At 71.3% G+C, this 55,453-nt stretch carries 53 protein-coding genes and 2 pseudogenes (1 of these 55 cut by a window edge); 28 read left to right on the top strand and 27 right to left on the bottom strand.

Annotation, left to right across the window (positions count from 1 at the left end; all coding sequences use genetic code 11):
* Positions 1-727, bottom strand: partial view of an MFS transporter gene (locus tag AB0G15_RS31775; protein ID WP_362846840.1) — the 5' portion only. Its footprint begins 443 nt before the window's first position; only the first 727 of its 1,170 coding nucleotides appear in the window; it begins with the start codon at positions 725-727; its stop codon lies off the left edge, out of view.
* A 129-nt stretch (positions 728-856) separates the two neighbouring features.
* Positions 857-1,615 (bottom strand): DeoR/GlpR family DNA-binding transcription regulator, encoded by a 759-nt coding sequence (locus AB0G15_RS31770; RefSeq protein ID WP_362846838.1) that lies wholly within the window; start codon positions 1,613-1,615, stop codon positions 857-859.
* 57 nt (positions 1,616-1,672) lie between these two features.
* On the opposite strand from AB0G15_RS31770, the gene AB0G15_RS31765 reads away from it, so the two are divergent.
* Both AB0G15_RS31765 and AB0G15_RS31760 read left to right on the top strand, forming a co-directional pair.
* Positions 1,673-2,662 (top strand): WYL domain-containing protein, encoded by a 990-nt coding sequence (locus AB0G15_RS31765; RefSeq protein WP_362846836.1) that lies wholly within the window; start codon positions 1,673-1,675, stop codon positions 2,660-2,662.
* A 217-nt stretch (positions 2,663-2,879) separates the two neighbouring features.
* Positions 2,880-3,620 (top strand): alpha/beta hydrolase, encoded by a 741-nt coding sequence (locus AB0G15_RS31760; RefSeq protein WP_362846834.1) that lies wholly within the window; start codon positions 2,880-2,882, stop codon positions 3,618-3,620.
* A gap of 246 nt (positions 3,621-3,866) precedes the next feature.
* Here AB0G15_RS31760 and AB0G15_RS31755 read toward each other — a convergent pair.
* Positions 3,867-4,871 (bottom strand): annotated as a pseudogene (locus AB0G15_RS31755) (LLM class flavin-dependent oxidoreductase); the annotation flags it as partial.
* A gap of 612 nt (positions 4,872-5,483) precedes the next feature.
* Complete coding sequence (locus AB0G15_RS31750; protein WP_362846832.1) at positions 5,484-6,917, bottom strand: alpha/beta hydrolase; 1,434 nt, start codon at positions 6,915-6,917, stop codon at positions 5,484-5,486.
* A 131-nt stretch (positions 6,918-7,048) separates the two neighbouring features.
* Between AB0G15_RS31750 and AB0G15_RS31745 the strand changes: the two are divergent.
* A pseudogene (locus AB0G15_RS31745) lies at positions 7,049-7,351 on the top strand (phosphatase PAP2 family protein); the annotation flags it as partial.
* Positions 7,352-7,590: 239 nt separating this feature from the next.
* Here AB0G15_RS31745 and AB0G15_RS31740 read toward each other — a convergent pair.
* The 3 genes from AB0G15_RS31740 to AB0G15_RS31730 form a co-directional block, all read right to left on the bottom strand.
* Positions 7,591-8,622 (bottom strand): aldo/keto reductase, encoded by a 1,032-nt coding sequence (locus AB0G15_RS31740; RefSeq protein ID WP_362846830.1) that lies wholly within the window; start codon positions 8,620-8,622, stop codon positions 7,591-7,593.
* A gap of 296 nt (positions 8,623-8,918) precedes the next feature.
* Positions 8,919-9,716 carry an SDR family oxidoreductase gene (locus AB0G15_RS31735; RefSeq protein ID WP_362846828.1) on the bottom strand — a complete coding sequence of 266 codons (798 nt, stop codon included), beginning with the start codon at positions 9,714-9,716 and terminating at the stop codon, positions 8,919-8,921.
* Between the two features lie 47 nt (positions 9,717-9,763).
* On the bottom strand, positions 9,764-10,192 hold the full coding sequence (locus tag AB0G15_RS31730; protein WP_362846826.1) for a hypothetical protein: 429 nt from the start codon (positions 10,190-10,192) through the stop codon (positions 9,764-9,766).
* Positions 10,193-10,317: 125 nt separating this feature from the next.
* Here AB0G15_RS31730 and AB0G15_RS31725 point away from each other — a divergent pair, with 125 nt between their 5' ends.
* From AB0G15_RS31725 to AB0G15_RS31715, 3 genes are all read left to right on the top strand, one after another.
* Entirely contained in the window at positions 10,318-10,833 is a 516-nt protein-coding gene (locus AB0G15_RS31725; RefSeq protein WP_362846824.1) for a MarR family winged helix-turn-helix transcriptional regulator, read from the top strand.
* Positions 10,834-11,130: 297 nt separating this feature from the next.
* A complete protein-coding gene (locus AB0G15_RS31720) occupies positions 11,131-11,775 on the top strand; it encodes an SRPBCC family protein (RefSeq protein ID WP_362846822.1) in 645 nt (214 codons plus the stop codon).
* Positions 11,776-12,032: 257 nt separating this feature from the next.
* Positions 12,033-12,524 (top strand): SRPBCC family protein, encoded by a 492-nt coding sequence (locus AB0G15_RS31715; RefSeq protein ID WP_362846820.1) that lies wholly within the window; start codon positions 12,033-12,035, stop codon positions 12,522-12,524.
* Between the two features lie 42 nt (positions 12,525-12,566).
* Here AB0G15_RS31715 and AB0G15_RS31710 read toward each other — a convergent pair whose 3' ends face one another.
* Positions 12,567-12,956, bottom strand: coding sequence for a hypothetical protein (locus AB0G15_RS31710; RefSeq protein ID WP_362846818.1), 390 nt, complete (start codon positions 12,954-12,956; stop codon positions 12,567-12,569).
* A 36-nt stretch (positions 12,957-12,992) separates the two neighbouring features.
* Here AB0G15_RS31710 and AB0G15_RS31705 point away from each other — a divergent pair, with 36 nt between their 5' ends.
* Positions 12,993-13,487: an NUDIX domain-containing protein gene (locus tag AB0G15_RS31705; protein WP_362846816.1), complete on the top strand. Its 495-nt coding sequence runs from the start codon at positions 12,993-12,995 to the stop codon at positions 13,485-13,487.
* A gap of 104 nt (positions 13,488-13,591) precedes the next feature.
* Here the strand turns inward: AB0G15_RS31705 and AB0G15_RS31700 are convergent, their stop codons facing one another.
* Genes AB0G15_RS31700 through AB0G15_RS31690 form a run of 3 tightly spaced genes read right to left on the bottom strand, consistent with a single transcriptional unit; the run spans position 13,592 to position 15,944 of the window.
* On the bottom strand, positions 13,592-14,239 hold the full coding sequence (locus AB0G15_RS31700) for a maleylpyruvate isomerase family mycothiol-dependent enzyme (RefSeq protein ID WP_362846814.1): 648 nt from the start codon (positions 14,237-14,239) through the stop codon (positions 13,592-13,594).
* A gap of 59 nt (positions 14,240-14,298) precedes the next feature.
* Positions 14,299-15,594 (bottom strand): RNA polymerase sigma factor, encoded by a 1,296-nt coding sequence (locus tag AB0G15_RS31695; RefSeq protein WP_362846812.1) that lies wholly within the window; start codon positions 15,592-15,594, stop codon positions 14,299-14,301.
* A 2-nt stretch (positions 15,595-15,596) separates the two neighbouring features.
* Positions 15,597-15,944: a YciI family protein gene (locus AB0G15_RS31690; protein WP_362846810.1), complete on the bottom strand. Its 348-nt coding sequence runs from the start codon at positions 15,942-15,944 to the stop codon at positions 15,597-15,599.
* A gap of 581 nt (positions 15,945-16,525) precedes the next feature.
* Between AB0G15_RS31690 and AB0G15_RS31685 the strand changes: the two genes are divergently transcribed.
* The 3 genes from AB0G15_RS31685 to AB0G15_RS31675 all read left to right on the top strand — a co-directional run bounded on the left by AB0G15_RS31685 (position 16,526) and on the right by AB0G15_RS31675 (position 19,578).
* Positions 16,526-17,557, top strand: a complete 1,032-nt coding sequence (locus AB0G15_RS31685) for an LLM class flavin-dependent oxidoreductase (RefSeq protein ID WP_362846858.1) — start codon at positions 16,526-16,528, stop codon at positions 17,555-17,557.
* Positions 17,558-18,183: 626 nt separating this feature from the next.
* Complete coding sequence (locus AB0G15_RS31680; protein ID WP_362846808.1) at positions 18,184-18,738, top strand: hypothetical protein; 555 nt, start codon at positions 18,184-18,186, stop codon at positions 18,736-18,738.
* A 15-nt stretch (positions 18,739-18,753) separates the two neighbouring features.
* A complete protein-coding gene (locus AB0G15_RS31675; protein WP_362846806.1) occupies positions 18,754-19,578 on the top strand; it encodes a hypothetical protein in 825 nt (274 codons plus the stop codon).
* A gap of 85 nt (positions 19,579-19,663) precedes the next feature.
* On the opposite strand, the gene AB0G15_RS31670 is transcribed toward AB0G15_RS31675, so the two are convergent.
* The 3 genes from AB0G15_RS31670 to AB0G15_RS31660 form a co-directional block, all read right to left on the bottom strand.
* A complete protein-coding gene (locus AB0G15_RS31670; RefSeq protein WP_362846804.1) occupies positions 19,664-20,068 on the bottom strand; it encodes an ATP-binding protein in 405 nt (134 codons plus the stop codon).
* Between the two features lie 275 nt (positions 20,069-20,343).
* A complete protein-coding gene (locus AB0G15_RS31665) occupies positions 20,344-21,858 on the bottom strand; it encodes a M1 family metallopeptidase (RefSeq protein WP_362846802.1) in 1,515 nt (504 codons plus the stop codon).
* A 188-nt stretch (positions 21,859-22,046) separates the two neighbouring features.
* A complete protein-coding gene (locus AB0G15_RS31660; RefSeq protein WP_362846800.1) occupies positions 22,047-22,565 on the bottom strand; it encodes a hypothetical protein in 519 nt (172 codons plus the stop codon).
* A gap of 144 nt (positions 22,566-22,709) precedes the next feature.
* Between AB0G15_RS31660 and AB0G15_RS31655 the strand changes: the two genes are divergently transcribed.
* Both AB0G15_RS31655 and AB0G15_RS31650 read left to right on the top strand, forming a co-directional pair.
* Positions 22,710-23,453 carry a TetR/AcrR family transcriptional regulator gene (locus tag AB0G15_RS31655; protein ID WP_362846798.1) on the top strand — a complete coding sequence of 248 codons (744 nt, stop codon included), beginning with the start codon at positions 22,710-22,712 and terminating at the stop codon, positions 23,451-23,453.
* A 460-nt stretch (positions 23,454-23,913) separates the two neighbouring features.
* On the top strand, positions 23,914-25,839 hold the full coding sequence (locus AB0G15_RS31650; RefSeq protein ID WP_362846796.1) for an amino acid transporter: 1,926 nt from the start codon (positions 23,914-23,916) through the stop codon (positions 25,837-25,839).
* Here the strand turns inward: AB0G15_RS31650 and AB0G15_RS31645 are convergent.
* Positions 25,737-26,750, bottom strand: coding sequence for an EamA family transporter (locus AB0G15_RS31645; protein ID WP_362846794.1), 1,014 nt, complete (start codon positions 26,748-26,750; stop codon positions 25,737-25,739). The two genes, AB0G15_RS31650 and AB0G15_RS31645, sit on opposite strands and share 103 nt — an antisense overlap.
* A 39-nt stretch (positions 26,751-26,789) precedes the next feature.
* On the opposite strand from AB0G15_RS31645, the gene AB0G15_RS31640 reads away from it, so the two are divergent.
* From AB0G15_RS31640 to AB0G15_RS31625, 4 genes are all read left to right on the top strand, one after another.
* Positions 26,790-27,293, top strand: a complete 504-nt coding sequence (locus AB0G15_RS31640) for a MarR family transcriptional regulator (RefSeq protein WP_362846792.1) — start codon at positions 26,790-26,792, stop codon at positions 27,291-27,293.
* A 234-nt stretch (positions 27,294-27,527) separates the two neighbouring features.
* Entirely contained in the window at positions 27,528-27,734 is a 207-nt protein-coding gene (locus AB0G15_RS31635) for a hypothetical protein (RefSeq protein ID WP_362846790.1), read from the top strand.
* Positions 27,735-27,768: 34 nt separating this feature from the next.
* On the top strand, positions 27,769-28,653 hold the full coding sequence (locus AB0G15_RS31630; RefSeq protein WP_362846788.1) for a DUF2268 domain-containing putative Zn-dependent protease: 885 nt from the start codon (positions 27,769-27,771) through the stop codon (positions 28,651-28,653).
* 10 nt (positions 28,654-28,663) lie between these two features.
* A complete protein-coding gene (locus AB0G15_RS31625) occupies positions 28,664-29,422 on the top strand; it encodes a MerR family transcriptional regulator (RefSeq protein WP_362846786.1) in 759 nt (252 codons plus the stop codon).
* Between the two features lie 344 nt (positions 29,423-29,766).
* Here the strand turns inward: AB0G15_RS31625 and AB0G15_RS31620 are convergent, their stop codons facing one another.
* A complete protein-coding gene (locus tag AB0G15_RS31620) occupies positions 29,767-30,600 on the bottom strand; it encodes an NmrA family transcriptional regulator (RefSeq protein WP_362846784.1) in 834 nt (277 codons plus the stop codon).
* Positions 30,601-30,681: 81 nt separating this feature from the next.
* Here AB0G15_RS31620 and AB0G15_RS31615 point away from each other — a divergent pair, with 81 nt between their 5' ends.
* Positions 30,682-31,623, top strand: a complete 942-nt coding sequence (locus tag AB0G15_RS31615; RefSeq protein ID WP_362846782.1) for an AraC family transcriptional regulator — start codon at positions 30,682-30,684, stop codon at positions 31,621-31,623.
* A 359-nt stretch (positions 31,624-31,982) separates the two neighbouring features.
* Here AB0G15_RS31615 and AB0G15_RS31610 read toward each other — a convergent pair whose 3' ends face one another.
* The 3 genes from AB0G15_RS31610 to AB0G15_RS31600 form a co-directional block, all read right to left on the bottom strand.
* Positions 31,983-33,143, bottom strand: a complete 1,161-nt coding sequence (locus AB0G15_RS31610; protein WP_362846780.1) for an MFS transporter — start codon at positions 33,141-33,143, stop codon at positions 31,983-31,985.
* 86 nt (positions 33,144-33,229) lie between these two features.
* The gene (locus tag AB0G15_RS31605; RefSeq protein WP_362846778.1) at positions 33,230-34,003 is read right to left on the bottom strand and encodes an SDR family oxidoreductase; all 774 of its coding nucleotides are present in this window, start codon (positions 34,001-34,003) and stop codon (positions 33,230-33,232) included.
* Positions 34,004-34,017: 14 nt separating this feature from the next.
* Positions 34,018-34,497, bottom strand: coding sequence for a MarR family transcriptional regulator (locus AB0G15_RS31600; RefSeq protein WP_362846776.1), 480 nt, complete (start codon positions 34,495-34,497; stop codon positions 34,018-34,020).
* A 119-nt stretch (positions 34,498-34,616) separates the two neighbouring features.
* On the opposite strand from AB0G15_RS31600, the gene AB0G15_RS31595 reads away from it, so the two are divergent.
* The 4 genes from AB0G15_RS31595 (at position 34,617) to AB0G15_RS31580 (ending at position 41,377) form a co-directional block, all read left to right on the top strand.
* The gene (locus AB0G15_RS31595; protein WP_362846774.1) at positions 34,617-37,892 is read left to right on the top strand and encodes an efflux RND transporter permease subunit; all 3,276 of its coding nucleotides are present in this window, start codon (positions 34,617-34,619) and stop codon (positions 37,890-37,892) included.
* Positions 37,893-38,040: 148 nt separating this feature from the next.
* Entirely contained in the window at positions 38,041-39,471 is a 1,431-nt protein-coding gene (gene purB, locus AB0G15_RS31590) for an adenylosuccinate lyase (protein WP_362846772.1), read from the top strand.
* 83 nt (positions 39,472-39,554) lie between these two features.
* Positions 39,555-40,265 carry a GNAT family N-acetyltransferase gene (locus tag AB0G15_RS31585; RefSeq protein WP_362846770.1) on the top strand — a complete coding sequence of 237 codons (711 nt, stop codon included), beginning with the start codon at positions 39,555-39,557 and terminating at the stop codon, positions 40,263-40,265.
* A gap of 89 nt (positions 40,266-40,354) precedes the next feature.
* Positions 40,355-41,377, top strand: a complete 1,023-nt coding sequence (locus AB0G15_RS31580) for a DUF4037 domain-containing protein (RefSeq protein WP_362846768.1) — start codon at positions 40,355-40,357, stop codon at positions 41,375-41,377.
* 40 nt (positions 41,378-41,417) lie between these two features.
* On the opposite strand, the gene AB0G15_RS31575 is transcribed toward AB0G15_RS31580, so the two are convergent.
* The gene (locus AB0G15_RS31575; RefSeq protein WP_362697036.1) at positions 41,418-41,723 is read right to left on the bottom strand and encodes a DUF3817 domain-containing protein; all 306 of its coding nucleotides are present in this window, start codon (positions 41,721-41,723) and stop codon (positions 41,418-41,420) included.
* A 430-nt stretch (positions 41,724-42,153) separates the two neighbouring features.
* Here AB0G15_RS31575 and AB0G15_RS31570 point away from each other — a divergent pair, with 430 nt between their 5' ends.
* The gene (locus AB0G15_RS31570) at positions 42,154-44,184 is read left to right on the top strand and encodes an ABC transporter ATP-binding protein (protein ID WP_362846766.1); all 2,031 of its coding nucleotides are present in this window, start codon (positions 42,154-42,156) and stop codon (positions 44,182-44,184) included.
* Positions 44,185-44,244: 60 nt separating this feature from the next.
* On the opposite strand, the gene AB0G15_RS31565 is transcribed toward AB0G15_RS31570, so the two are convergent.
* Positions 44,245-45,084 carry a MerR family transcriptional regulator gene (locus tag AB0G15_RS31565; protein ID WP_362846764.1) on the bottom strand — a complete coding sequence of 280 codons (840 nt, stop codon included), beginning with the start codon at positions 45,082-45,084 and terminating at the stop codon, positions 44,245-44,247.
* 50 nt (positions 45,085-45,134) lie between these two features.
* The gene (locus tag AB0G15_RS31560; RefSeq protein ID WP_362846762.1) at positions 45,135-46,085 is read right to left on the bottom strand and encodes a zinc-binding dehydrogenase; all 951 of its coding nucleotides are present in this window, start codon (positions 46,083-46,085) and stop codon (positions 45,135-45,137) included.
* 179 nt (positions 46,086-46,264) lie between these two features.
* Between AB0G15_RS31560 and AB0G15_RS31555 the strand changes: the two genes are divergently transcribed.
* Positions 46,265-46,819, top strand: a complete 555-nt coding sequence (locus AB0G15_RS31555) for a helix-turn-helix domain-containing protein (protein ID WP_362846760.1) — start codon at positions 46,265-46,267, stop codon at positions 46,817-46,819.
* Positions 46,820-46,987: 168 nt separating this feature from the next.
* Complete coding sequence (locus tag AB0G15_RS31550; protein WP_362846758.1) at positions 46,988-47,242, top strand: helix-turn-helix transcriptional regulator; 255 nt, start codon at positions 46,988-46,990, stop codon at positions 47,240-47,242.
* Positions 47,243-47,332: 90 nt separating this feature from the next.
* Here the strand turns inward: AB0G15_RS31550 and AB0G15_RS31545 are convergent, their stop codons facing one another.
* The gene (locus AB0G15_RS31545; protein WP_362846756.1) at positions 47,333-48,379 is read right to left on the bottom strand and encodes a tyrosine-type recombinase/integrase; all 1,047 of its coding nucleotides are present in this window, start codon (positions 48,377-48,379) and stop codon (positions 47,333-47,335) included.
* Positions 48,380-48,708: 329 nt separating this feature from the next.
* Complete coding sequence (locus tag AB0G15_RS31540) at positions 48,709-49,164, bottom strand: hypothetical protein (RefSeq protein WP_362846754.1); 456 nt, start codon at positions 49,162-49,164, stop codon at positions 48,709-48,711.
* 1,144 nt (positions 49,165-50,308) lie between these two features.
* Between AB0G15_RS31540 and AB0G15_RS31535 the strand changes: the two genes are divergently transcribed.
* The 3 genes from AB0G15_RS31535 (at position 50,309) to AB0G15_RS31525 (ending at position 52,822) form a co-directional block, all read left to right on the top strand.
* Positions 50,309-50,866, top strand: coding sequence for an HIT family protein (locus AB0G15_RS31535; protein ID WP_362846752.1), 558 nt, complete (start codon positions 50,309-50,311; stop codon positions 50,864-50,866).
* A 96-nt stretch (positions 50,867-50,962) separates the two neighbouring features.
* Positions 50,963-51,658: a phosphotransferase gene (locus AB0G15_RS31530; protein WP_362846750.1), complete on the top strand. Its 696-nt coding sequence runs from the start codon at positions 50,963-50,965 to the stop codon at positions 51,656-51,658.
* A gap of 105 nt (positions 51,659-51,763) precedes the next feature.
* A complete protein-coding gene (locus tag AB0G15_RS31525; protein ID WP_362846748.1) occupies positions 51,764-52,822 on the top strand; it encodes a zinc-binding alcohol dehydrogenase family protein in 1,059 nt (352 codons plus the stop codon).
* Positions 52,823-53,109: 287 nt separating this feature from the next.
* Here AB0G15_RS31525 and AB0G15_RS31520 read toward each other — a convergent pair whose 3' ends face one another.
* Positions 53,110-53,361, bottom strand: coding sequence for a MarR family transcriptional regulator (locus tag AB0G15_RS31520; RefSeq protein ID WP_362846746.1), 252 nt, complete (start codon positions 53,359-53,361; stop codon positions 53,110-53,112).
* A 369-nt stretch (positions 53,362-53,730) separates the two neighbouring features.
* Here AB0G15_RS31520 and AB0G15_RS31515 point away from each other — a divergent pair, with 369 nt between their 5' ends.
* A complete protein-coding gene (locus AB0G15_RS31515; protein WP_362846856.1) occupies positions 53,731-54,768 on the top strand; it encodes a TerC family protein in 1,038 nt (345 codons plus the stop codon).
* 82 nt (positions 54,769-54,850) lie between these two features.
* On the opposite strand, the gene AB0G15_RS31510 is transcribed toward AB0G15_RS31515, so the two are convergent.
* Positions 54,851-55,126 (bottom strand): hypothetical protein, encoded by a 276-nt coding sequence (locus AB0G15_RS31510; RefSeq protein WP_362846744.1) that lies wholly within the window; start codon positions 55,124-55,126, stop codon positions 54,851-54,853.
* 14 nt (positions 55,127-55,140) lie between these two features.
* Positions 55,141-55,453: BON domain-containing protein (locus AB0G15_RS31505; RefSeq protein WP_362846742.1), on the bottom strand; the 313-nt coding region annotated here is incomplete at its 5' end.

Genomic DNA, 55,453 nt, shown 5'->3' with positions numbered 1-55,453 from the left:
CGGAGCTGTTGAGGCTCTCGCTCAGGTAGACCGAGCTCCAGTCGGCCGCGGCCCCTTCGCCGATCATGCAGCAGAAGGCCAGGACGCCCAGCAGCAGCACCCCGCCGCCCCCGCCGGTCGCCGGCCCGGTCCCGGCGGGGGCGGCGTGCGCGGTCAGGGACAGCGCCCAGCGGGCGGCCCAGAGCGCGAGCGCGACGATCACGGCGGCGACCGCGGTGAACGTCGCCCCCGGGCCGAGCGCGGCCTGGGCGAGCAGCCCTCCGGTGGCGGCGCCGAGGAAGCCGCCGATGCTGAACACGGCGTGGAAGGACGACATGATCGGGCGGCCGGTGGCCTGCTCGATCTCGACGGCGTTGGCGTTCATCGCCACGTCCAGCGTGCCGTGCACCGCCCCGAAGGCGAACAGCGCGACGGCCAGGCCGGCCAGGTTCGGCATGAGGGCGGGCAGGATCAGCACGAGGCCCTGGGCGAAGGCCATCGGCAGCATCACCTTGACGCTGCCGTGGCGGTCGACCAGGCGGCCGACCACCTGCATGCCGGCGATCGCCCCGGCGGCGATGCCGAGCAGCCCGAGGCTGAGCTCGCCCTCGCTCAGCCCCAGCCCCTGTTTGATCGACGGGATGCGTGCCGTCCAGGTGCCGATGGCCATGCCCGAGAGCAGGAAGAGCAGGTAGACCGCCACCCGGCCGCGTAGCAGCGCGGCCCGGTCGAGGGTGGTGACGTGCATGGGGGAGGACTCCAGTCAGGGGGTGCGGAAGTCGGAGGGCGCGGATCGGGGAGGGCGGGCGAGCCCTGCGCGTCCGGCATGGTCGCCGGGTGCGGATTCCGCCCGGACGCCGCGCCCGGGTGGTGTGGCTCAGACGGTGCGGACGGCGACGCCTGCCGCGATCATGGCGTCGTGCTCGGCGGGGGGCAGTGCGGTGTCGGTGACGACCATGTCGAGGCGGTCCAGCGGGCAGACCGCGCCGAACGCGGTACGGGTGAACTTGCCGGAGTCGGTGGCCACGATCACGCGCCGGGCGGAGGCGATCGCCGCCTGTTTGACGGCGACCTCGGAGAGGTCGTGGGAGGTGAGGCCGTGCTCGGCGGACAGGCCGCAGCAGCCGATGACCGCGGTGTCGAAGCGCAGGGACCGGATGGCGCTCTCGGTCAGCGGGCCGGTGAAGCTCAGCTCGCCGGGGCGGACCTCGCCCCCGGGGAGCACCAGGCGGATCCGGGGTGCCGTGCTGAGCTCGGTGGCCGACTGCAGGCAGAGCGGCAGGACCGTCAGGCGGCGGTCGCGGATCACGCGCGCGATCTCCAGGGAGGTGGTGCCGCTGTCGAGCAGCACGGCCTCCCCGTCGGCGAGCAGGGCCGCGACCTCGGCGGCGATCCGCCGCTTGGCCTCCACAGCCTCGCGCTCGCGCACCCCGAAGGGGGGCTCGTCCCCGCGCAGCAGCAGGCTCACCGCGCCGCCCCTGACCCGCCTGACCACGCCCTGCTGGGCGAGCTCGTCGAGGTCGCGGCGGATGGTCATCTCCGACACGGCGTGCTCGACGGCCAGCTCCGCGACCGAGACCACGTCGCTGGTCTGCAGCGCCGACATGATCGCGCGAATCCGATTGTTGCTCTCCATGTGTTCATTTGAACATGGTGTGTGTGAGATTGGCAAACGTGCGGGACAATGGCCGTCATGCGCGCGAGTCGTCTGCTTTCACTCCTGCTGCTCCTGCAGACCCGGGGGCGGATGACGGCCACCGAGCTGGCCGGGGAGCTGGAGGTCTCCGTCCGCACGGTCTACCGCGACGTGGAGGCGCTGGCGTCGGCCGGGGTGCCGGTCTACGCCGACCGCGGCCCCGCCGGCGGATACCGCCTGCTGGACGGCTACCGCACCCGGCTCAACGGCCTGACCGCCGCGGAGGCGTCCTCGCTGTTCCTGGCCGGGCTGCCCGGTCCGGCCGCCGACCTGGGACTGGCCGAGGTCGCGGCCAACGCCGAGCTGAAGATGCTCGCCGCGCTTCCTCCCGAGCCGCGCTTCCACGCCGCCCGGATGCGCGAGCGCTTCCACCTGGACGTCCCCGGCTGGTACCGCGACGCCGACCCGGCCCCCTTCCTCGGGGAGGTCGCCGAAGCGGTGTGGGAGCAACGGCCGCTGCGGATGACCTACCGGCGCTGGGGCCCCCGCGACGTCGAGCGGCTGGCCCACCCGTACGGGCTGGTCCTCAAGGGCGGGGAGTGGTACATGGTGGCGGTCGCCGGCGAGGGAGGGCCGCGCACCTACCGGGTGTCGCGGATCGTGAGCGCCGAGCTCGCGCCGGGGCACTTCGAGCGTCCCGCCGACTTCGACCTGCCCGCCTTCTGGCGGGAGTACGCCGCCGGCTTCCGCGAGCGGATGTACACCGGAGAGGCCGTGGTGCGCATGGCGCCCGGCGTCGAGGGGATGCTGAGTTACACGGTGGGCGCGGAGGTCGCCGAGGCCGCGCTCGCCGCGGCGGGGCCGCCCGACGAGCACGGCTGGGTCGTGCTGCGCCTGCCGACCGAGTCCACCAGGTACGCCCAATGGCAGCTGCTGCGCCTGGGCGCCGACATCGAGGTGCTGGAGCCACCCGAGCTGCGCGAGCAGATGGCCGCCACCGTCGCCGGCCTCGCCGCGCTGTACGTCACGGGCCCGGGCTCCGGCTGAGACCGGCCCGCCTCGCGTGCTCCCGCGCCCGGTGGGCGCGGGCCGCGTCCGTGGTCGATCGATCTGAGACCGGCTGAGATCGGCCCGCCTCGCGTGCTCCCGCGTCCGGTGGCGCGGGCCGCGTCCGTGGTCGATCGATTGCGGACACCGGGAGCGGCCGCGACGATGGCGGGATGTTCCTTCTCGCTTCTGGCGATTCTCGTTCTCCGGCGGTCCGATGACACTCGCTTACGACGACGGGGGAGTGGGCGACCCCGTGGTGTTGCTGCACTCCAGTGCCGCCGACTCGCGGATGTGGGACCCGCAGTGGGAGGCGCTGACCGCCCGCTTCCGGGTGATCCGGCCGGACCTGCGAGGTCACGGCCGCACACCGTACGCCGCCGAGACCCCCTACTCCGACTCCGGTGACGTGGCGGACCTGCTCGCCGCGCTCGCGGTGGAGAGGGCCGCGCTGGTCGGCTCCTCCTACGGGGGCCGGGTCGCACTGGAGGTGGCCACCGCCCATCCGGCCCTGGTCCGGCTGGTGCTGCTCAATCCGGGCTGCGGGCTGGAGCCCACGCCCGACCTCGCCGCGTTCGGCGAGGAGGAGGACCGGCTGCTGGAGGCGGGGGAGGTCGAGGCCGCCGTCGAGCTCAATGCCCGTACCTGGCTCGGCCCCGAGGCCGGCGGGGAGACCCGCGCCCGGCAGGCGGCCATGCAGCGCCACGCCTTCGAGGTCCAGCTCGCCGCCGACCCCGAGCCGTCACAGCTGGAGGGGGAGATCGACCTGGCCAGGGTGACCATGCCCACGCTGGTGGTCAGCGGCGCCCACGACCTGCCCTACTTCCAGATGACGGCCCGCCATCTGGCCCGGGAGCTGACCTCGGTGACGGCGGTGCACCTGGAGTGGGCCGGGCACCTGCCGGGCATGGAGCGGCCGGAGGAGATCACCGCGCTGATCCTCGAACACCTCACCTGATCCGCGCCGCGGGGCGGACCTCCCCTCCGGTCTCCCGGCGTCCCGGGTAGGGCCGCCGTCTCACGGCCGGCGACGCGCCGGCCGGGGCCCGCTCCCGGCCGGCGCGGTCGAGCCGGACCGTTCGGCACGGCCGGGCAAGTGCGGGAGATCGGCGCCGACTTCCCCTCCCTCGTCAACGAGGGGGATTCCCGCGGTCGCCCGTGCGGATCCGCCGGTCGCCCGCCAGAAGGAGGAGGGGAGCGTCGCTCAGCTCGTCGCGGTGGACGCGAACGGGATCGAGGCCGGCTCGTGCGCGGCCGCCGCGGCGGGGTGTTCCCACAGCCCGCGCCCGCGCAGGATCGGCAGCACTCCCTCGCCGAACCAGTACGCCTCCTCCACGTGCGGGTGGCCGGACATGACGAACTCGGTGATGCCCAGGCGGGCGTACTCCTCGATCCGGTCGGCCACCTCGGTGTGGCTGCCGACCAGCGCGGTGCCCGCGCCGCCGCGGACCAGCCCGACCCCGGCCCACAGGTTGGGAGAGATCTCCAGCCCGTCGCGGCTGCCGCCGTGCAGGGCGAGCATCCGCTTCTGGCCCTCGGACTCGCTGCGGGCCAGGCCCGCCTGCACCTTCTCGACCGTGGCCGGGTCGATGCCGTCGAGCAGCCTGCGGGCCTGTGCCCACGCCTCCTCGGAGGTGTCCCTGCTGATCACGTGCAGCCGGATGCCCTGCCGCAGCGTGCGTTTTTCGGCCGCGGCCAGGCCGTTCACCCAGGTGATCTTCTTGGCGACCGCGGCGGGTGGCTCGCCCCAGGTGAGGTACACGTCCACGTGCCGGGCCGCGACCCGGCCGGCGGCCGGGGAGGATCCGCCGAAGTAGATGTCCGGCACCGGGTCGGGTACCCGGTTCAGTCTCGCGTCCTCGACCCGCAGGTGCTCCCCGGTGAAGTCGACGCTCTCGCCGCGCCACAGCGCCCGCACGATGTGCAGGAACTCGTCGGTCCGCGCGTATCTCGCGTCCTTGTCCAGGAAGTCGCCGTACGCGCGCTGCTCGTGGCTCTCGCCGCCGGTGACGACGTTGAGCAGCAGGCGCCCGCCCGAGTGCCGCTGGAAGGTGGCGCCCATCTGCGCGGCCAGGGTCGGGGTGACCAGGCCGGGCCGGAAGGCGACCAGGAACTTCAGCCGTTCGGTGGTCTCGGTGAGCATGGCCGTGGTCAGCCAGGCGTCCTCGCACCACGCGCCGGTCGGCGTCAGCGCGCCGACGAAGCCGAGGTCGGGGTCCGCAGGGGCGGGGCGTCCGCGCGGCGCCGGCGCGCCGCGTCGCGCACCGCCTCGGGTGCCACGTCGCGCGTCGTGCCGTCTGTTTGATCACCGCGGTCGTCCCGTCCAGCTCGCCACGCCACACGCGCGAGCGCGGACTGCTGGTCAACCGGCGTAGCCGGGTCACCGGGCCGAGCCGAGCCCGCAGGTGCCGCTCGACCGAGGACCTTGACCATTCCATGCACCCCGCCCCTCGCCTTGCCTGCTCTTTCCCCACCTGCTCCTTTGCTCGTTCTACCTCGGCAGCACCGGCACCGCTCGCCACTTCGCGTCCGCGCCACGCGCTCTGACGGCCGGCCGCGCCGACCGCGGGTGGTCACCAGGAGTACGACAGCGACCAGACCGAACCCGGCGACCTGCCAGATCTCGTAGCGCAGCGAGTCGGACAGGGTCGGGAAGAGTACCGGAAGCAACGAGGCATTCAATGGCGTATGGAGCAGGACAGCGATTGGACCACTACCCCGAGTGTGGTTGAACACCCAGGTGAACAGGTACGACACGCAGACAGGTTCTGAGAACCGCGGCCACGCGGAGATGCCTCCGGCCGTGAGACCGGGCGGCGTCTCAGCCGGTGACGGGCACGGCGGGGCAGGTCGCGCGAGGCCGGGGCAGGGCCAGGGTCAGAAGATAGCGGTCGATCGCCGCGCGGGTGCAAGGGCTGAAGTCGTAGGTCCAGTGGCCGACGCCCTCGTAGGTGAGCAGCACGCTCCGCGGCATCTGCCGCGACACCGTCACCGCGAACTCGTGCGGGGTGGCGACGTCGTGGCGGCTGTTCACCAGCAGGGCCGGTGGCGTGTCGTCCCGGAAACGGTAGGGGCGTTGCGGGTTGCGGGTGGTGATGTCGCGTCCCTGACACCCCACGACGTCCCTCCAGCCGGTCTGGCTCCACCGCAGACGCGGCGCCACCTGCCGTACGGCTTCGCGGAGCCGTACCAGTTCGTCGAAATCACGGATCGGCCAGCGGAAGTCCGCGCAGAAGATCGCGCTGTACGCGTCCTCCACGGTCTCGGGAGGCTCCGCGATCCGTGCGGCGGGTGGCGCGGCCTGGTCCCTCAGAGCCGTGAGATAGTCGTCGAGTCCGGGCCACAGAGCCTGTTCCGCCACGTAGAACTCGACTCTGCCCGCCAGCCACTCCGGGGTGATCACAAAGGTGGGGAAGGCCGGCTCGCGAAGCTCTCCGCGCTCCGCCCGGGCCATCAACCCATCGAGTACCTCCGCCACGTCCTGCCCGCTGAAGACGCAGCCGGAGCCCGGCCCCTCACACCATTGCGCGAACTTCCCGAACGCCTGCTCCGAGGTACGGGCCCTGGCCGCCATGAAGCTCAGCGGCCGGCGCAGGCTGTGATCCAGGTTCCCCTCCAGCACCAGCGCGCGCAGCCTGTGCGGGAAGAGCTCGGCGTAGCGCTGACCGAGCAGCGTGCCGTACGACAACGTGTACAGGGAGATCTTCCGCTCCCCCAGAGCGGCGCGGACGGCATCGACGTCACGCACCACACTCATGGTGTCGACGTGGTCGAACACGGGCCCGGACAACCGGCGGCATTCCTTGTCGTAGGCGTTCAGCCCGGCCAGCATCCGGCGGTATTCCTCAGCGGTGGCCGGACTGTCCGGATAATTGGACACTCCTGCCGGGCAGAGCACCGGCCGGCTGTCGGGGACGCCCCGGGGGTCGAAGCCGATGAGGTCGAACCGCTCCAGCAGTTCCGCCGAGAAGTACTCGGCGGCGTCGACGGTGGCGCTCACGCCCCCGATACCGGGACCGCCGAGATTGAACACCAGCGAGCCGACACGCCGGGCCTGATCCGTCGCCTTGTGCCGGGCCACCGCGATCTCGATCCTGTCCCCGCCGGGACGAGCCCAGTCCACCGGCACGCTCACCGACCCGCACTCGACCGTCCGGTCCTGCGGACACGGTCGCCAGGAGATCGGTGGCACCGCCGACGCGGGAGACGGCACGACGGCCACGGTGACCATGCTGCTCAGCAGCAGGACAAGCACCGAAATGGTCCGTCTGATCGGTCGCATCGGGCCCGCCTCTCGCAGAACGCGCGTACGTCAACCATGATTCCGAAGATCATCGGTGTCAACCCCGGCGGGTCCGCGCCCGGGAGAAGGCCGGTGCCGGCACCGTCGCCGCCTATGCGATCAGCGAGGCGTTGAAGCTGGTGGTGGACGAGGAGCGGCCTTGCCGCGTGGTGCGGGGGGCGGGGGCGGCGATCGCGGAATGTCCTGCGGTGGGGGACTGGTCGTTTCCGAGCAACCACGCCACCCTGGCCGCCGGGCTCGCGGCCGGGCTGGCGGTGCTGCGTCCTCGTCTGGCCGCGGTGACTCTGCCGCTGGCGGGGGCGGCGGCGCTGCCGCGGGTGATGGTGGGGGTTCACTACCCGCACGACGTGCTCGCCGGCGCGGTCCTCGCCGCCGCCGTGGTGGTGGCGGCGCTGCTCGCGTTCACGCCGCCGGTGGCGCGGCTGGTGTCACCGCTGCTCGGACGCCTCAGAGCCGTGGCCCACCGACACCGCCGAAAGTCCGATACGCAAGCCGTACCGGGCGGGCACCGCGGATTTCGGAAAAGCCGCCCCGCCCGGACCCGGCGAGCCGTTCCCGGAGACCTGGAGGCCTGGAGGCCTGGAGACCTACGGCCCGGAGATCCGAAGACCCGTGACCTGGAGACCTACGGCCCGGAGAACTGCGAGGGGCCGCGGGGCCGCGTGGGCGCCTCGCCGAACACCCACGGATCGGCCTCGCACTCGGCGATGAAGTCACCGGGGAATCCCACCTCGAACTCCGTCGCCGACTCCAGGCGCCGGACCGCCTCCTCGGGGAGGACGACGTCGATCGAGCCCAGGTTCTCGGTGAGCTGCTCGACGTCTCTCGCGCCGACGATCGGGTGGACGGCGGCGGAGCGGGCGCGGGTCCAGGCGATCGCCACCTGGGCCGCCGTGACACCCAGGTCGCCCGCGACCTCCCGCACGGCGCCCGCGACCGCGTGGTCCCGCGCGGTGAGGGAGCCGGGGTCGACCCGGGTGGCCCCCTGCGCGGCCGCCCGGCCGGTGAACTTCCCCGACAGCACGCCGCCGGCGAGCGGCCCCCACGCGGCCACGCTCATCCCGAAGGCCTCGGCCATCGGCAGCAGCTCCCGCTCGACGTCGCGCCTGAGCAGGTTGTACGGCACCTGCAGGCCCGCGAACGGCGTCCAGTCCCGCCACTCCGCCAGCGTGTTGGCGCGGCTGATCAGCCACGCCGGGGCGTTGGACATGCCCACGTAGAGGATCTTCCCGGCGCGCACGGCGTCGTCCAGCGCCCGCATCGTCTCCTCCACCGGGGTGTGGCGGTCCCAGATGTGCACCCAGTGCAGGTCGACGTGGTCGGTCCGCAGCCGCCGCAGGCTGCGCTCCAACGACAGGGTGAGGTTCTTGCGGTGGTTGCCGGCGGCGTTCGGGTCGTCGCGGTCGCGGGAGAGCGTGTACTTGGTGGCGACGACGAAACGGTCGCGGCGGCCGGCGAGGAGCTCGCCGAGGATCTCCTCGCTCTCGCCGTACGCCGAGGCGGTGTCGATGACGTTGCCCCCGGCGTCGGCGTAGGTGTCGAGCATGGCCCGGTACTCCTGCGGCACGTCGGAGCCGCCGCGCTCGTAGAAGGTCATCGCGCCGAGGAACAGCTCGGACACCCGCAGCCCGGTCCGGCCCAGTGGTCGGTAACGCAAGGAAGGTCCTTTCCGGTGGTCGGTGTTCGTGGAAGCCGAGCTCGGAGGCGCCGTGGCCCTATGGCTCCGAGGTCCTGCCGGAACCGTCCCGCCGGAACCGGGCCGGGTGGTTCAGCGGCCGGCTGGTCGGGTACGCGATTTCGCCGTCGGTGAATGCGCTCATGGGGCCGAGCCTGGCAGCCGGGACCGCGCCCGGGGAGGCCGTGGTGATACCAGCCCCGGCAGGGCCACGATCCCGGCGCCGCGAGGAGGGGGACCCGCACGTGCGGCCGGGAACCCCCGGCGGGAGGTGGACGTCAGTTGCCTCCGGCGACGTGGACCACGCTGCCGGTGATGTTGCCGTTGGTCGCGGACGCGAGGTAGAGGACGATGCCGGCGACGTCCTGGGGCGTGGAGATGTGACCGGCCGGCCTGCCCCGGTTCAGGAAGCGCTTGATCTCCTCCGCGGACCTGCCGGCGAGGTCCTGCCTGAACTCCTCGGGGACCCGCGCGAGGAAGCCCCTGGTGACGGTGGGGCCGGGAGCGACGACGTTGACGAGGACGCCCTCCGGTGCCAGCTCGGTGGCCAGCGTCCTGCTCAGCCCGTGCATGGCCATCTTGCTCGCGACGAACGCCTCGTCGCCGCCGCCGCCGCGCTGGACGATGTCGGCCGAGATGAAGACGATGCGTCCCCAGCCCCGCTCCTTCATGCCGGGCAGGGCCGCCTGCACGGTGTGGAAGGAGCCCTCCACGTCGGCGCGCAGCGATGACCGCCACTCCTCGACGGAGACGTCCTCGAAGGCGACCGGCTCGACCTTCGTCCCCGGAATGGCCGAGGCGTTGACGACGAGCACGTCCACACCGCCCCACTGCGCGGTGACCGTGTCGAAGGCGGCACGGATCGACGCGGGGTCGGTCAGGTCGTACCGAACGATGATCGCCTCACCGCCCTGCCCGGCCACGTCCTGCGCCACCCGCTGCGCGCCGTCCTTGTTGCGGTGGTAGGTGATCGCCACTCTGGCGCCCTCGGCCGCGAAGGCGGCGGCGAGGTGAGCGCCGATCGAGCCGCTGCCGCCCGTGACGAGGACGACCTTTCCGACGAGACCGAGATCCATGTCGACACGCTCCTTTTGTTTTTGTGGTTGACGGGTGAGTGGGGGCCTCACCGCAGTGCCGGTTCCCCCTCGGGGGCGGTGAGCGTGGCGGGGCCGGTCCGCTTGGCGGCGAGGCTCAGCAGGCTCGCGACGACCACCACCGCGGCGCGGACCAGCAGGGTCCATCGCAGCGCGCCGACGAAAGCGTGATCGAAGGCCAGCTGGGCGCTCTCCCGCATCTGCTGGGCGAGCCGGTCGCTCACCCCGGGGGGCGGCCGCATCCGGTCGGCTCCCGCCTCGGCGCCTCCGGCCACCGCGGTGACCGCGTCCACGAAGTCCTCGCGGTATCGGCCGGGGAACCGCTCAGTCCGGCGTCGCGCCTCGGCGCCGAGCCCGGCGCTCAGGCGGTTCTGCAGGACCGTGCCCGTCGCGGCGATCGCGATGAGCCCGCCGATGAGGACGTACTTCCCGCCGATCCTGTCGATCAGGAAGCCCACTCCTCGCACCTCCTTGGGAAGACCCGGATCCCGGGAATCGCCTCGGCGGGCCCGGGAGGGGTGTGTTGCCAGGAAGATCGGTATATGATTCGACTGTCAAGAAGTCTAGTAGTTAGAAATTTTAAATGTCAAAAGAAAAATGGAAGTCCCTGGTGGACGAGGTCCAGGTGGCCATGATGGAGCTGCAGAACGTCTCGGACGCGGTGGACGAGGCCGCGGCGGCACGCCTGGGAATCAACCGGACCGACATGCGCTGCATGGGGTGCGTGTTCGCGCTCGGTCCGATGACGGCGGGGGAGCTGGCCGTGGCCGCGAAGCTGTCCCCCGGCGCGGCGACCATCGCCATCGACAGGCTGGAGCGGGCGGGGTACGCGCAAAGGGTCCGGGACCAGCGGGACCGGCGACAGGTGCGGGTGGTGCCGACGCCCCAGGCCGAGCGGGTCGCCCAGGAGATCTGGGGTCAGCTGAGCGAGGAGGACGAAGCCGGGCTGGCCGGTCACACCGAGGAGGAGCTGGTGCTCATCCGGGACTTCCTCCGGGCCACCGTCACCCGGCACGCCCGCCAGGCCGACCGTATCCGGCACGGACAGGTCATCTCCGAGGAGACCGGCGCGCCGGCGGCACCAGGGGTACCGGATTAAGAAACCGCAGGTCGGTGGACTCGAGGAGAAGGTCCAGGAACGCGTCCCCTCCGCTCTGGGAACTCATCGGGCGTTCTGCGGGTCAACCTGTGCGGTGCCGCCGATGCGGCGCCAAGATATCATTCTTTACTTATATAAGTGTAGGCCGGTACGATCTCCGTCGTGCACACGTTCGACATCCGCGTGTGCTGCGTGACAGCGGGTTCGCGTCGGTGCGGGCCAGTGGGGAACCCACCCGGCGGGCCGGGTCCGGCACCGATACGGGCAAAACTGATCCACCACCGACAGAGGTATGACATGAAAGACGTACTGGACGAGCTGGCCGCCGTGCACCGGGCGATGGGCAACAGCAAAGTGCCCGCCGGCGAGGCGTACACCGTGGAGCTGCGGCGTCGATACGACGCGGAGATCGACGACGTGTGGGAGGCCATCACCAACCCCGAGCGGCTGCGCCGCTGGTTGAAGCCGGTCACCGGGGACCTTCGGCTCGGCGGAAAATTCGAGCTGGACGGTGGTGAGCACGGCGACATCCTCCGGTGCGAGCCGCCGCGTCTGCTCAAGGTGTCCTGGCTCTACGGGCTGGACGCCGACGCCTGGCCCGGCACGAGCGAGGTGGAAGTGCGCCTGGTCCCGGGCCCCGCAGGCGACACGGAGCTCGAGCTGATCCACGCGGCGTTCATCGGGGAGCCCTCCTTCCCCACCTATGGCCCAGGCGCCGGCGGCGTCGGCTGGGACCTGGCTCTGCTCACCCTGGCCCGGTTCCTGGCCGATGGTGAGATCGCCGACCACGAGGATTTCGAGAAGTCGCCCGAAGGACGCGAGTTCAGCCGGCGCAGCGCCGCAGCCTGGGGCCAGGCTCATTTGGCCGCCGGTGGCGAACCGGAGCACGTCGCGGCCGCAGTCGAGGCAACCACCACGTTCTACGCACCCGACCCGGCCTGACATTCCCGCTGCGGTGGGCTCCGGCACCCTCGATGCTCGCACCCACGATGAGAATGACGAATCGCCAGGCGGAGGGCGGCCCTCACACTGCGTGATCTCATCGGTGCGTACCGGGATTGCACGTGAACGCGCCCTCCGGCACCCAACCGCAGATCACACCTCTGCCCTTCACCTCACGGACACAGAATGCAGGGCCCTCAGCCGAGGAGCACGAAAGCACGCTGTCCCACACCTAGGAGGAAAAGAATGATGCGCCCATGAAACACACCGTCTCCATCGAGATCGCCCTGCCGCGGGAGAAGGCGGTCCAGCTGCTCACCGACCCGGCACACCTGCCGAAATGGCTGCGGGGCCTGGTGCTGCACGAGCCGCTGAGCGGGGAGCACGGGCAACTCGGCACCACGTCGCGGGTCGTGATGCAGATGGGCCGGCGGACGATCGAGTGCACCGAGACCATCACGCGCCGGGAACCGGCAGACCTGCGCGAGATCCCGAAAACGAGCGTCGTTCACTTCGACCGCGAGATCGTCGGCGAGGGCATGTGGAACGCCGCGCGCGACCGGCTGACCGAAGCCGGTCCGGAAACGACGCTCTGGGAGAGCGAGAACGAATACCGGTTCAGCGGCTTTCTGATGAAGCTGGTGGGACTTCTGATGCCCGGCGCCTTCCGCAGGCAGTCGCGCCGGCACATGCAGGACTTCAAGGCGTTCGCCGAGCAGGGAAAGGACGTCCGCGAAGCGACGGACTGATCTGCCTGCAGCGGCCGGTGGCGATGACGATGCCATCCACGATCAGGCGGGTGAGGCCCTCATCAAGAACCGAATGCCCGAGCCGATCTTGCTGGGGTCCGGCCGGAACACAGCGGGAACACACCACAGGCCGGCGACCGATGTGAAGATGAGCGTCGTCCTGTCAACGGTGGTCTGGCGCCAGCCGGACATGGTGGTGCGTCCGCGGACGCACGTGAGCACGCGTCCCGCCAGCTCGGCGTGGTCCGCGCCGACCGCGTGGAACACGGCCGACATCAGCTCCCGGCCCTGTGCCGCGTCCGCCGGCGCGTCGTCGATCCACTCCTGCGGCGCGCCGCGCCTTCGCAGCCGGCGTGCGCGCTGTTCGGTGTGTTTCCGGTGTACTCCGGCCGTACCGGTTCGCAGCCGCTCGACGTAGTGGGGTGATCCCAAGCCGGGTTGTCAGTGGCGTCTGCGACCGTGTGCTGCATGGGTGAGCTGATCGAGCGGGTGGATGAACAGGACCGCGTGCTGGAAGTCGTGGAGCGCGCGGAGGCGGTGCGTCGGCGGTGGATGCATCGGATCGCGACGACGATCTGCCGCGATCCGATGGGGCGGATCCTCGTGCTGCGCCGGGCCGAGGAGCATGTCCGCTTTCCCGGCCACTATGACGTCATGGTCGGCGGCGCCGTGGGCGTAGGCGAATCGTATGAGGACGCGGCCGCCCGCGAACTGCTCGAGGAACTGGGCACCGGCGTCCCGGTCCGCTCTTTGTTCACGTTCCTGTGCCAGGACGGGATCGGCCCTGTCTGGTTCGGGGTGCACGAGGCCTTGATCGCCGAGCCGTTGGCTCCAGATCCGTCCGAGATCGCTTGGCATGCCTGGCTCACGGAGCTCGAACTGCGGAAGGCGGTCGATCGAGGGCCCTTCGTTCCAGGTGGGCGAGAAGCCCTGCGACGATATCTCGGCCGCCCGGCTCAGTGACGAACAGCCGCTCCCCGGCTGATGCCTCCTCGGTTGCGGTGGGCATCACCGGCACCCCTTGCAGGGCTCTCACCCTGTAGAGCTCCCGTCCCCGGAGTTCTTGCTCACAGAGTTCTCGCCTGCAGAACGGCCGCGACCCGCTCGACACCCGGACCGGACAGGCCCGCGAGCCCCGCGGCCCGCCCGGTCGCCAGCAGGAGGAGATCGCCCGCCGGGCCCCGGACCTCGTCCGGGCCCTCGCCCGCCGACCAGTCCAGATCGGTGGCGACCAGTCTCGTGCCGCGTAGACGTCTGGGAGCGCCGTAGAAACCGGTCCCCAGGACGCGGCCGAGCCCCGCGACCGCCCGCTCGGCGGGCATCTCCCGCACGCGCCCGAGCGGGCGCGCGATGTCCTGCCCGTGCACCAGCACGTCGACGAGCGTGTCCAGCGGACGGGAGCCGAGCCCGCGGCGCCGCGAGCCGGCCGTCTCGCGGAGCTGCGCGACGAGCTGCGCGGGCCCGAACCTGGCCGCCCGGTCCCGCGCCTGGTCGGCGAAGACCCGGTTGATGTCGCCGCGCGTCCGGACCACGCCCCTGAGCGTGTCGAGGAACAGGGTGTGCGTGGACAGCGTCATATGGGCGGCCACGTCGTGCACCGTCCAGCCGGGGCACAGGGAGGCCACCGCCCACTCGTGATCTTCGAGCTCGTCGAGCAGGGCGGCGAGGCCGAGCCGTTCGTCCGCTGTCCAGGAAAAGATCTCTTCGTCGTCCATGTACGGCTCTTCTCGGTCGTGTGCGTGGGTGATGGCGACGGCCGGGAGACGTCCCGCCGTCAGGTGCCGGCCGTGCCGCCGGGATCGGATGTCTCGACCGCGCCGAGCCTGCGCAGCAGGTGCGCCCGTTCGGGGTCGGTGCCGGCCAGGCCGAGCGCCTCCCGGTAGGCCGCGGCGGCCTCGGGGAGGCGCCCGAGCCGGTGCAGCAGGTCCGCCCGTGCCGTCGGGTAGGGGTGGTGGTCGCGCAGCCGGGGCTCGCCGGCCAGCTCGTCGAGCAGTGCCAGGCCCGCCTCCGGCCCGTCGCGCATCGCCACCGCCACGGCCCGGTTCAGCGCGACCACCGGGGACGGCGCGAGGGCGAGCAGCACGTCGTAGAGGGCCACGACCTGCGGCCAGTCGGTGGTCGCGACGTCCGGGGCCTCGTCGTGCAGGGCGGCGATCGCGGCCTGCACCCCGTACGGGCCCGGCGGCCCGCCGGTCAGCGCGACGAGCACCAGGTCACCGCCCTCCTCGATCATGGGGCGGTCCCACCGGCCGCGGTCCTGGTCGTCGAGCAGTACCAGCTCGCCGCCCGGGCCGGTGCGGGCCTCGCGCCGCGCGTGGACCAGCAGCATCAGCCCGAGCAGGCCGGCGACCTCCCGCTCGGCGGGCAGCAACCGGCGCAGGATCCTCCCCAGCCGGATGGCCTCCCCGGCGAGGTCGAGCCGCTGCAGGTCCGGGCCCGAGCTGGCCGCGTACCCCTCAGTGAAGATCGAATAGATGACCTGGAGCACCCCTGGCAGGCGCTCCGGCAGCTCGTCGGCGCCGGGCACGCGGAACGGGATGCGGGCCTCGCGGATCTTCCTCTTCGCCCGCACGATCCGCTGGGCCATCGTCGCGGACGGGACGAGGAAGGCCCGCGCGACCTCGGGCGTCGTCAGCCCGGCGAGGCAGCGCAGGGTCAGGGCCGTGCGATCGTCGGCCGGAAGGGCCGGGTGGGCGCAGGTGAAGAACAGCCGCAGCCGCTCGTCGGGGAGATCGCCGTCCGCGTCCGCGGGCGGGGCGGGGTCGGCCCGGTCCGCCTCCACCTGCAGGACGGCGAGCCGGGCGGCGTAGGCCCGGTCCCGCCGCAGCCGGTCGACGGCCCGGCGCCGCGCCGTCGTCAGCAGCCAGGCCCCCGGCTTGAGCGGAACCCCCTCGACCGGCCAGTGCACCAGCGCCGCCTCGACGGCCTCGGAGGCGACCTCCTCGGCCAGGTCGAGATCGCCGAAGCGGCGGACCAGGGAGGCGAGCAGCCGGCCGCGTTCCTCGCGGAACACCGACTCCACGGACGACCTGGCATCGGTGGCCCGCTCGTGCGCCCCCCCGCCCGTCACCGTCAGACCTCGAACTCGTCGATCGGCCGCACCACGACCGATCCGCCGTGGCGCGCGCCGGGGCAGCGGGCGGCCCAGTCGAGCGCGACGTCGAGGTTCGGCACGTCGATGACGTCGTAGCCGCCGAGGATCTCGCGGGTCTCGGCGAACGGCCCGTCGGTGGTGACGATCCGCTCGCCCTCAGGGCCGATCCGGATCGTCGTGGCGGTGCTCACGTCCTTCAGCGCGTGCCCGGAGACCAGGACCCCCGCCTCCTTCAGCGCCTTGTCGTAGACCACCCACTCCTCGAAGTCGCACTGGTCGTCCCCGTCGGCCGTCGCGGCACCGTACATCAGCAATATGTACTTCACGATCTGGCTCCTTCGTGTTCTCGCTCGGCGGGCTGCCGTACACCATGACGACGAACGGGGCGCGGCCGGATCGACACGTCCCGAGGATTTCCCGGAGATCCCTTTCGACCTCGCCGCACGCGAGAGGGGCTCCGGCCGGGGACGGTGATCGCGGCCGGCTTCTGGCCGTGTCCGGCAGGTCACGCTCGTTGCCGTTCGGGTGTTGACGACCACCATCTTGCCCCCGGCCTGGCCGGCCTCCATCACGCGGTGGGCCTCGCGAATCCAGTGCCGCGCCTTCCGCCGGACCTTGACGGATCCGGCACGTGATCTCTAGCCTCGCGAAGCGACCGGCCGGACACGAGATCCCCGAACGAGTGCTCCTCGTCGGCGTCCTGCCGCGGAACCGGCCGGGAAAGGCCGCGGAGAAGGGGTAGTCGCGCGGCCTTCTCCGCGCCGCGACGGGTCAGAGGGAGGGCCTGCGAGATGTCGGCATCTCCGGGAGGCGGGCGGGAGCGGGAGTCCTTCACCCGGCGGGGGCGGCCGGCCACCGGCCGGGCGGGCGCCGGGACCCGGCCCCTACGGGAGAGGGCGTGAGCAGGATGCGGATCGGAATCTTCCTGGTCGCGGCGGGTTTCCCCGGCCGGCCGCAGGGACAGGTGCTGCGTGACTGCGTGGAGGCGATCGAGGTCGCGGAGGAGGCGGGATTCGACGACGCGTGGATCGCCGAGCACCACTTCATGTCGTACGGGCTCTGCCCGTCGGCGGCCACGCTGGCGGCCGTGGCGCTCGGGCGTACGCGGACGATCGGGGTGGGGACGGCGGTGAGCGTGCTGTCCACGCAGCACCCGGTGGCACTGGCGGAGCAGGCGGCGATGTTGCACCACCTGTCCGGTGGGCGTTTCACGCTGGGGGTCGGCAGGGGCGGGCCCTGGGTCGACCTGGAGGTGTTCGGCACCGGCCTGGCGAGGTTCGAGCGCGGCTTCGCCGAGTCGCTCGACCTGCTGTGCCGGGCCCTGGGGCGGCGCACGGTGTCGGCGGAGGGGGAGTTCTTCCGTTTCCGCGAGGTCGCGATGGTGCCGGCGGCGTCGATGCGGCCCGTGGTGGCGTGCACCTCACCGGAGACGGTGCGGCTGGCGGCCGAGCGGGGGCTGCCGATGCTGCTCGGCATGCACATGGACGACGCGGGCAAGGCGGCGATGCTCGCCGGATACGACGCGGCACGCCCACCCGCGCCGCCGCTCCCACCGGAAGCGGGTGTCGAAGCGGGCGCGGGCGCGGGTGCGATCCGCCACGTGGCCGCCGTCGTCGGACACGTGGCCGACTCGACGAGGGCGGCCGTGCGGGAGGTGAAGGCCGCCATGCCCGGCTGGCTGGAGCCCGGCCTGGCCGGGTACGTGCCGGTGGACGGCCGGCGGCGGCCCGTGCGGGACGTGGGGGAGTACGTCGACTTCCTGACCGGCGTCCATCCGGTGGGGGACGCCGGCCACTGCGTGGAGACGATCCGGCGTACCCGCGAGGTGACCGGGCTCGAACACCTGATCCTCATGGTCGAGGGTGCGGGCGAGCACGCCCGCACCCTGGAGAACATCCGCCGGCTGGGCGCCGAGGTGCTGCCCGGGCTCGGCGGCTGACACCCGCCGGGCCCGATCACGCTCCTCGCCGCCTGCCCCGCCGGCCAGATCTTTTGATCTACATTGTAAAGGCGAGCGGTTGGTGTTCGCCCCGTCTCGCACACCCCGAAAACCTTCGACAGCGTGGGACGCCGGAAACGCGGAGGCCGTCGGCCTGCAGGGCGCAGGCCGACGGCGTCCGGGTCCTGGTGGCCACCTCGTGACCACCCGCGTCCGACCACCCGCGTCGGAACGGCCGGTCACGGCAACAGGGGTTCGCCAGCCTCCTTGCCGTGGCCGGCCGTCCGGTCGCCGTCCGAGCCCCGGCTCCCCAGGGTCCGGCGATTCTCCGCGTGAAATCCCCTTCCGTTTCCAGCCTTTGAGTAATCGCCGCTTAATTCCCGATAAAGCGATTCTCCTGCCACCTATCGGGATATATGTGAAATCGAATGTCGTATAGCAACAAAACGCTACCAAGCGATTTTAATTTTCTTGACACGGCGGAATGGCGATGACACTTTTACTTACGCTCGGCGCGCCGATCGAGGTCAGCGCCGTGCGCGTTCTCAACCGCCGTCAGGGGCGCGCCCGTCAGGGGGTGCGCGGAAATCCCTGATCCCGCTCGACCCAGCTCGGAGGTGCGGTTCATGCGTAACCCTTTTCGCAGGATCTCCACAACGGCCGGCATCGTGGGCGCGATGCTTCTCGCGATGTCCCAGGCCTCGGCGGTCGCGGTTCCGGAGCGGTCCGCCCCGCCGCCCGCGCCCGCCCCGGTTCCCACGCCCGCCCCCGCGGGCGGCGAGGCGAGTTCCAGGAACTCGGGGTCCCCGGACAACGGCCGGGCGCCTTCCGCGGTGTGCTTCTTCCAGACCATGGGCGACTACGTCCACATCTCCGGGTCCGCCTTCGAGGCGTCCGGGCACGGCTGGTGGATCAACGGCAACTGCAACGCCACGCTGGCGATCGTCACGGTCCAGCTGCAGCAGTACTACGCCGACGGCACCTGGAGGAACGCCGGTACGGCGGGCAGCGCGACGGTGAGGTCCGGCGGCGGGGCCGGCAACCGCGCGACAGGGCGCGCGGTCTGCAGCAACGGCAGCCTGACGGGGTGGCGTAGCGTCGTCGACGTGGACCTGGTCGGCCTGGCCGACGACCCGGGCAAGCTCTTCACCCCGGGGCAGAACATCTACTGCAGGCGATGACTCGGGAGGGGCGACGTGAGTATCAGACCCGACAGCACCATGTTCGCGGCTTTGTACGGCGAGCTGGTGGTGCACCCGTGGCGGGATCCTCTCGTCGCCTCCTCCTCGTCGGACGCCTACAGCCTGTTCGTCGCGAGGTCGTCCGCGATGGGGTGGCTCACCGAGGCCGAGGAGAACGCGGTCGGCGGCCTGTGGGGGATGAACGACGCCGGGCACGACCCGGCTCCGGCGCCGGCCCCGCGGTCGCGGCCGCCGCGCGTCGCGTGGTTCCAGGTGTCGCTGACCGGACCGGTTCCGGACGGACGGCCGTTGCCGGTGCAGGCGTTTTTGTCGTGCGCGGACGACGTCGTGGCGCGTATCGGCACCGCTCATCTGCGGGCGGTCCAGCTTTTGCTGCCCGTGCAGAGCCTCGACGCGTCGCCGGGTGCGGGCGCCGTGATGCCCCTGCTCCAGGACGCGGGCTGGTTCGCCGGCGGTGACCCGCGCCTGAGAGCACGGGTGCGGGTGACGCTGGACGGCGGGCAGGATCCGTCCGTCCGCTCGGCGGCGCCCGGGATACTCCGGTGGGTGCGGGAGTTCGACCAGGACGTCTTCCGGTGCGACGCGGTCTCCGTGACGGACGACGACGATCTGGTCCTGGAGCCCGCCGTCATCGACGAGGTGTGGCTCGGGCCCGCTCATCATCGGGTCACCTTCCACGGCACCCTCGCCGAGTGGTCGCTGGAGGCTCTGGGGTGGCTGGCCGCCTTCCTCGCCGACGCGGGTTCCCGGCACGGGGTCGCCACCCCGTTGATGCTCACGGCCGGGCTCTCCGCGGAGCCTGATACGCGCCTGGGCTGAGTCCGGCGGCGGTCCGTGCGGGAAGCGCGGGCTCGCCGGGCTTACCGGGCTCGCCTGGCGCGCGGGACGGCGGGCGCCGGCCGCGCTATCCGGCGCCGGAGGTGGCGTGCAGGCGCATCCGCAGCCGGACGCGGGAGCGGCCACCGCTCTGGCAGATGGTGAACTCGTCGCAGAGCCGGCCCATCAGCCACAGCCCGAACCCGCGGACCGCGCCGGGGCCGGGCCGGCGGCGGTCGGCCTGGTCGGGGGTGAGGCGTCCGGCGTCGTCGACGACCTCGACGACGAGGTCGGTCTCCTCGCGCCAGACGCTCACGCTGCCGGCGGCGTCGCCGTGTTCCAGCACGTTGATGACGGCCTCGTTGGCCGCCAGCAGCAGGTCGTCGCGCCGCGTCCCGGCCAGCCCCACCTGGCTCATGTGGCGGTACAGGTGCCGGCGCATGCCGATCAGGTCGGTGCTGATCGGCCAGTGGTCCCGCTGCTCGGTGTGCATGTCCGGTTCCCCTTACGTGAGTGCCGTCCGTGGCGTTCAGCGGGGGGCTACCGACGTGTCTGCCAGGCTCAGAACGGTTGCTGTGAAGGTCGTGCAAGGGGTACTACCCGCACTGACCTGCTCAATCATCGATTCGTGGTGGGAGTGCTCCATCCCCAGGTGAGATCGCCCGAATCGTGCCGGTGCCGCCGTCGCCCCCGAGGCTGACGGCGGCACCGGCGGGTGCGGGGCCGGCACAGCGGCACCGGCGGGTGCGGGGCCGGCGGGGAAGCCGGTTACGCCGTGGGCTTCCAGTCCGGGTGGCCCGGCATCGGCGGGGTCTTCGCGTCGTAGATCCAACCGTTGATGTAGCCGGTCAGGTCCTTGCCGCTCACCCGGTTGGCGACCTTGACGTAGTCCCGGGTGTTCGCCGAGCGGCCGCGGAACTCGGCGAAGAAGGTCTTCTCGATCCGCTGGAAGGTCTCCTCGCCGACCATCTCCCGCAGGCCGAACAGCATCAGCAGGCCCGCGGTGTTGGTGCCGACCAGCACGTCCCGCGCGTGCTTCAGCTTTCCCGGAGGGCCCGACTCGGCGCGCTTTTCCCCGTCGAATTCGTAGCGGGCGCGCAGGCCGCGCGCGGGGTCGTCGAGGTCGCGCCAGCCCTTCTCCGCGGCGTACAGGAGCTGGTAGAACTCGGCGTGGCCCTCGCTGATCCACATCTGGTTCCAGTCGCGGACCGCGACGGCGTCGCCGAAGTACTGGTGGGCCAGTTCGTGGACCATGGTGATCGCGTCGTCCCGGGTGTCCTGCGTGGTCACCCGGCCCTGACGGTCGGTGCCGGTCAGGTTTTCCACGGCGTAGGTGGAGATGGTCGCGCTCTCCAGGGCGACGCCGTTGTAGCCGCCGGGCACGCCGAGCACGCCGTAGGTCTCGAAGGGGAAGGGGCCGACCTGCTTTTCCATCCAGGCCATCTGGCCGGCGATGTCGTCGACGAGGGCGCGGGTCTTGGCGGCCTGTGCGGTGGCGACGTGGCTGCGCAGCGGCAGGCCGTGCGGCCCCGTGCCCTCGATCAGGGTGAAACGGCCGACGGCCGCCTGCACGACGTGGGTCGGGATGGGGTCGCGGGTGGTGAAGACGTGGGTGACGCGCCCGGCCTTCTGCGTGCGTGAGCGGAGGGTTCCGTTGGCGACCGCCTGCAGGTCCTTCGGGGTGGTGATGCGGAAGGTGACCTTCGCCTTGTCACCGGGATGGTCGTTGCCGGGGAAGTACAGGTGAGCTCGGTCCGGCTGTCCCATGACCGCGAAGCCGTCCTTCTTGTCGACCCAGGCGGTGCGGTGCGGTTTCTCGTCCTTGGGGAAGGCGGGGGACTGCGGGTTGGCGGCGCGGTCGACGCGGTAGGAGACGTCCACGCGGAACGGCCGGCCTTGGGGCAGCACCCGCCCGGGTGTGATCAGCAGTTTCTCTCCCGCGACGCGGAAGCCGGCGGGGCGGCCATCCACGGCCACCTTGGTGATCTTCTCTACCGCCGCGTCCAGGCTGAAGCCGGACAGGGCGTGTGTCGCGGTGGCCCTGATCCGCACCGAGGCGTCCATCTTCGTGGTGCCGCGGCGGTAGTCGTAGCTCACGTCGTAGGAGCCGACGTCGTAGCCGCCGTTGCCCAGGTAGGCGAAGAGCGGGTCGCCCGCGCTTCGCGCGCCCGGCGTGGCGGACGCGGGCGGTCCGGCCAGCGCGCTCGCGCCACCGCATCCGGTCAGCGCCATCGCGGATGCGGTGACCGCGGCCAGCGCGCTGGTCATTCGAAAAGAGAACATGGCCGTCATCCTTAGCGAATCGGACATCGGTCCCGTCGAGGCCGCGTATGCGCCGGCGCTCGGTCACGTATCGGCCGGGTATCGGCCGTTCCCCGCCGTCCCCGGCCGGAGCGGTGCGGCGGCCGGCCGGTCGCGTTCTGCGGGGGTGCCCGGGGCGGGAGCCCTCGCGCCCCGGCCGGCGGGGGCGGTCAGGCGAGGAGCGTCGCGGCCAGGGCGAGGATCGAGGCGCCGAAGACCACGACGTGCCGGACGTTCTGCAGGGTCCACGTCCAGGCGGGGAAGCCGTCCTCGGCCGCCTTGAGCAGGGCCGGCACGTCGACGCGGCCCAGCATCGGGTCGCCCTTGCGCCGGAAGGCGGCCCGTACGGACGTCTCGGCCGTCAGCTGGCTGTAGAGGATGAGGCAGTTCCCGGCCAGGACCAGGGACTGGAGGGTCAGGGTCAGAGGCCGGGCCCAGTCGCCGCCGAACAGGTTGATCCCGGCCAGCGCCACCATCACCGCGGCCACCGTGGCCGGGACGGCGGTCTCGTGGCCGCCGGCGTCGAACCTCATCCCGTTCTCGGCCAGGACGGTGGTCCGCACCCCCTGGCGCTCCAGCTCTGCCTCCGCGCCGGCCATGGCGGTGGCCCCGTAGCGGTGCCGTACCAGCGGGATGCTCAGGAAGGCCGCGGCGACGAGCAACTGCATGAGGGCTACGAGAACGTTCACGGCCGGTCTCCTTCGTCAGGGCGCCTCCGGGGCGCCACAGCGACTTGCACTAAGTTCAAGGCGAACGTAGACCACGTATTGAACTAAGTGCAAGAAGCTTTTTGAACTTTGTGCAAGTCGGGTTCGATGGCCTATGGTGGCCGCATGCCGCGGGACACGCTGACCCAGGAACAGATCGTCCGCACCGCGATCGAGCTGCTCGACGAGGAGGGGCTGGACGGCCTGAACATGCGCAGCCTGGGCGGCAGGCTCGGCACCGCCGCGACGGCGGTCTACTGGCACGTCAAGAACAAGGACAACCTCATCCTGCTCGCCGGCGACCGCGTCTGGGACGAGGTCGAGCTGCCCGACCCGGAGGCGGTCGGCTGGCGCGCGGCGGCCACCACGATGGCCACCGGCCTGCACGCGATGTTCAGCCGCCATCCGTGGCTCGTCCAGGCCTTCGGCTCCCACCTGTTCCACGGCCCCGGCAAGGCGCGCCACGACGACCACAACCTGGCCGTCTACGAGGCGGCCGGCTTCGACGGCACGCGGGCGGACCGCGCCGCGGCGACCGTCTTCACGTTCGTCCTGGGCAACGTCCTCGGCGCCTCGGCCGCGGCTTCCCTGGCCAGGCGGCTGAGCCGGGACGGCGCGGACGCCGAGGCGCTGATCCAGGACACGATGGCCAAGGCGACCGAGGTCGCCATGGGCTTCCCCCGGCTGCGCACCCGCCTTGAGACGCCGACGGCCACGGACTACACCGCCGCCCCCGACCGGACCTTCGAGTTCGGCCTCCAGGTCCTCCTCGACGGCCTGGAGGGCCGGCTCTCCGGCCTCCCGGAGCCGCGGGACGACACGGTGCCCGCTTCGCCGCCCTGCGGCGGCGTGAGCCGGCGCGCGGTCTAGGGCGGGGCGCGGGCCCGGAAAAACGCGACACGGCCGACACCCGAGCGAAATAGGGTGAAAACGGTCGAATTCGGGTGAACCGGCGTCAAGAACGCGTATGGATCCGCATGATTTTCTAGGCGCCCGGCGGCCGGACCGGTAGGGAATATGGGGTGTCTTGTCTCCATCTCCGGCCATCCCTCCCGGTTCCTCTCCCGCGGCGGCCCCGCCCGGCCGCGTCCCGCCACCCGGGACGCCTCGCCGTTCCCTCACCGGCAGGTGGCCACCGGCCACGCCACCCCCGTCGTACCGGACACCCCTCCCGGCGGACATTCCTCGATCACCCGCTCTGATCCCGCGGCCGCAGGACGTGACCGGCGGCAGGGAACGGACATCGGCACCCGGCGGCCGGCGGCGCGACAGCGCGCCGCCCACACCCGCCAGGAGCAGGGCAACGACGTGAGCGCAGGGAGAGGGAACAGTGGCAGGTACGTCGGCATCGGCGCGGGTGGACTCGAGGCTGCGGGGGTGGTTACTGCAGGGGCTGCAACGCTCCGACCCCAGGACCAGCGGCCCGCACCACGAGGAACCACCCGAGCGCCGGCATTCCTGGTGGCAGGTGATGTGCCTGACCGGGGTGGACTACTTCTCCACCCTGGGCTACCAGCCGGGCATCGCCGCGCTGGCCGCCGGCGCCCTCAGCCCGCTCGCGACGTTGCTGCTGGTGGCGCTGACCCTGTTCGGCGCGCTGCCGACCTACCGGGCGGTGGCCGGGCAGAGTCCCCACGGGCTGGGCTCGCTGTCGATGCTGGAGCGACTGCTGCCCGGCTGGCGCGGCAAGCTGCTGGTGCTGTTCCTGCTCGGGTTCGTGGCCACCGCCTTCATCGTGACCATCACCCTGTCGGCGGCCGACGCCACCGCCCACATCCTGCACAACCCCTTCGTGCCGGAGTTCCTGTCCGGCGGGCAGGTTCCGGTCACCCTGGCGCTGATCGCCGCGCTCGGCGGGGTGTTCCTGGTCGGGTTCAGCGAGGCCATCTCGATCGCCGTCGTCCTGGTCGCCCTCTACCTGGTGCTGAACGTGGTCGTCCTGGGCACGGCCCTGCACCGGGTGCTCGCCGACCCCGCGCTGGTCACCGGCTGGGGTGAGGCGTTGGTGGCCGAGCATTCCAGCCCGCTGGCGATGGTCGCCGTCTCGCTGTACGTGATGCCCAAGCTCGCCCTGGGCCTGTCGGGTTTCGAGACGGGCGTGGCCGTGATGCCGCTGGTCAAGGGCGACCTCGCCCAGAGGGTCGGCGGTGCGAGGAAACTGCTGACCACCGCGGCGGTCATCATGAGCGTCTTCCTGATCGCCTCCAGCTTCGCCACCACCGTGCTCATCCCGGCCGGTGAGTTCGCCGAGGGCGGCGCGGCCAACGGGCGCGCCCTGGCCTACCTGGCGCACGAGTATCTGGGCGACGGGTTCGGCACCGCCTACGACCTGTCCACCATCGCGATCCTGTGGTTCGCCGGAGCCTCCGCGCTGGCCGGCCTGCTCAACATCGTGCCGCGCTACCTTCCCCGCTACGGCATGGCCCCCGACTGGTCGCGCGCCGCCCGGCCGATGGTGCTGGTCTTCACCGCCATCTCCTTCCTCATCACCCTGTTCTTCGGCGCCGACGTGGAGTCCCAGGGCGGCGCCTACGCCACCGGCGTGCTCGCGCTGATCCTGTCGGCCGCCGTCGCGGTCACCCTGGCCGCCTGGACCGACGGCCGCACCCGCGCGGCGGTCTCGTTCGGGATCATCACGCTGATCTTCGCCTACGCCACCGTCGCCAACGTCGTCGAACGCCCCGACGGCCTGGTGATCGCCCTGCTGTTCGTGCTGGCCATCGTGATCACCTCGCTGATCTCCCGGGCCACCCGCTCCACCGAGCTGCGCGTCACCAAGGTCACCATGGACGACCTGGCCCGCCGCTACGTCAGCGAGTCCGGGGAGATCCGGCTGATCGCCAACGAGCCGCACGCGCGCGACTGCAAGGAGTACGTCGACAAGGCCCGCGAGGCCTGGGAGCTGCACCGGTTGCGCACCGGCGAGGGCCTGCTGTTCTTGGAGGTGAGCGTCTCCGACGCCTCGGAGTTCGCCGGTGAGCTGCACGTCGTCGGCGAGGAACGCCACGGGTTCCGCATCCTGCGGATGGAGAGCCCCACCATCGCCAACGCCATCGCCGCCCTGCTGCTGTACCTGCGTGACCAGACCGGCAAGACCCCGCACGTCTACTTCCACTGGGCCGCCGAGGGCAACCCGGTCGGCGCGTTGCTGCGCTACCTCGTCTTCGGCGGCGGCGACATCCCGCCGCTCACCCGCGAGGTGTTGCGCCAGGCCGAGCACGAGACGGCCCGCCGCCCCCTGGTCCACGTCGGCTGAGACCCGGCCGCGCCCTCCTGCGGTCGCGAAGGCCGCTTGCGGTCCCGCAGGAGGGCGGCGAGGCGGGTCGCGGCGGGCTGCCCGAGGAGGATTCCGAGGCCGACCAGGGCCAGCCCGCAGAGCTGGCGCGCGGTGAGGGCCTCTGCGGCGATCGTCGTGCCGAGCAGCACCCCGGTCACCGGGTTCAGCAACCCGACGAGTCCCACCGCCGCCGCCGGCAGGTGGCGCAGTCCCGAGAACCAGGCGGCGAAGGCGAGAGCCGTCGCGACGACGGTGACGTAGCCGAACCCCAGGAGAGCGGGTCCCTCCAGCGCCGGCGGCGGCCCCTCCAGCGCGGCGGCGAAGGGCAGCAGGACCAGCCCTCCGGCGATGAGCTGCCAGGAGGTCGACGACAGCGTGCCGGCGCCGGTGGCCCATCGTTTGGCCAGCACGTAGCCGAACGACGACATCACCATGGCCGCGACGGAGGCGAGCACGCCGAGGGCGTCGACGGCGGCCGTGCCGGTGAACAACATGAGGCACACCCCCGCGATGCCGACGCCCGCTCCGGCCAGGTGCGCGATCCGCGGCCGTTCGGCGAGCACCGACCAGGCCAGGAGCATCATCACCACGGGCGACATCGCCATGATCGTCGAGGCGACGCTCGTCGGCAGCAGCTGGGCCGCGAGATAGATCAGCGCGAAGAACGCGCTCATGTTGAGCGTTCCCAGGACGAGGGACTTCCACCACCACGACCCGTGAGGAAGCCTCCCGCTCAGGAGGAGGAGCAGGAGCCCGGCGGGCAGCGCCCTGATGGCCGCCCCGTACAGCGGGTAGCCGGGCGGCAGGAACTGCTGGGTGACGAAGTAGGTCGTCCCCCACGCGACCGGTGCCGTCGCCGTGACCAATGTCCAACGAAAGGTAGCTTCCATGGAAGGAATATAGCTTCTCGGGAAGCTATATTGGAGGGCATGAGCGAACCTCTGGATCATGTCGCCCGCATCCAGCGGGAGTGGGCCCGTGAGCGCCCGGATGTGGACGTAAGTCCGCAGGGGGTGATCGGGCGCCTGCACCGGCTCGCCGGGCACCTCACCGAACAGCTCTGCGTCGTCTACCGGCGGTACGGGCTGGGGGAGGGGGAGTTCGACGTCCTGGCCACCCTGCGGCGCGGGGGAGCGCCCTTCGAGCGCGCCCCCGGGGAGCTCGCCGCCTTCACCATGGTCACCACCGGCGCGATGACCAAGCGCATCGACCGGCTCGAACGCGACGGGCTCGTCACCCGACGGCCGAGCGAGAGCGACGGCCGGGGGCGGGTGGTCGCGCTCACCGCCGCGGGCAGGGAGCTGATCGACCGGGCCTTCACCGAGCACATGCGCAACGAGCACCGCCTCCTGGAAGAGCTGTCTCCCGAGGAGGCGGTCCTGCTGGAGTCGCTCCTCACCACCTGGCTGGCCCGTTTCGAAGCGCCTCAATAAATAAATCTACATTGTAAAGGCGCTCGACCGGGGTCAAGATCATTTACAACGGACTGAAGACCTATCCCCGAAAAACAAGAGGCGCCGCCGGTATAGGCCCTCCACTCGGGTCCGTGCCACCAGCCGCAAGGTAGCTCCGCGTGACGGGCCGGGATGGCGATAGCCGATCGTCGCGGTCGCGGTGCTGTGTCTCTGTCGGGTCGCGCCGGCAGGTCTCTGAGGAGGTTCTCCGGAGTGGTTGGCGACGGCTGGGTGCGGCGGTGGATGCTGTTTACCGCGGACCGCAAGACCGAGGAACTGCGCACGCTGGAACTGCGGCTGACCACATCGGGAGTCCATCGCAGCGGCGAACCGCCGGTCGCGACGGGCCTGGGTGACGGGCATGCCCGGCTGTATCTCGACGACCCGGCTGTATCTCGACGAAGAGCGCCGCCGGTTTGACCTTGACGCTGCGTCAACTTCTAGCATCGGGGCCATGTCGATCACTGTTCTTGACACCTACGCCGCCATGCGGCAGATCCTGCTGTCCCCGGTCGCGGACCGCGTTGACCTGCTGCGTTCGATGCTGGAAGCCAACAGGGGCATGTATCGCTACCACCCAGGCGAGCTCGACCTGGTAGCCGTACACCTCCAATCGTCCGGGTTCCCCGTCGACCGCGACGAGGAGCGTTGCCTGGAGGCGCTCGAAACCCTGGCAGCGGCCGAGGCCTGGGAGCGGATGCAACGCGCGCTCGACAACGCTCTCGCCGTACTGCTGGAGGCGGCAACGGGGCTGGAGGTCCCGGACATCACCGTGCTGTTCGTTCTCGGCGATCCGGGTGACGAGCACTTCATGGGTCCCTGCAAAGGGTTGACCGGGTTCGGTGGTATCTCGGGCAACATCGCCATCACGTTCTGGCCCTTCCCCGAGAACGTGGAACGGCTGGAGGCCACCGCGGTGCACGAACTGCACCACAACCTGCGGTGGAGCCCGGGAGGGGTGGTGTGGGACCCGATGACCGTCACGGTCGGCGAGCACATTGTCGGCGAGGGGCTGGCCGACGCCTTCGCCCGCCAGCTCTACGGCGATGAGCTCGGCCCCGCCCGCATCGGTGTGCCGCACCTGCACGACGACGAGGTCTTCGCCAAGGTGCTCACCGGGCTCGACGTGACAGGCATGCAGAACTTCACCGCCTGGGTGCACGGCGACCCCGGCGCGGAGCACCTGGGCGTCGCCCCGGTGGGATTGCCGATGGGCGCGGGGTACGCCGCGGGCAACCGGCTGGTCGACACCTACCTGGCGGTGACCGGGCAGACGGCGGCCCAAGCCCTGCACGCCGACGCCTCGGAGATCATCGCGACCACTCTGCGCCGCGGGTGACACTGGAGGGATGGAGTGGACGATCCAGGAACTCGCGGCGAGGGCCGGCATCACCAGCCGGACCCTGCGTCACTATGACCGCGTCGGGCTCCTGGTTCCGTCGCGGGTCGGCGTGAACGGGTACCGCTACTACAACCCCACCGCGGTCGCCCGGCTCCAGCGGATCCTGCTCATGCGCCGGCTCGGTATGGGCTTGCCGGCCATCGCCGGGGTCTTGGCCGAGGAGGTGGACGCGCTCGACGGGCTCCGCGCCCACATCGCCGCGTTGGAAGAGGAACGGGACCGCATCGAACGGCAGGTCCGGTCCGTGCGTCACACACTCGAGGCTCTTCAGGCCGGGGTTGAACCGCGGATGGATGTCATGTTGGCGGGGTTCAATGACCTCTACAAGGACGAGGTGATCTCACGTTGGGGCGAGCACGCGTTCCAAGTGAGCAACGACTGGTGGCATGGCAAGAGCCTTGAGCAGCAGCGGGCCTGGAAGCAGGACACCGAAGACCTCGTCGCCGCATGGGTTGCTGCGGTGAAGGCCGGGGATTCGCCGACATCGGAACACGCTCAGTCGCTGGCTGCCCGACATGTCCGGTGGCTGAGTCAGATCCCGGGCACGCCCACCGCTGAGGGCGACCGGGAGCGTTCGATCGAGATGGTGAGCGGCATCGGGGACATGTTCGTCGACGATCCTCGCTTCGCCGCCATGTACGACGACGAGGCGGGGGCGAGGTTCGTCCGCGACGCGCTGCACACGTACGCGCATACGCGGATGTAGCTCGTGTGGTTCGCAGAAATGGTCATTTCTGCGAGAGGCGCCAGCGTGCCGGACGCCGGCGTTCCCGCCCAGGTGGCTCTTCGCAGGACATCTCTCAAAAGGCCAGGCTTCTGTGAGACTCCGAGGCATGGAGCTGACATCGGAGTCGGCGGGCACGGTCGAGCGGCATGCCTGTCCCCGATGCGCGGTCCCGGTCGGAAGTGTGTGCCGGACCCAGGGCGGCAAGGTCGTGTCGAAGTATCACACCGCGTATCACACTGCCTGGTTCGTTCTGGTCCCGGCGTTGCGTGAGGTGCGGGCTCCCTCGCCTCACGCTCGGCCGGGCACCCCTTGGAGCCGCTCGGCTAGGTGGCTTTCCACACGCCGGTGGGGGCGATCTCGGCCACCCAGTCGGCGAAGTCGCGGGGTTTGCGGTTCAGGGCGCGTTCGACGCCGTCGGCCAGCGAGCTGTTGCGGCCGTCGAAGAACTCGGAGATGAGGGTGGCCAGTGTTTCGGCGAACTCGCGCGGGGCGCCGTCGTCGGTGATCGCGTCGGCGAACCGGTCCCGGGTGATCGGCTCGTAGCGGAGCTCGCGGCCCGTCGCCCGGGCGATCTCGCCGACGCCTTCGGCGAAGGTCCACAGGCGGGGTCCTGTCAGTTCGTAGCGCTCGCCCGCGTGGCCGTCCTCGGTGAGGGCCGCCACGGCGACGTCGGCGATGTCGTCGGCGTCGATGAAGGGGTCGGCGTTGTCGCCGGCGGGCAGGGCCAGTACGCCGTGGCGCAGTGGTTGGAGGAAGACGCCCTCGTCGAAGTTCTGGTTGAACGAGGCGGGGGCGAGGATGGTCCACTGGACGGGGAGGTTTGTCACGGCGTTTTCGCAGCGGAGGGCTTCGGCCTGGTTGCGGGCGGACAGCAGGACCAGGCGTTCGACGCCGGCGTCGGCCGCCAGCCGGGCCATGGTGGCGATGGCGTCGCCGGCGCCGGGCCATTCGATCTCGGGGTGGTACATCAGGTAGGCCGAGGTGACGCCGGTGACGGCGCCGGCCCAGGTTGAGGGGTTCTCCCAGTCGAACGGGGGCTCGCCGGTGCGGGAGCCGATTCGTACGTTGACGCCTCGTTCGATCAGTTTCCGGGTCACCCGGCGGCCGATCCGGCCGGTGCCGCCGAGGACCAGTGTCGTGTGCTTGTTTGTTGTCATGGTTACAGCCTGGAGGGGCGCTGTCTGGATGGTCCATGGCTGAGATGCCGGAATGCATGTTCGGTCGTCTACTGTGGGGGGGTGGATGCACTCGCGGGGTTGCTTGAGGGGCCGCGGGCCAGTGGTGCTTTCCTGCTTCGCATCGTGCTGGATCCCCCGTGGTCGATCCGGGTGCAGGACGGGTCGCCGTTGTGTGTGGCCGTCATGCTCAGGGGTGAGGCGTGCTTCGCGCCTGAGCACGGTGAGCCGGTGTGGTTGCGTCCGGGTGACGTCGCCGTCGTTCGCGGGCCGGATCCCTATGTGATGAGTGACGGCACGACAAGTCCGCCGCGGGTCATCGTGTATCCCGGTCAGCGGTGTGTCACGCCTGAGGGTGTCGAGTTGCGTGAGCGGATGGCGTTGGGGGTGCGTACGTGGGGCAGTGATCCCGATGGGTCGGTGCAGATGTTGCTGGGGGTGTACGAGGAGGTCGGTGCCGTCGGTCAGCGCCTGCTTGATGTGCTGCCGCCGTTGCTGGTCGTGTCCGAGGACGCCTGGGATGCGGCGCTCGTCGCGGTGCTGGCCGGTGAGGTGTCCAAGCAGGGGCCGGCTCAGGGGGTGATGCTCGATCGCCTGCTCGATCTGTTGCTCATCTCGGTGTTGCGGGTGTGGTTGGACCGGCCTGAGAGTGAGGCTCCGGCCTGGTATCGGGCTTACGCCCATCCGGTGGCGGGGGAGGCGCTGCGGTTGTTTCACGAGGACCCGGCGAGTGGCTGGACGTTGGCGCGGGTCGCGGCCGAGGTGGGCGTGTCGCGGGCGACGCTGGCGGAGTGTTTCCGTAGCGCTGTGGGTACGCCGCCGATGACTTATCTGACGGAGTGGCGTCTGGCGTTGGCCGCCGATCTGTTGCGCCAGTCTGATGTCACGTTGAACGTCGTGGCCCGGCAGGTCGGTTACGGCAGTGGGTTCGCTCTGAGTTCGGCGTTCAAGCGGGTGTACGGCATCAGCCCGCAGGAGTATCGCGGTGCCGGGCCGGCGTGGTGAGCCGGGTGTGGCCGGTGGGTGTGGCGTCGGTCGTTTGAGCTGGGGTCTGTGCGGGTTGGTGGTGTCGTGGCGGGGGACTGTTCGTCCGGGCCTGTGGTGCGTTCGCCGGTTGTAGCGTGGGGTTCCGGCGATCAGTGCGGTCCGGGAGCGGGTGGGGGTGATCTGCGGCGGGTCTCGCCGGAGTTGGTGGCGTTGCAGGCCGAGGAGCGTTGGGAGATGCGTGCCCGGCCGGACAAGCTGGGTGATGCGGTGGTGGCCTTCGCGTCGGTGGTGTCGGCGATGTATGTCGGTCGGGGGCCTGTTTGGGGGGGGGGCGGTGGACGGGGTGTCGGCGGGGTGGGTGCGGGGTGGGTGTGGTGTCATGCCGGTTTTCTGGGGTGGAGTGCTCCGGCGGAGGCGGCCATGAAGGTGGCGAGCAGGGCGGGGATGCCCAGGGCGGCGGGCAGGCCGATGAGTTCGGCGGCGCCGCCGATGATGGCGGGGCCGGCGACGAGGCCGGCGTAGCCGACGGTGGCGACCTGGGCGATGGCTTGTCCGGCGCGGGCGGGGTCGTGGTTGCCGGCGGCGGAGAAGACCTGGGGGACGATGGCGGCCAGGCCGAGGCCGAACAGGGTGAATCCGGCGATGGCGATGGGGATCTGTCCGACGAGCAGGGCGGTGGCGAGGCCGAGGGCGGCGAGGAGGCCGGAGTAGCGGACCAGGCGTACGGGGCCGAGGCGTTGGGCGAGGTGGTCGCCGGTGAAGCGGCCGATGGTCATGGCGATGGAGAAGGCGGCGAATCCGGCGGCGGCGACGGCTTGGGGGGCGCCGAGGTTTTGGAAGAGGTAGACGGCGGTCCAGTCGTTGGCGGCGCCTTCTCCGACGAGGCCGGCGAAGGCGACGATGCCCATGAGGATGATCCAGGCGGTCCAGGGGGCGCGTTGGCGGGGTGTGGTGGGGGTTGTTGGGGGTGGGGTGGTGGGGAGGAGGTGGCGGCGGGCGTACAGGGAGATGAGGGCCAGGGGGAGGCCGACGGTGGTGAGGGTGGCGGCGGCGCTGAGGTCGAGGGCGGCGAAGAGGCCGCCGATGCCTGCTCCGGTGAAGCAGCCGAGGCTGAACATGCCGTGGAAGGAGGACATGATGGGGCGGCGGTAGGCGCGTTCGACTTCGACGCCGTGGGCGTTCATGGAGACGTCGAGGAAGGCGTTGGTGAAGCCGAAGAGGAAGAGGGTGGCGATGAGGGCGGGCAGGGTGGTGGCGTAGCCGGGGGGGATGACGGTGAGTGCGGTGGCGATGGCGGCGGGGGTGATGAGGCGGGCGCTGCCGAGGCGGTCGGTGAGGTGTCCGGCGAAGCGCATGCCGGTGACGAGTCCGAGGGCGACGGCGAGGAGGCCGTAGCTGAGCTGGCCGTCGCTGAGGTTGAGGGTGTGTTTGACGGCGGGGATGCGGGCGGCCCAGGCTCCGGAGGTGATGCCGAGGAGGATGAAGAAGTAGCAGACGGCTTTGCGGGCGTGGGCGGGGGGCCGGTGGGTGGTGGTCATGGGGTCCCCGGGTGGGTTGGATCGGGGGCGTGTTCAATCATGGTGGGTTGTGGTGGTGGCGGTGGGTGCCGGGGGTGCCGGGGGTGTCAGTGGACGGAGAAGCCGCCGTCGACGCAGATGGCTTGTCCGGTGATGTAGGCGCTGGCGTCGCTCGCGAGCAGGACGGCGATGCCGGCGAAGTCGGCGGGCAGGCCGTTGCGGCCGGTCATGGTGCGGGCGGCGAGTGCTTCGACGCGGCCGGGGATGGCTTGGGCGGGTTCGGTGAGGGGGGTGAGGACGAAGCCGGGGATGATGGTGTTGGCGCAGACGCCGTGGGGGGACCAGGCTTCGGCCTGGGATCGGGTGAGGCCGGTGATGGCGGCTTTGGAGATGCCGTAGGCGCCGCTGTCGCCGAAGGCCCTGTGGGATTGCTGGGAGCCGATGTTGATGATGCGGCCCCAGCCGCGCCGGGCCATGCGGGGGCCGAAGTGCTGGCCGAGGAGGTAGGGGGCGGTGATGTTGACGGCCATTGTCTGCTGGTAGTCGTCGGTGGTGAGGTCTGCCATGGGGGCGCGGATGTTGTTGGCGGCGTTGTTGACGAGGATGTCGATGTCGCCGAAGTGGGTGGGGGCCTGGTGGCACAGGCGGGTGAGGTCGTCGGGGTCGGCGAGGTCGGCGGTGATGGCGGCGGCGGTGATGTCGTGCTCGTGGAGTTCGGTGAGGGTGCGGGTGAGTTCGGTGGTGCGGCGGGCGGCGATGACGACGGCGGCGCCGGCGTGGCCGAGGGCGTGGGCGATGGCGTATCCGATGCCGGAGCTGCCGCCGGTGACGAGGGCGGTGCGGCCGGTGAGGGAGAAGAGGGTGTGGGTGGGCGCTGTCACAACGACAGAACCTATCATCCGACCTTTTTGCGGGGGTGGTGGTCGTGGAGGGTGAGGGCGGCCTGCTGGATCTTGTTCATGACGGCGGACAGGTCGTGCAGGGTGGGGGTGTCGAGGTGTCGCAGGAGGCGGCGGAACTCGGCGAGGCCGGCGTCGGCGATCTGTTCGACGAGGGCGCGTCCGGCGGGGGTGAGCCGGGCGCGGCGGATGCGGCGGTCGTGGGGGTCTTCGCGGCGGGCGACGAGGCCGTGGGCGACGAGGCGGTCGACGATGCCGGTGACGGTGCCGAGGCCGACGTCGAGGTGGGTGGCGAGGTCCTGGCCCGAGGCGGAGTCCTGGCCGGAGAGGATCATGACGACTTTGAGCTGGCGCATGGTCAGGTTGGAGTCGAAGAGGGGGGAGGGGGCGCTGTGCTGGGCCAGGAGGCGGCCCAGGTCGCGTTGCATGGCGCCGATCTGGTCGATCAGTTGTTCGCGGTCGTCGTTCACGCTCACCTCTCGCTTCCTGAGAAGGTTATCAGGATTGGTAAGCATCGTTAAATATTCGTATGAGGCGAAGTGTTAGTCTAGGGCGAATCTTGTTGTGATGTCCCTCCTTGAGGAGTCCCGCCCCCATGACCTCCCTGGCCAGGTTGAGCCTCGCCAACCGCAGCCTCGTCATAATGATCGCGCTGGTGTTGAGCGTGTTCGGCCTGTTCGCGATCCCCTCGCTGAAACAGCAGCTGCTGCCCTCGCTGTCGTTCCCGGGGGCGTTCGTGGCGGCCTCCTACCCGGGGGCCTCTCCTGAGATCGTCGAGGAGCAGGTGACCGAGCCGATCGAGAACAGCTTCCAGGGGCTGGAGGGGGTCTCGGAGGTGACCTCGACGTCCCGGGAGGGGATGGCGCAGGTCCAGGTGGCGTTCGAGTACGGCACCGACATCGACGCGGCGGTCGCGGACATGCAGCAGGCGATCTCGCGGATCGAGGCGCAGCTGCCCGAGGGGGTCGATCCGCAGGTTCTCTCAGGCGGGACCGACGACATCCCGGTGATGCAGCTGGCGGTGGGCGACGGCGGTGACCAGCGGGTCATGGCCGAGCGGCTGGAGCGGCTGGTGGTGCCGGAGCTGCAGGCCATCGAGGGGGTGCGCTCGGCGACGGTGACGGGGGCCCGCGACGAGGTGGTGACGATCACTCCGGACGCCCGCAAGCTGGCGTTGCTGGGGTTGTCGCCGGCGTCGGTGGCCGAGGTGCTGCGGGCCAACGGGCAGCCGGTTCCGGCGGGCAGCGTGACCCAGGACAAGCTGTCGCTGACGGTTCAGGTGGGGTCGCGGGTCTCGACGCTGGAGGAGCTGAAGGATCTGTACCTGACGCCCGCCGCGCCGGCGGCGGCGCAGCAGGCACCGGCGCAGGCCCGGCAGGCGCCGGGCGGCGGATCGGCCCAGCAGATCCAGCAGGCACAGCAGGCGCAGCGGGCCCAGGCACAGGCGCAGGTCCAGCGCCCCCCGGCGGCCCCCAAGCCGGTGCGGCTGGGGGACGTGGCGACGGTGGAGCGGACGCTGGCCGAGGGGACGTCGCTGACGCGGACCAACGGGCAGCCGAGCCTGGGGCTGTCGGTGACGATGACGCCCGACGGCAACGCGGTGGCGATCTCGCACGAGGTGCGCGAGAAGCGCGCAGAGCTGGTGCGGGCGATCGGTGACTCCTCGGAGATAACGGTGATCTTCGATCAGGCGCCGTACGTGGAGCGGTCGATCGAGGACCTGACGACCGAGGGGCTGCTGGGCCTGGCGTTCGCGGTGCTGGTCATCCTGGTCTTCCTGCTGTCGGTGCGCTCGACGCTGGTGACGGCGGCGTCGATCCCGCTGTCGGTGGTCATCGCGCTGATCGCGTTGTGGGTGGGCGACTACTCGCTGAACCTGCTGACGCTGGGCGCGCTGACGATCGCGGTGGGCCGGGTGGTCGACGACTCGATCGTGGTCCTGGAGAACATCAAGCGGCACCTGGGATACGGGGAGGCCAAGCGCAAGGCGGTGCTGGCCGGGGTGCGCGAGGTCAGCGGCGCGGTGACGGCCTCGACGTTGACGACGGTGGCGGTGTTCCTGCCGATCGCGGTGGTGGGCGGCATGGTGGGGCAGCTGTTCGCGCCGTTCGCGATCACGGTGACGGTGGCGCTGCTGGCGTCGCTGCTGGTGTCGCTGACGGTGGTGCCGGTGCTGGCGTACTGGTTCCTCAAGGCGCCGGTGCTCTCGCCGGAGCAGGCGCGGGCGGTGCGCCAGGAGGCCGAGGCCAAGGAGCTGCGCAGCCCGCTGCAGCGGGCCTACCTGCCGGTGCTGCGGTTCGCCACGCGGCGGCGCCTGGTGACGCTCCTGGCCGGCGTGGTGGTGTTCGCCGCGACGATGGGCCTGGCCGGGCGGCTGGAGACCAACTTCATCGACTCCTCCGGCCAGGACACGGTGTCGATCAGCCAGCGGATGCCGGCCGGCACCGACCTGGCGACGACGGACGCGGCGGCCAAGGAGGTCGAGGAGGTCCTGGCGTCGCTGAAGGGCGTGCGCGACTACCAGGTGAACGTGGGCGGCGGCGGCGGGTTCCTGGGGACGGGCGGCGGTGGCGGTGACCGGGCGTCGTACTCGGTGACGGTCGCCGAGGAGACCGACAGCGCGGCGCTGGAGGAGGAGTTGCGCGGGCGGCTGAAGGAGCTGCCCGAAAGCGAGATCGGCGAGGTCACCGTGGGCGGCGGCCAGGGCGGTCCCGGCGGCGGGGCGAGCGACCAGCTGCAGGTGATCGTGCAGGCGCCGGATGTGGCGACGCTGCGGACGGCGACCGAGGCGGTCCGCACCGCGATGGCCGACCTGGGCGGGCTGCGGGATGTGACCTCCAACCTGGCGGCCGGCGCCGAGCGGGTCGAGGTGCGGGTCGACCGAAAGAAGGCCGCGGCCAGGGGGCTGACGGAGACGCAGATCGGGCAGCTGGTGGCCCAGCAGTTCCGCGGGGCGCCGCTGGGTGAGCTGACGCTGGACGGCCGCTCGGGCGCGGTGGTGCTGCGGACGGCGGACGCGCCCGAGGACGTCAAGGCCGTGGGCGCGCTGAAGCTGCCGACGGCCACGGGCGTGGTGAAGCTGTCGCAGGTGGCCAAGGTGTCCACGGTGGCCGGCCCCACGCAGGTGACGCGGATCGACGGTGAGCGCAGCGCCACGGTGTCGGGCACGGCGACCGGCAGCGACCTGGGCGCGGTGACGACGCAGCTGACGTCGAAGCTGGAGGCTTTGTCGTTGCCCGCGGGGGCGAGCTTCACCATGGGCGGGGTGAGCGCGGACCAGGCCGAGGCGTTCGGGCAGCTGGGACTGGCGATGCTGGCGGCGATCGCGATCGTCTTCATGATCATGGTGGCGGCGTTCCGCAGCTTCGTGCAGCCGCTGATCCTGCTGGTGTCGGTGCCGTTCGCGGCGACCGGCGCGATCGGGCTGCTGCTGGCGACGGGCACGCCGATGGGGGTTCCGGCCCTGATCGGCATGCTGATGCTGATCGGCATCGTGGTGACCAACGCGATCGTGCTGATCGACCTGATCAACCAGTACCGCGAGCAGGGCATGGGCATCGTGGAGGCGGTGATCGAGGGAGGCCGGCGCAGGCTGCGGCCGATCCTGATGACCGCGGTGGCGACGATCTTCGCGTTGATCCCGATGGCCCTGGGGCTGACCGGTTCCGGCGGGTTCATCTCCCAGCCGCTGGCGATCGTGGTGATCGGCGGGCTGCTGTCGTCGACGCTGCTGACGCTGGTGCTGGTGCCGACCCTGTACGTGATGGTGGAGCGGCTCAAGGAGCGGCTGCGGCGCACGCCCAAGGACGGCGGCGAGCGGCCGCAGCTGAAGGTCTACGACAAGGACGAGCTGGCGCCGACGACCCGGTAGGTCCCTGCGGTGAGGCAGGAGAGCCGTTCGCCCGCGTGGCGAGCGGCTCTTTTGCCTCACGGAGGGCCGCTACCCCTGTCCAGGGCGGGTCAGGAGGGGGCCGGGGCGGGTCGGGGCCGGCGGGGGCGGCGGAATATACTGACCCAACGTGACTGCCAAGCCGCGTATCCCCAATGTCCTTGCCGCCCGCTACGCCTCCGCGCAGCTGGCCCGCCTGTGGTCCTCCGAGCACAAGGTGGTGGCCGAGCGGCGCCTGTGGCTGGCCGTGCTGGCCGCCCAGGCGCGGCTGGGAGTGGCAGTGCCGCCTGAGGCGCCGGCGGACTACGAGAAGGTCCTCGAGCACGTCGACCTGGAGTCGATCGCCGCCCGCGAGCGCGTCACCCGCCACGACGTCAAGGCCCGCATCGAGGAGTTCAACGCGCTGGCCGGCCACGAGCAGGTCCACAAGGGCATGACCTCGCGGGACCTGACCGAGAACGTCGAACAGCTGCAGATCCGCGACAGCCTGGTGGTGGTCCGCGACCGGTGCGTGGCGCTGCTGGCCGCGCTGGCACGCCTGGCGGCCGAGCACTCGCAGCTGGTGATGGCCGGGCGCTCGCACAACGTGGCCGCCCAGTCCACGACGCTGGGCAAGCGCTTCGCCTCGGCGGCCGACGAACTGCTGGTGGCGTTCACCCGGCTGGAGGAGCTGATCGCCCGCTACCCGCTGCGCGGCATCAAGGGGCCGGTCGGCACCGCCCAGGACATGCTGGACCTTTTGGGCGGGGACGCGGCCAAGCTGGCGGCGCTGGAGGACGAGGTCGCCGCCCACCTGGGATTCGCCCACCGGCTGACCAGCGTGGGGCAGGTGTACCCGCGTTCACTGGACTACGAGGTGGTCACCGCGCTGGTGCAGCTGGCCGCGGCCCCCTCCTCGCTGGCCAAGACGATCCGGCTGATGGCCGGGCACGAGCTGGTCACCGAGGGCTTCGCCGAGGGGCAGGTCGGCTCCTCGGCGATGCCGCACAAGATGAACACCCGCTCCTGCGAGCGGGTCAACGGCCTGGCGGTCATCCTGCGCGGGTACGCCTCGATGACCGGGGAACTGGCCGGCGACCAGTGGAACGAGGGCGACGTGTCGTGCTCGGTGGTGCGCCGGGTGGCGCTGCCGGACGCGTTCTTCGCCTTCGACGGGCTGGTGGAGACCATGCTGACGGTGCTGGAGGAGTTCGGCGCCTTCCCCGCGGTGATCGCCGCCGAGCTGGACCGCTACCTGCCGTTCCTGGCCACGACGAAGATGCTGATGGCCGCGGTGCGGGCCGGGGTGGGCCGCGAGAGCGCCCATGAGCTGATCAAGGAGCACGCGGTGGCCTCGGCCCTGGCGATGCGCCAGGGGGCGGGCGGCAACGAGCTGATCGCCCGCCTGGGAGCCGACGAGCGGTTCCCGCTGGGCGAGGCGGAGCTGCGCGACCTGCTGGGCGAGCCGATCTCCTTCACCGGCGCGGCCTCGGCCCAGGTGGAGGCGGTCGTGGCGCGCGTGGCCCAGGTCGTGGAGCGCCACCCCCAGGCGGCCGCCTACCGGCCCGGAGCGATCCTCTGAACGGCACGCCGACAACGCCGACAACGCCGACAACGCTGACAAAGGCCGCCGAGGTCGCCGACGCCTGCTTCGGCGACGCGCTCGTGCTGTGGGGGGCCCAGACGATGGGCCCGCAGGTGCGGGCGTGGGCGCTGGGGGAGGCGGTGGCGGTGGCCTGCCCCGACCTCAACCGCCGCGACCGCCTGACGGTGTGCGGCCCGGCGGAAGCGGTGAGCACCCTGGTGCGGTGGGCGCTGGCGCAGACCGGCCCGTCCTACCGGATGGTGGGGGAGCGGGCACTGGTGGAGGAGGTGGTCGCCCGGGACGCGGGGCTGCGGGTGCTGGGCACGTTCGAGTGGATGGACACCCCGCCCGGCGTCCCGGGCGCCGCGCTCACCCGGCCGGCGGGCGAGGAGGCCGGTCCGGGACGGGCAGGGTGGCTGCGCGGCGACCAGGAGGGGCAGGTGAGCGCCCTGCTGGCGCGGGCGGCCCCCTCGGCGTGGGCGGTACCCGGCGTGGCGGGGGTGCGGCGCTGGGCCGGAGTGCGCGACGACGACGGGCACCTGGTGGCCGTGGCCGCCGACGCCTGGTCCTGCCCGCCGGTGGGATTCCTCGCCGGGGTCGCCACCGCGCCGGCCGTGCGCGGCCGCGGGTACGGCGAGCGGGTGTGCCGGTTCGCCCTGGGCGAGCTGGCGGCCGCGCACGAGCGGGTCGCGCTGATGGTCGACACCGACAACCACGCCGCCATCGCCCTGTACGAGCGGCTGGGACTGCGCGGGCGGCCACTGGCCGCCGCGGCGCTGGACGGCACCTGACCCCCGCCCTCGCTCCCGCCCCGGCGCCGGAGTGGGGGCGGGGGGAAAACCTGGTGCGGGGCGCGGTCCCGGCAGGCAGAGTGGACGAAATGATGTCCAGTTTCATACCTGGCCTGGAGCTTTCGCGTGCTTTCTACGCCCAGGTCGTGCGGCCGATCGTGGCCGACGTGCCGCACAGTGCCGCGCTGATCGGCGCCGGGTCGGAGGTGTTGGCCTTCGACACCGAACGTTCCACCGACCATGACTGGGGACCCAGGGTGGTGGTGTTCGTCGCGGCGCACCGGGCCGAGGCGGTCCGGCGCGCCGTCGCCGGACACCTGCCCGAGGACTTTCGCGGATATCGCACCACCGTGACCGGTGAGCACCACGGGGTGCAGGTGAGCGACCCGGCCACCTGGTTCACCGAACGGCTCGGCTTCGACCCGCTGGGCGGGGTGAGCGTGCTGGACTGGCTGTCGACCCCCTGGCAGCGCCTGGCCGAGGTCACCAGCGGGGAGGTCTTCCACGACGGCCTGCAGGTCATGGAGCGCGCCCGCGCCTCGCTGCGCTGGTATCCGCCCGACCTGGAACGCTACGTGCTGGCCGGGCAGTGGCGGCGCCTGGCCCAGCAGGAGGCCTTTCCCGGGCGGTGCGGAGAGGTCGGCGACGACCTGGGCTCGGCACTGGTCACCGCCGGGCTGGCCCGCGACCTGATGCGGCTGGTGGTACTGATGCGCCGCCGCTACCCGCCGTACGCCAAATGGCTGGGCAGCGCCTTCGCCCGCCTGCCGGGCACCGCGGAGTTGGGGGACGCGCTGTCGGCGGCGGTGGCGGCCACCGGGTGGCGCCGGCGCGAGGAGCACCTGGGGGTGGTGTACCGGCGGGTGGCGGCCCTGCACAACCGGATGGGGGTGGCGCCGGCGCTGGAGGGAAGCCTGCGGCCCTACCACCGACGGCCCTTCCAGGTGATCGACGCCGGCCGGTTCGCCGGCGCCCTGCACGACGCCATCACCGACCCCCGGGTGCGGGCGCTGCCGCCGGTGGGCTCGATCGACCAGTTCGGCGACTGCGTCGACCTGCTGACCGACCCGCGGCGCTGCCGGGCGGCCACCCGCGCCGTCCTGGAGCTGTGAAGCCGCGAAACGGTGAAGCGGTGGGGCGCTGGAGCCGGGGTCAGGCGGTGACCGGTTCCCGGTGGCGGGCGAGCATGCGCCGCTCGAACCACAAGGTCGCCAGCGGCGGCACCGAGCACACCAGGCCGACGACGATCGTGCCCAGGCTCCAGCGGGCCTGGCGGGCCGCGTACAGCACCGCGGCCAGGTAGAGCACGAACAGGGCGCCGTGCACCGGGCCGAAGATCTTCACGCCGAGGTCCCCGGTGGCGGCGACGTACTTGAAGTACATGCCGATGAGCAGTCCCGCCCACGAGCACGCTTCGGCGATCGCCACGTAACGGAACAGGCGGAGTGCGGTCGGCACGGCGGGTACACCTCTCCAAAAGGGGAAACCGTCCGGAAAACGGGGCGTCCGGACCGGGTGGGGAAACGGCCTCCAGCCTAGGGGGACGGGGCGCCGCCCACCCCGCCGGGCCCCGCCCGCGCCGCCGGAGCCGGCCACACGGACGGGCGGCCGGCTCCGGCGCGGGCACGCGGCGACACGCGGCGCAGGGCACCGTCCCGGCGGGGCGGGCGGGACCCGGCGGCGGCGGTGGTGGAACGGCGGAGCCGCCGCCGTTGACCTGAAGTTAACTTCAGGTTCTAGGGTCGTGGTGTGGCACCGCCCACGCGCCCTCGCCGGGCGCGGCCCGGCGGTGCGCAGGAGGCGGGCCGCAGCCGGCCGCCGGCGATCCCCCCCGTACGACGAGCGCCTGCAACGAGCGCAGGAAACACAGGAAACATGGTGACGTGTGATGAGCATGGAAATGGCGGCCTGGCACTCGCTGTACAGCACGATGCACGCCCAAGACGACCGGCGGCCCTTCTCGGCGGCCACTTTGCGGCGCATCGCCGCCTTCGCCCGCCCGCACCGCACCCTGCTGGTGTGGTTTTTGCTGTTGAGCGTGGTGTCGGCGGTGCTGGCGGTGGCCACCCCGGTGCTGGCCGGGCAGGTGGTCGACGCCATCGTCGGCGGCGCCGCGGCGGGCGTCGTGGTCAGGCTGGCCGTCCTGATCGCGGTGATCGCGCTGGCCGAGGCGGGACTGGGCCTGGTGACCCGGTGGATGTCGGCGAGCATCGGCGAAGGGCTGATCCTGCGGTTGCGCGGCGCCGTCTTCGACCACGTGCAGCGCATGCCCATCGCCTTCTTCACCCGCACCCGTACCGGCGCCCTGGTCAGCCGGCTGAACAACGACGTCATCGGCGCCCAGCGGGCCTTCAGCGACACCCTCTCGGGGGTGGCGGGCAACCTGGTGACGCTCACCTTGACCCTGGTGGTGATGATCGGCATCTCCTGGCAGCTGACCGCGCTGGCACTGGTCATGCTGCCGCTGTTCGTGCTGCCCGCCCGGCGCGTGGGCACCCGGCTGGCCCGGATGGAACGCGAGGCCGCCGACCACAACGCGGCGATGAGCAACCAGATGACCGAACGCTTCTCCGCCCCCGGCGCCACCCTCGTCAAGCTGTTCGGCCGCCCGGCCCAGGAGTCGGCCGAGTTCCTGGCGCGGGCCCGGCGGGTGCGTGACATCGGGGTCCGCACCGCGATGGTGCAGTCGGTGTTCGTCACCGCCCTCACCCTGGTCTCGGCGCTGGCCCTGGCCCTGGTGTACGGGGTCGGCGGCTTCTACGCGCTGAGCGGCCGCCTGGAGCCGGGCGCGCTGGTGGCACTGGCGTTGCTGCTGACCCGCCTGTACGCGCCGCTGACCGCGCTGGCCGGAGCGCGGGTGGAGGTGATGAGCGCCCTGGTCAGCTTCGAGCGGGTCTTCGAGATCCTCGACCTGCGACCGCTGATCACCGACAGGGCCGACGCCCGCGCGGTGCCCGAGGGGCCGGTGACGGTGGAGTTCGACCACGTCGGCTTCGCCTACCCCTCGGCCGAGAAGGTGTCGCTGGCCTCCCTGGAGGAGGTCGCCACGCTGGACGCGCGCGGCGGCGCGACGGTGCTGCACGAGGTGTCCTTCCGCGCCGAGGCCGGGCAGATGATCGCCCTGGTGGGCTCCTCGGGGGCGGGCAAGTCCACGATCGCGCAACTGCTGGCCCGCCTGTACGACGTCGACGACGGCGCGGTGCGATTGTCGGGGGTGGACGTGCGCGAGCTGTCGGCGGCCTCGATCCGCCAGACGCTGGGCGTGGTGACCCAGGACGGGCACCTGTTTCACGACTCGATCCGCGCCAACCTGCTGCTGGCCCGTCCCGAGGCCGAAACCGAGGAGCTGTGGCAGGTGCTGCGGCGCGCGCGGCTGGCCGATCTGGTCGAGGCACTGCCCGACGGGCTGGACACCGTGGTCGGCGAGCGCGGCTACCGGCTCTCGGGCGGGGAACGCCAGCGGCTGACCATCGCCCGCCTGCTGCTGGCCCGCCCCCGGGTGGTGGTGCTGGACGAGGCCACCGCGCACCTGGACTCCACCTCCGAGGCCGCGGTCCAAGAAGCCCTGGCCGAGGCATTGGCCGGGCGCACGGCGCTGGTCATCGCCCACCGGCTCTCGACGGTCCGCGCCGCAGACCTGATCTTGGTGGTGGAGGGCGGGCGGATCGCCGAGCGGGGCACGCACGCCACGCTGCTGGCCGCCGGAGGCCGCTACGCGCAGCTGTATCGCACCCAGTTCGGCCGCCAGGCCACCACCCCGGCCGACCACCTGGACGAGCAGCTGGACGAGCAGCTGGACGAGCAGCTGGACGCGGCCCGGCCCGGCGGCGACGAACTCGACGATGAACTCAGCGGTGAGCTCGATGGTGAGCTCGGCGAGGGGCGGGAGGTCGCCGGCGGCGCCGTGGCCGCCCGCTGAACACCCCTCGGCCGCCCGGCCCCTCTCCCCGTGCCCCGCGCCGGGGGAGGGGGCGGGCGGTCAGGCCGGCCGCTCGGCGCGGTCGGCGTTGGCGTGGATGGCGTCGCGGATGTAGGAGGCCAGGCCGGCGGCCGAAGCCTCGTAGACGGCGGTGAAACGCGGATCGGCGACGTACATGTCGCCCAGGCCGCGGTGCAGGTCGTAGGAGCAGTCGTAACACCAGCGGGTGAGGTGCGCCCGGTGGCGCTCGGCCAGCTCCATCGCCCGCGGGCCGCCGGCCGGCAGCCCCGCGAGATAGGCCTCGGTGAAGTCACGCACCGTCTGGGCGGCCTCCTCGGTGAATCGCGCCCAGTCGGCGCCGGTCATCGCGGCCGCCCTGTCGCGGGACTGGCGCCAGGCGTCGCCGTGGCCCCAGCGCCGGCGCGCCTCCTCGTCGTGGTCCTCGGGAACGAAGTCACCGAAGATCTCGAAACGCTCCTGGGGGGTCAGGGGAATGCTCAAAATGTTCGCCTCCATCGCGTGCTCGACCGCGTCCGCCATCGCCCGCAACCGGTCGATGCGCCGGGTGAGGAGTTCGTGCTGGCGCCGCAGGTGCGCCAGGGTGTCGGTGGCGGGGTCGTCGAGGATGGCGGTGATCTCCTCCAGCGCGAAGCCGAGCTCCCGGTAGAACAGGACGTGCTGCAGGCGCTGCAGGTCGGCCTCGGTGTAGCGGCGGTATCCCGCCGCGGTACGCCGCCCCGGTGAGACCAGCCCGATCTCGTCGTAGTGGTGCAGCGTGCGCACGCTGACCGAGGCGATGCGCGCCACCTGCCCGACGGCGTAATCCGCCGCCCCGCCGGGCAGGTGTTCAGGCCTCTGGCGCGCCGTCTCACCCGCCGTCTCGCCCGCCGCGTGCCTCATCGCCTCTCCTGGTTCACCGTGCCAGCCTGCACCCTCACGTTACGTCAGGGTCAACTCCCCAGCCCTCCGCCCACGGCCGGGGTCGGGGTGACGTCGATGACGGCCTTGCCGGTGACCTTCCGCTCGCGGACCGCCCGTACCGCCTCCTCGGCCCGCTCCCAGGAGCCGCGCCAGCCGACCTGCGCCGACAGCGCCCCCGAGGCGAGCAACCCGGCCAGCAGGCCCAGGTCGGCGCCGACGGCGGCGGCGTCGCCGAAGGAGCTCAAGGTGCGGGCCGCGCCGGGAAAGAAGGTCGAACCGGGAGGGAAGACGGCGGGCTCGCCGCCGGCCCAGCCGATGCTCTGCAGGGTGGCGCCGGGGGCCAGCAGCCCCCAGGAGGCCACCAGGTAGGGCCCGCCGACGGTCTCCAGCACCACGTCGACCGGCTCGGCCACCTGCCGCAGGCCGGTGAGGCCGACGACGACCTCGTGGGCGCCGAGCGCGGTCAGGGCGGGCGCGCAGGCGCCGTCACGGACCGAGGCCAGAACGTGGGCGCCGGCCCGGGCGGCCAGCTGCACGCCGTAGCGGCCCACGGCGCCGCTCGCCCCGGTGATCAGCACCCGCCTGCCCAGCACGGAGCCGGCGGCGCGCAGGGTACGCAGGACCGTCATGCCCGCCATGGGCAGTGCCGCGGCCTCGGCCAGGGCGGCTCCCCGCGGCAGGGGGGCGACGTCGGCACTGGAGACCGCCAGCAGCTCGGCCCACGCGCCGGGGCCGAAGGCCAGCACCCGGGTGCCCGCCGCCGGGCCGGTGCCGTCGGCCGCCGGGCGCACGACGCCTCCGGCGGCGTCGTAGCCGCCCACGTGACCGGCGGGCAGCTGGGCGAGCATGCCCAGCTCGCCGGGGTTGAGGGAGGCGTGGCGCACCTGGACGAGCAGCTGGCCGGGGCCGGGTTCGGGGTCGGCGGCCTCACCCAGGCGCAGACCGCAGGGGAGTGAGGGATCGACGACGAGAGCGCGCATGGCGGATCTCCTGACTGGGAGGGGCGGCATGCGAGAACCCCCGCACACTGAACAAAGCGGACTAATGGTCCGGTTACAGGTGGTCTAATATACGGACTAATAGTCCGGTTACGCAAAGGCGACCGGTCAGCTGCCACCCGAGAAAAAAGCTGCCACCTGAGAAAGAAAGGGGGAGAGCGATGGGCGAACGCGCCGACGCCACCCGCAACCGCCACGCCATCCTGCGCGCCGCGGAGGAACTGCTGGCCACCCACGGCGCCCACATCTCCCTGGACCAGGTCGCCGCGCACGCCCAGGTCGGCAAGGGCACCGTCTTCCGGCGCTTCGGCAGCCGCGCCGGCCTGATGCAGGCCCTGCTGCAGGAGCGGGCCGTGCAACTGCGCGAGGCGCTGGAGTCGGGGCCGCCACCCCTGGGACCCGGCGCGCCGCCCGCCGAGCGCATCGTCGCCTTCCTCGACGCCCTCTCCCGGCTGGCCGCCGGCAACCTCGCCCTGCTGACCGCCCACGAGCGCTCCTGCGCCACCGACCGCCACGCCGACCCCACCTACGTGCGCTGGCACGCCCACCTGGAAACCCTGATCGCCCAGGCCCGCCCCGACCTGGACGCCACCTTCGTGGCCCACACCCTGCTGGGCATGTTCGACGCCGACATGGTGCGCCACCTCACCCGGGAAGGCGACCCCGGCAGGTTCGCCCGCTCACTGCGCCAGCTGGTGGGGGAACTGCTGGCCTGAACCGGCCCACCCGGCGCCGCGCCCTGCGGCGGGCGAGACCGCCGACCCCGAACCCGGCCCCGGCCGGCTGCTCGGCCGGCTGCCCGTCCAGGTGCGCCACGCCTCCCTCAACCGCGGCGCCGGTCACCTCGACCGGTATTGTTATCACCGCTTGCTAGGATCCGGCCCATGGTGCGACCCCCGCTGACCGAACTCGACCGCGAACGCGGCCACCGCCTGGGCGCCATCCTGCGCCAGGCACGCGGCACGCGCAGCATGACCGAAGTGGCCGCCGCCGCCGGACTGTCCGCAGAGACCCTCCGCAAGATCGAGACAGGCCGCATCCCCACCCCGGCCTTCTTCACCGTCGCCGCCCTGGCCCACACCCTCAACATCTCCCTGGACGTCCTGGCCCAGGTCTACGCCGAAGAACGCGCCGCCTGAGCACCCACCCCGAAGCGACGACCCCGCCACAGAGAACCCGCCAGAAAACCCGCCGCACCCCACCACCCGGCTGATGACCGGCTCGACCGATCAGCTCGACGCCGGACCGCGCAGCAACGGATGCGACCGCATCGCCACCTCCAGCTCCCCGGGCAGCTCATCGCGGTAACGCCCCAGCGTCGCCAGGTCACTGTGCCCCAGAACCCGCCGCACCGCGTCCATGTCCACCGCGTCGGCCAGCAGGTGAGTGGCCGTGGTATGCCGCAACCCGTGCGGCGTCACCGAACGACGACGATCGGGATCCACCCTGCGCTGCACCCGGTCGATCACCGCCTGCACGTCCCCCCGCGCCAGACGCCGCCCCCGCCACGACAACAACAACGCCTTGTCGGCCGAGGCCATCCGCCCGTGCAGCAGATAAGCCTCCAGCACCAGCGCCACATCACCGGGCAGCGGCACATCCCGCGTCTTGCCGCCCTTACCGAAGATCCGCCAGTACCGCACCCCGTCGTTGGTGTAGAAGTCCTCCACATTGGCCCGCACCAGCTCCGACACCCGCGGCCCCATCGTCGACAACATCAACACGATCAGCCCGTCACGCAACTCGGTGTCCTGGTCACGCCGCCGCACCCGCCCCGCACCCGCCACGGGCGCCTCTGAGGCCTCCGCCACCGCCGCACCACCGCCCGGCCCGCCACCCAGCTCACGCGCCGCACCGATCAGCCCTCGCGCCTGCTCGCGGGTCAACGCCCGCCGCTCGGGCCGCAACCCCCCGCGCTCCCGGGCCGTCACCGTCGCCATCGCCATCGGATTGACCTGCACCCACCCCGCCAGCACCGCGTGCTTGAACAACGCCGAGATCGACCGCCGAAACCGCGCCTGGGAGGAGGCCGACTGCGAAGCACCCGCCTGCCCGCCGGGCTGCGAGCGCCGCCGGCCGTCGGGCTTGCGGGCGAAGGCCAGCAAGACGGCGTCCACGTCCTCGCCGCTCAGGTCGTCCAGCACCACCTCCTCGCCCACCAGGTCCACGAAGGTGGCCACATCACGCGCGTACACCTCCGCCGTCGACACCGACAGCGCGCCGGTCAGGGTCTTGGCCCGCACCAGCTCCACGTAACGATCGGCCGACTCGCCCACACTGAGACGATTCAGATCAGCAGGCCGCATGATCCCGGCGACACCCCTCCCGCATCCGGGCCGCCGTCAACGGCCGCTCACCCCGCACCAGTGCCACATCCGCGCCCGCCGAAACACCGCGCCGGCGCCCGCCCGCCACGCCGCCGTCACCGGCCACGACCCGGACGGCACCGCCGGCCACGACCGCGGGGGAGCGGCCCACCCGGCGGATCACCGATCATGCACATCCCCCCACGGTAGACGAACACCCGTGCCCGCAGGGCCCGCGCGAAAGTCCCGCCCATCCCGGCCCCGAGGCGCTGCCTCCTTCACCCGGGCGGCCGTCCCGCTCAGCGGGTGTCCCCGGCGCCCTCCGCCACCCTGGCGGTCGCGGCGGCATACTCCTCGGCGGTCATGCCGCGGTCGGGGTAGCGCTGGTTGAGGTCATGCTGGTCCTCGGCCCACTGCCGGTAGGCCCGCCGTACGGTGAGCTCGTCGGAATCGACGACTTGGGCGATCTGCGTCCACGTGACCCCGGCCAGCAGCGCGTGGTGAAGGTTGGAGGGATGACGCACCGTACGCGCGACGCACTCCGCCAGCGCCAGCAGCTCGATGTGCTCCTCCACGGTCAGCGCGGGCCGCTCCTCGGCCCCGTGCCGGGCGGGATCGTAGATCCCCCGGGCCGCCAGCTCGGCCCGGGCGCGAGCCGACGCGTTCTTGGCGGCCAGCTCGTTGTAGCGCTCCAGCTGCCGGCTGACGGGCATGTCGAAGCGGGCGTCGCGCCAGGTGGTGATGTGCTCAGGCATGCTCATGACGATTGCTCCAAAACGGTCAGGGCCGGTAGGCGATCCGGCCGAAAGCACTCGGGAAGATCGCGAAAGGGGTTCGACGGCAACCCGCTCAGGACGCCTCACCCCAGGTCGCCTCACATGCTCCCCGAGGCAGGACGCGACCGTCACCCCAGCCGGTGCGGCATCGGATCTCGGACATCCCATGGAGCATAGTGCGGTGCGACGTACCCGATCGCGGGGGAGAAGCCGGACAGGCAGGACCTGATTCCTCGACAAGGACCGGGTGCGGCGGCGTGGGTTAGCACGGCCCCATGGCGGCGTGGCCGTCGTACACGACCACCCGTCGTGCACGACCACGGCGTCGCCGCCGGCGGATGAGGGCGCAGGCCGGGCGAAATGGGCAGCATCAATGCAGGTCAGGGTATATTTCACCGGATTTGGTCGTTGCCCGGTCGAGTCTTTTCAGGGGGAGCGCGGGGAAGGCGGCCGGTCCTCACGCATGAAAGAACTCCCGGTACAAAAACCGACAATAAGTGCATATTCGTTCTCGCGATGGGGGAGAGGCCGCCCGTGCGCCGACATCGCCGACCGGCTTTCACCCGCAGCCGGGCGGTTGCCCCTGAAGGTGCCCCCTGAAGGCCTGCGCGTCCCTGGGTGGGACCACCATCGAACGGATCATTCAAGAAGATCATGATCGCGGCGACGGTCATGATCGAAAGCGGGTCGGACGATCATGACCGCAACGCGGGCCGGGTGAGACGCGGGCCCCGGCGTACGCCCGCAAAGAACCTCACCGAGCGGATCGTCCGAGCCGGGCCGGATCTGCGGTTCGAGCAGGTCGCCTGAAGGTGGGGCGATAAGGCGACAGATTAACCCCATTCGCGCTATACCAGACAGAAGGTCAATTCTGTCTGGTATAGGATATCGCGATTTATGGGCGTTCCCAGGGCCGCTGTCCTGTCTCACGGAACTTCGTCTCAGCGAAATGGCCCTTGGGCCTCGTTCCCGGCCCACATGGGTGATCGCCTCCTCGGCGGAGGCTCAGGCCGGCCCTGTTTGGCTGGGTCGGGTGCCGAAGTCGCCATTGGCTGTCTTCACCGCCGACGAACACGCGTGGATACCCAGTGATCCAATCCTGCCCTGGCCTATCGTGGCGATCATGAGTCTGTTTTCCTCCGATGAGGAGTTGCCCGTCCTGACTCCAGAAGCCGAGCGGAAGGAAGCGTTCGATCTCGCCGGTTACGTTCAGCGGGTCAAGGGCGGCCCTTGCTTCGTCTGCGCCATTCTGGCAGGGGCCCCCGGTTACGACTTCGAACAGATCGTCTTCGAGGACGAGCACCACATCGCCTTCCTGGACCGCTACCCCACGATGCCCGGCAAGGTGCTGGTGGCTCCCAAGGCGCACGTCGAGCACGTGGTCCGCGACCTCGATGAGGAGGCGTATTCACGGTTGATGCGGACGGTTCGCCGGATCGCTCTGGCTGTTGAGGCGGTCGTTGCCTCTGAGCGCACCTATCTGCTTTCGCTGGGTAGTCAGCAGGGCAACACTCACCTTCACTGGCACATCGCCCCGCTGCCGCCCGGAACTCCTTACGCGAAGCAGCAGTACCACGTTCTGATGACCGAGAACGGTGTGATCCCCTGGTCGGCACAGCAGGCCTTCGCTCTTGCCGAACGTCTTCGCGCGGTTGTGGCCGAGGTCGCCGGAGGTGGGTGACCTTATGAGGAAGAGGAGCTGACCGGTGGAGGCGTCAACCATGTCGTCAGGGTCGGTGCCATGGTGCGGCGGCCCGCGGGCCGTTGGACGTCGACCGTGCACGCGTTGCTGAATCATCTCGGGGCGGTTGGTTTCACCGGTGCTCCTGCAGGCCACGGTCGTGATGGTCAAGGCCGGGAGATCCTCGACTTTTTGCCGGGCCAGGTGCCCGGCTATCCGCTGCCTGAGTACGCGCGGTCGGATGAGGCCCTGTTCGGCGTCGGCGTGCTGCTGCGGGATTATCATGACGCCACCGTCGGTTTCGCCGTACCCTCCGGTGCCAGCTGGTATTTTTCGCCGCGAAGTCCGGCCGAGGTGATTTGTCACGGTGATATCGCCCCCTACAACTGCGTTTTTCGTGATGGGCGGCCGGTGGCGTTCATCGACTTCGATACCGTGCATCCCGGTCCGCGTATCTGGGATGTCGCCTATGTGGCCTACCGATTCGTGCCTTTGGCCGATCCTCGCCGGGAAGAGGGTCTTCCTCCCGTTCGTGAGCAGGCGCGCCGGCTGCGCTTGTTCGCCGACGCCTATCTTCTTGGTGGCAGCGACAGGAACGCGCTGACCGATACCGTGCGGGCCCGGTTGGAGCATCTGATTGGTCACATGCACGACCAGGCCGGCGCCGGTAACCAGGCGTTCGCCGCCCACATCGCGGCAGGAGACGACACTCTGTATCGCATCGATGCCGCACACATCGCGCGGTACCAGGCTGTTTTCCGTGCCGCACTGACGGCTCCTGCCGGCGAGTAGGGCCGCTTGTCGGGTACGGTCGCCGGCTGCCGGCTCAGGCTGGTGGGGGTGTCGGTGGGGGGCGGGGGTGGTGGTGCGTGTGACGATGGGAGGGTGACGCGGACGATGACCGCCTGGGTGGTCCGCCGCCCCGGCCCCATGGGCACGCATCCGTTGGAGCGGGTGCGGCTGCCGGTGCCCGAGCCCGCTGCCGGTGAGGTGCTCGTCCGGGTCGAGGTGTGCGCCGTCTGCCGTACCGATCTGCATCTGGCCGAGGGTGACCTACTCCCCCGGCGGCCCGGTACGGTGCCCGGGCACGAGGTGGTCGGGCGTGTCGCCGAGCGCGGCCTTGGAGCCGGTCGGTTCTCTGTCGGTGCCCGGGTCGGTGTGGCCTGGCTTCGTTCTGCCTGTGGTGAGTGCCGTTACTGCGTCCGGGGTTGTGAGAATCTCTGCCCGTCCTCGCGCTATACCGGCTGGGACGCCGACGGCGGTTATGCCGAGTACCTGACCGTGCCGCAGGGCTTCGCCTATCCCCTGCCCGAGGGTCAGCCCGCCGAGAGGCTGGCTCCGTTGTTGTGCGCGGGCATCATCGGCTACCGGGCGTTGCTTCGTGCCGAGTTGCCGCCGGGCGGGCGGCTGGGTGTGTACGGGTTCGGTGCCTCGGCTCATCTCACCGCTCAGGTCGCGCTCGCTCGGGGCGCCACGGTGCACGTGCTGACCCGTTCCGCGTCCGCCCGCGGGCTGGCTCTGGAGCTGGGCGCGGCCTCGGCGGGCGGTGCCTACGACGCTCCTCCCGAACCGTTGGACGCCGCGATCCTGTTCGCTCCGGTCGGCGATCTGGTCCCGGTGGCGCTGGCCGCCCTGGACCGCGGCGGTACCTTGGCCGTCGCCGGAATTCATCTCAGCGACATCCCGCCGCTGAACTACTCCGGCCACCTGTTTCAGGAGCGTACGCTGCGCAGCGTCACCGCCAACACCCGCGCCGACGGCCAGGCGTTGCTGGAGCACGCCGCCGGCCGTCCGCTGCGTGTCACCACCACCGCTTACGACTTCGAGCGGGCCGATCAGGCGTTGGCGGACCTGGCCGCCGATCGTGTCAACGGCGCCGCCGTGCTTCGCATCGGTGACGGATCACCTGCCGAAGATCGCGGTGTCCGGCCGGTGGAGGGGCGCGGCCCCGCGTGAGATAGACGATCGGGCTGATCGGCTGGAGGGACGACAGCGGCCACCACAGCGCCTTGGAGCCCTGGACCTGGCCGGCGGGTCTGCGTCACAGGGCCGATCCAGTGGGACTCGCTGTGGGACTCGCTGCGGTGGGCGAAGGCGTTGGCGAGGTTCCGCGGACCCGGGCCGTGATGTGAATTTCCGGCAGGCCGGCGAAAGTGCGGACATCGGCCGCGTCACGCGCGGCTTGTGCGGGCACTGGGATCATTCGGTGTGACGCGAATGTTCCCTCTCGGCCGGTCGGGTCATCATCCGGTGATCCGGGAATCGGTGAACAGGGCGAGCAGGTCGCCGATGCGCCGATCGGCTTCGGCGGGATGGCGGAAATGCCCGGCCGGGTTGACGGTGTACTCGTTGCGCCGCCCGACGCGTTCGCGGTGCAGGTAGCCGGCCGCTTCGAGGTCGGCGACGATGGCTTGTGCGGCGCGTTCGGTGATGCCGATGGCATCGGCGACGTCACGCAGCCGGGCGGTCGGTTCCCGGGCGATGGCCAGCAGCACGTGGGCGTGATTGGTCAGGAACGTCCACTCCTTCGCTCCGCGAGCCGATCCGGCGCGAGCTGTCGGAGACACGTGATCACCATCCGTACGGTGTGGTCGGGGGGCAGGGCACCCCTCAATGTACGCATACGAAGACACGAAAGCGGAATCGTGGTTCCCGCGCCCGGCCCTTGACATACGAACCATATTTCGTGAATAATCGATCGTAGTTCGAGGGGGAGTACCCGACGTTCGACGCGTCGCCGTCAGCACGGACCTGGCAGATCCGGGTCCCGGCGGCGCACCCACCGGCGCGGTGGCCCGGGGAGACCTTCGGCCAGCACCGGACCTTCGCGGAGGTCCGGCCGGTCGAGAGGTCTTCCGTTGTCTGTGTCCTGGTGGGTGTGGGCGGTGCTGATGCTGGCGATCGCCGCGATGCTCGCGATCGACCTGTTCCTGCACCGCGACAATCACGTCATCGGTTTCCGTGAGGCCGCCGTCTGGTCCGGTGTCTGGATAGCCGCGGGACTGCTGTTCGGCGTGATCCTGTGGGCCTGGCAGGGCGGCGACGTGGCCGGCACCTACTACGCCGGGTACCTGATCGAGAAGGCGCTGTCGATCGACAACGTCTTCGTCTTCGCGCTGATCTTCTCCTATTTCGCCGTACCGGCGGCGGTGCAGCACAAGGTGCTGTTCTGGGGCGTGATCGGGGCGCTGATGTTCCGGCTGGTGTTCATCTTCGTCGGCGCGGAACTGCTCGAGACGTTCTTCTGGACCGCGTACGTCTTCGGCGCGTTCCTGATCTACACCGGCTACAAGATGGCCTTCCGCCACGACGAGCAGAGCCCACCGGACCGCAACCCCGTGGTGCGCCTGGTCCGCAGGGTCATCCCCACCGACGCGACCTACCACGGCGACAGGTTCTTCACCCGCGTCAACGGCAAACGCGTCGCCACCCTGCTGTTCGTCGTCCTGATCGCCGTCGAGACCACCGACCTGATCTTCGCCGTCGACTCCGTCGCCGCGATCCTGGCCATCACCACCAGCACGTTCATCGTCTGGGCCGCCAACGCCTTCGCCATCCTGGGCCTGCGCAGCCTGTACTTCTGCCTGGCCGGGCTGCTGCGCCGCTTCGTGCACCTGCACTACGGCCTCGCCGTGCTGCTGGCCTTCGCCGGCGTCAAGCTCATCCTGTCCGAGACCCCGATCGGGAAACTGCCCATCCCGGTGACGTTGGGCGTGATCGTGGCAACGATCACGGTGTCGATCGTGTGGAGCCTGCGCAGCACGCGCGGTACCGATGGTCCTGCCCACGGCGACCGTACACGCGGCGCCGGCGACCCGGTGGCTCCGTCCGCCGCTGACGCCCTGCAACCGCCCCGCATTCCCGCCCGGTCCAGCGCGGACCACCGCGGACGGAAGAGGTGATCTCCCCTGCCGTGGCGTTCCGCCTCTCAGCGTGGGCATTCCCGGTGGCCTTGCGGGCCTTTGGGTCTGGCGGCCTGTTCGGTCAGTGTTCTTCCAGTACCTCGGTGGCCGGGCGGCGCACTCCCCTGCCGTGGGCGTAGTCGCGCTGGGCGAAGCGGGGGTGGGTGCGCCGGGGTTGGCGCGGGTAGCCGGGGTCGCCGACGCGCAGTTTCCTGTCGCTGTCGGCGCGCAGTGCGATCTCGTCGCCGTCGACGCCGGACGACCACGGCTGGGTGTTGTGCACCGACGGCGCCCACGTGGTGGCCCGGACCGCCGCACGGATCACCGGGTTGGTCTCTTGGGCCGTACGGGCGTTCATGGTTTTCACCCCTGTCACAGGAACGGCGGGACGACGGCCAGGTCGTCGGATCGATAGGTGAGGGCGTTTCGGGTGTCGAGGACGCCGTCGATCTCGCGGACTGCGGTGATCAGAGGGGTGATCTGCGATCGGAACGCGACGTGGCCGCTCAGCGTGACCACTCCGGCCTCGACGTCGATGTCCATCGCCTCGGGGTTGACGGCGAGCCGCCGGCAGATCCTGGTGACCTCGTGTTCGATGTCCTCGGCCGGGCGGACGAAGACCTTGAGCAGATCGCCCTGGTGGACGGTGCCGGTGATGCGCCCGGTGACCGCGTCGATCACCGGC

Origin of the sequence: Streptosporangium sp. NPDC023825 (genome assembly GCF_040639575.1) — a bacterium.
Taxonomy (GTDB): Bacteria; Actinomycetota; Actinomycetes; order Streptosporangiales; family Streptosporangiaceae; genus Streptosporangium.
Note: the sequence above shows the minus strand (reverse complement) of the source record. Positions and strands in the feature narration are given on the sequence as shown.

What these genes read in the sequence shown, in the direction of transcription:
- AB0G15_RS31535 (WP_362846752.1), top strand. Translation starts at nt 50,309, where the DNA reads ATGAGTCTGTTTTCCTCCGATGAGGAGTTGCCCGTCCTGACTCCAGAA.
- AB0G15_RS31725 (WP_362846824.1), top strand. Translation starts at nt 10,318, where the DNA reads ATGTCAAAAGAAAAATGGAAGTCCCTGGTGGACGAGGTCCAGGTGGCC.
- AB0G15_RS31685 (WP_362846858.1), top strand. Translation starts at nt 16,526, where the DNA reads ATGCGGATCGGAATCTTCCTGGTCGCGGCGGGTTTCCCCGGCCGGCCG.
- AB0G15_RS31570 (WP_362846766.1), top strand. Translation starts at nt 42,154, where the DNA reads ATGAGCATGGAAATGGCGGCCTGGCACTCGCTGTACAGCACGATGCAC.
- AB0G15_RS31760 (WP_362846834.1), top strand. Translation starts at nt 2,880, where the DNA reads ATGACACTCGCTTACGACGACGGGGGAGTGGGCGACCCCGTGGTGTTG.
- AB0G15_RS31525 (WP_362846748.1), top strand. Translation starts at nt 51,764, where the DNA reads ATGACCGCCTGGGTGGTCCGCCGCCCCGGCCCCATGGGCACGCATCCG.
- AB0G15_RS31540 (WP_362846754.1), bottom strand. Translation starts at nt 49,164, where the DNA reads ATGCCTGAGCACATCACCACCTGGCGCGACGCCCGCTTCGACATGCCC.
- AB0G15_RS31720 (WP_362846822.1), top strand. Translation starts at nt 11,131, where the DNA reads ATGAAAGACGTACTGGACGAGCTGGCCGCCGTGCACCGGGCGATGGGC.
- AB0G15_RS31610 (WP_362846780.1), bottom strand. Translation starts at nt 33,143, where the DNA reads ATGACCACCACCCACCGGCCCCCCGCCCACGCCCGCAAAGCCGTCTGC.
- AB0G15_RS31655 (WP_362846798.1), top strand. Translation starts at nt 22,710, where the DNA reads ATGCCGCGGGACACGCTGACCCAGGAACAGATCGTCCGCACCGCGATC.
- AB0G15_RS31555 (WP_362846760.1), top strand. Translation starts at nt 46,265, where the DNA reads ATGGGCGAACGCGCCGACGCCACCCGCAACCGCCACGCCATCCTGCGC.
- AB0G15_RS31565 (WP_362846764.1), bottom strand. Translation starts at nt 45,084, where the DNA reads ATGAGGCACGCGGCGGGCGAGACGGCGGGTGAGACGGCGCGCCAGAGG.
- AB0G15_RS31620 (WP_362846784.1), bottom strand. Translation starts at nt 30,600, where the DNA reads ATGACAACAAACAAGCACACGACACTGGTCCTCGGCGGCACCGGCCGG.
- AB0G15_RS31550 (WP_362846758.1), top strand. Translation starts at nt 46,988, where the DNA reads ATGGTGCGACCCCCGCTGACCGAACTCGACCGCGAACGCGGCCACCGC.
- AB0G15_RS31670 (WP_362846804.1), bottom strand. Translation starts at nt 20,068, where the DNA reads ATGCACACCGAGCAGCGGGACCACTGGCCGATCAGCACCGACCTGATC.
- AB0G15_RS31770 (WP_362846838.1), bottom strand. Translation starts at nt 1,615, where the DNA reads ATGGAGAGCAACAATCGGATTCGCGCGATCATGTCGGCGCTGCAGACC.
- AB0G15_RS31680 (WP_362846808.1), top strand. Translation starts at nt 18,184, where the DNA reads ATGCGTAACCCTTTTCGCAGGATCTCCACAACGGCCGGCATCGTGGGC.
- AB0G15_RS31705 (WP_362846816.1), top strand. Translation starts at nt 12,993, where the DNA reads ATGGGTGAGCTGATCGAGCGGGTGGATGAACAGGACCGCGTGCTGGAA.
- AB0G15_RS31560 (WP_362846762.1), bottom strand. Translation starts at nt 46,085, where the DNA reads ATGCGCGCTCTCGTCGTCGATCCCTCACTCCCCTGCGGTCTGCGCCTG.
- AB0G15_RS31630 (WP_362846788.1), top strand. Translation starts at nt 27,769, where the DNA reads ATGTCGATCACTGTTCTTGACACCTACGCCGCCATGCGGCAGATCCTG.
- AB0G15_RS31715 (WP_362846820.1), top strand. Translation starts at nt 12,033, where the DNA reads ATGAAACACACCGTCTCCATCGAGATCGCCCTGCCGCGGGAGAAGGCG.
- AB0G15_RS31640 (WP_362846792.1), top strand. Translation starts at nt 26,790, where the DNA reads ATGAGCGAACCTCTGGATCATGTCGCCCGCATCCAGCGGGAGTGGGCC.
- AB0G15_RS31625 (WP_362846786.1), top strand. Translation starts at nt 28,664, where the DNA reads ATGGAGTGGACGATCCAGGAACTCGCGGCGAGGGCCGGCATCACCAGC.
- AB0G15_RS31580 (WP_362846768.1), top strand. Translation starts at nt 40,355, where the DNA reads ATGATGTCCAGTTTCATACCTGGCCTGGAGCTTTCGCGTGCTTTCTAC.
- AB0G15_RS31645 (WP_362846794.1), bottom strand. Translation starts at nt 26,750, where the DNA reads ATGGAAGCTACCTTTCGTTGGACATTGGTCACGGCGACGGCACCGGTC.
- AB0G15_RS31595 (WP_362846774.1), top strand. Translation starts at nt 34,617, where the DNA reads ATGACCTCCCTGGCCAGGTTGAGCCTCGCCAACCGCAGCCTCGTCATA.
- AB0G15_RS31735 (WP_362846828.1), bottom strand. Translation starts at nt 9,716, where the DNA reads ATGGATCTCGGTCTCGTCGGAAAGGTCGTCCTCGTCACGGGCGGCAGC.
- AB0G15_RS31765 (WP_362846836.1), top strand. Translation starts at nt 1,673, where the DNA reads ATGCGCGCGAGTCGTCTGCTTTCACTCCTGCTGCTCCTGCAGACCCGG.
- AB0G15_RS31700 (WP_362846814.1), bottom strand. Translation starts at nt 14,239, where the DNA reads ATGGACGACGAAGAGATCTTTTCCTGGACAGCGGACGAACGGCTCGGC.
- AB0G15_RS31510 (WP_362846744.1), bottom strand. Translation starts at nt 55,126, where the DNA reads ATGAACGCCCGTACGGCCCAAGAGACCAACCCGGTGATCCGTGCGGCG.
- AB0G15_RS31665 (WP_362846802.1), bottom strand. Translation starts at nt 21,858, where the DNA reads ATGTTCTCTTTTCGAATGACCAGCGCGCTGGCCGCGGTCACCGCATCC.